The organism is Streptomyces sp. NPDC048751 (genome assembly GCF_043198595.1).
Taxonomy (GTDB): Bacteria; Actinomycetota; Actinomycetes; order Streptomycetales; family Streptomycetaceae; genus Streptomyces.
This window is the reverse complement of record NZ_JBICUX010000015.1, coordinates 164,799-219,828: the sequence shown is the minus strand read 5'-3', so window position 1 is coordinate 219,828 and position 55,030 is coordinate 164,799. Positions and strand designations below refer to the sequence as shown.

At 72.4% G+C, this 55,030-nt stretch carries 58 protein-coding genes and 1 riboswitch (2 of these 59 only partly in view); of the genes, 34 read left to right on the top strand and 24 right to left on the bottom strand.

Translation table 11 applies throughout. The features are described 5' to 3' along the window. The 3 genes from ACGFNV_RS37660 to ACGFNV_RS37650 all read left to right on the top strand — a co-directional run. Positions 1-87, top strand: partial view of a DUF6777 domain-containing protein gene (locus tag ACGFNV_RS37660; RefSeq protein WP_393628933.1) — the 3' portion only. It extends 1,380 nt beyond the left edge of the window; only the last 87 of its 1,467 coding nucleotides appear in the window; its start codon lies off the left edge, out of view; it ends in the stop codon at positions 85-87. A 62-nt stretch (positions 88-149) separates the two neighbouring features. Continuing rightward, positions 150-1,997, top strand: a complete 1,848-nt coding sequence (locus tag ACGFNV_RS37655) for a protein kinase (RefSeq protein ID WP_393628931.1) — start codon at positions 150-152, stop codon at positions 1,995-1,997. Positions 1,998-2,010: 13 nt separating this feature from the next. Next, positions 2,011-2,193 carry a hypothetical protein gene (locus tag ACGFNV_RS37650; protein ID WP_133931892.1) on the top strand — a complete coding sequence of 61 codons (183 nt, stop codon included), beginning with the start codon at positions 2,011-2,013 and terminating at the stop codon, positions 2,191-2,193. Positions 2,194-2,196: 3 nt separating this feature from the next. On the opposite strand, the gene ACGFNV_RS37645 is transcribed toward ACGFNV_RS37650, so the two are convergent. The 4 genes from ACGFNV_RS37645 to ACGFNV_RS37630 are packed head-to-tail and all read right to left on the bottom strand — an operon-like array spanning position 2,197 to position 6,263. Further along, positions 2,197-3,402, bottom strand: a complete 1,206-nt coding sequence (locus ACGFNV_RS37645) for a sensor histidine kinase (RefSeq protein ID WP_393628929.1) — start codon at positions 3,400-3,402, stop codon at positions 2,197-2,199. Then, positions 3,399-5,114 carry a cation acetate symporter gene (locus ACGFNV_RS37640; protein ID WP_393628927.1) on the bottom strand — a complete coding sequence of 572 codons (1,716 nt, stop codon included), beginning with the start codon at positions 5,112-5,114 and terminating at the stop codon, positions 3,399-3,401. Before ACGFNV_RS37640 ends, ACGFNV_RS37645 begins: the two co-directional genes overlap by 4 nt. Before the next feature lie 19 nt (positions 5,115-5,133). Next, positions 5,134-5,496 carry a hypothetical protein gene (locus ACGFNV_RS37635; RefSeq protein ID WP_393628925.1) on the bottom strand — a complete coding sequence of 121 codons (363 nt, stop codon included), beginning with the start codon at positions 5,494-5,496 and terminating at the stop codon, positions 5,134-5,136. 2 nt (positions 5,497-5,498) lie between these two features. Beyond that, on the bottom strand, positions 5,499-6,263 hold the full coding sequence (locus ACGFNV_RS37630; protein WP_393628923.1) for a LytR/AlgR family response regulator transcription factor: 765 nt from the start codon (positions 6,261-6,263) through the stop codon (positions 5,499-5,501). A gap of 100 nt (positions 6,264-6,363) precedes the next feature. On the opposite strand from ACGFNV_RS37630, the gene ACGFNV_RS37625 reads away from it, so the two are divergent. The 3 genes from ACGFNV_RS37625 (at position 6,364) to rocD (ending at position 9,059) form a co-directional block, all read left to right on the top strand. Then, the gene (locus ACGFNV_RS37625; RefSeq protein ID WP_133931887.1) at positions 6,364-6,855 is read left to right on the top strand and encodes an Lrp/AsnC family transcriptional regulator; all 492 of its coding nucleotides are present in this window, start codon (positions 6,364-6,366) and stop codon (positions 6,853-6,855) included. Positions 6,856-6,991: 136 nt separating this feature from the next. Further along, positions 6,992-7,813 carry a dimethylargininase gene (gene ddaH, locus ACGFNV_RS37620; RefSeq protein ID WP_393628921.1) on the top strand — a complete coding sequence of 274 codons (822 nt, stop codon included), beginning with the start codon at positions 6,992-6,994 and terminating at the stop codon, positions 7,811-7,813. Positions 7,814-7,832: 19 nt separating this feature from the next. Next, positions 7,833-9,059 (top strand): ornithine--oxo-acid transaminase, encoded by a 1,227-nt coding sequence (gene rocD, locus ACGFNV_RS37615; protein WP_393628919.1) that lies wholly within the window; start codon positions 7,833-7,835, stop codon positions 9,057-9,059. 51 nt (positions 9,060-9,110) lie between these two features. Here the strand turns inward: rocD and ACGFNV_RS37610 are convergent, their stop codons facing one another. Continuing rightward, entirely contained in the window at positions 9,111-9,551 is a 441-nt protein-coding gene (locus ACGFNV_RS37610) for a DUF6174 domain-containing protein (protein ID WP_393628917.1), read from the bottom strand. Positions 9,552-9,701: 150 nt separating this feature from the next. On the opposite strand from ACGFNV_RS37610, the gene ACGFNV_RS37605 reads away from it, so the two are divergent. The 3 genes from ACGFNV_RS37605 (at position 9,702) to ACGFNV_RS37595 (ending at position 14,234) form a co-directional block, all read left to right on the top strand. After that, positions 9,702-12,152 (top strand): SpoIIE family protein phosphatase, encoded by a 2,451-nt coding sequence (locus ACGFNV_RS37605; RefSeq protein WP_393628915.1) that lies wholly within the window; start codon positions 9,702-9,704, stop codon positions 12,150-12,152. A 66-nt stretch (positions 12,153-12,218) separates the two neighbouring features. Next, positions 12,219-13,445: a PP2C family protein-serine/threonine phosphatase gene (locus tag ACGFNV_RS37600; RefSeq protein ID WP_393628913.1), complete on the top strand. Its 1,227-nt coding sequence runs from the start codon at positions 12,219-12,221 to the stop codon at positions 13,443-13,445. A gap of 66 nt (positions 13,446-13,511) precedes the next feature. After that, on the top strand, positions 13,512-14,234 hold the full coding sequence (locus ACGFNV_RS37595) for a lysophospholipid acyltransferase family protein (protein ID WP_393628912.1): 723 nt from the start codon (positions 13,512-13,514) through the stop codon (positions 14,232-14,234). 72 nt (positions 14,235-14,306) lie between these two features. Here the strand turns inward: ACGFNV_RS37595 and ACGFNV_RS37590 are convergent, their stop codons facing one another. From ACGFNV_RS37590 to ACGFNV_RS37555, 8 genes are all read right to left on the bottom strand, one after another. After that, positions 14,307-15,902, bottom strand: a complete 1,596-nt coding sequence (locus ACGFNV_RS37590; protein ID WP_393628910.1) for an alpha/beta hydrolase — start codon at positions 15,900-15,902, stop codon at positions 14,307-14,309. A 141-nt stretch (positions 15,903-16,043) separates the two neighbouring features. Then, positions 16,044-16,811 carry an urease accessory protein UreD gene (locus tag ACGFNV_RS37585; RefSeq protein ID WP_393628908.1) on the bottom strand — a complete coding sequence of 256 codons (768 nt, stop codon included), beginning with the start codon at positions 16,809-16,811 and terminating at the stop codon, positions 16,044-16,046. Then, positions 16,799-17,476: an urease accessory protein UreG gene (gene ureG, locus ACGFNV_RS37580; protein WP_393628906.1), complete on the bottom strand. Its 678-nt coding sequence runs from the start codon at positions 17,474-17,476 to the stop codon at positions 16,799-16,801. Before ureG ends, ACGFNV_RS37585 begins: the two co-directional genes overlap by 13 nt. A 122-nt stretch (positions 17,477-17,598) precedes the next feature. Next, positions 17,599-18,273: an urease accessory protein UreF gene (locus ACGFNV_RS37575; protein ID WP_393628904.1), complete on the bottom strand. Its 675-nt coding sequence runs from the start codon at positions 18,271-18,273 to the stop codon at positions 17,599-17,601. Between the two features lie 28 nt (positions 18,274-18,301). Next, positions 18,302-20,023 (bottom strand): urease subunit alpha, encoded by a 1,722-nt coding sequence (locus ACGFNV_RS37570; protein WP_393628902.1) that lies wholly within the window; start codon positions 20,021-20,023, stop codon positions 18,302-18,304. Further along, positions 20,016-20,327 carry an urease subunit beta gene (locus ACGFNV_RS37565; protein ID WP_393628901.1) on the bottom strand — a complete coding sequence of 104 codons (312 nt, stop codon included), beginning with the start codon at positions 20,325-20,327 and terminating at the stop codon, positions 20,016-20,018. The genes ACGFNV_RS37570 and ACGFNV_RS37565 overlap by 8 nt, the downstream gene beginning before the upstream one ends. A gap of 13 nt (positions 20,328-20,340) precedes the next feature. After that, positions 20,341-20,643 (bottom strand): urease subunit gamma, encoded by a 303-nt coding sequence (locus tag ACGFNV_RS37560; RefSeq protein ID WP_133931874.1) that lies wholly within the window; start codon positions 20,641-20,643, stop codon positions 20,341-20,343. A gap of 176 nt (positions 20,644-20,819) precedes the next feature. Further along, a complete protein-coding gene (locus tag ACGFNV_RS37555; protein ID WP_133931873.1) occupies positions 20,820-21,101 on the bottom strand; it encodes a type II toxin-antitoxin system Phd/YefM family antitoxin in 282 nt (93 codons plus the stop codon). 77 nt (positions 21,102-21,178) lie between these two features. Between ACGFNV_RS37555 and ACGFNV_RS37550 the strand changes: the two genes are divergently transcribed. The 3 genes from ACGFNV_RS37550 (at position 21,179) to ACGFNV_RS37540 (ending at position 23,168) form a co-directional block, all read left to right on the top strand. Next, positions 21,179-21,814 (top strand): ATP-dependent Clp protease proteolytic subunit, encoded by a 636-nt coding sequence (locus tag ACGFNV_RS37550; protein WP_393628983.1) that lies wholly within the window; start codon positions 21,179-21,181, stop codon positions 21,812-21,814. A 7-nt stretch (positions 21,815-21,821) separates the two neighbouring features. After that, entirely contained in the window at positions 21,822-22,130 is a 309-nt protein-coding gene (locus ACGFNV_RS37545; RefSeq protein ID WP_133931872.1) for a hypothetical protein, read from the top strand. Between the two features lie 338 nt (positions 22,131-22,468). After that, a riboswitch (cyclic di-AMP (ydaO/yuaA leader) is annotated at positions 22,469-22,682 on the top strand. 3 nt (positions 22,683-22,685) lie between these two features. Beyond that, a complete protein-coding gene (locus tag ACGFNV_RS37540; RefSeq protein WP_393628899.1) occupies positions 22,686-23,168 on the top strand; it encodes a C40 family peptidase in 483 nt (160 codons plus the stop codon). A gap of 75 nt (positions 23,169-23,243) precedes the next feature. Here ACGFNV_RS37540 and ACGFNV_RS37535 read toward each other — a convergent pair whose 3' ends face one another. Beyond that, positions 23,244-23,702 carry an ATP-binding protein gene (locus tag ACGFNV_RS37535; RefSeq protein WP_393628897.1) on the bottom strand — a complete coding sequence of 153 codons (459 nt, stop codon included), beginning with the start codon at positions 23,700-23,702 and terminating at the stop codon, positions 23,244-23,246. A 213-nt stretch (positions 23,703-23,915) separates the two neighbouring features. Here ACGFNV_RS37535 and ACGFNV_RS37530 point away from each other — a divergent pair, with 213 nt between their 5' ends. Continuing rightward, on the top strand, positions 23,916-24,773 hold the full coding sequence (locus ACGFNV_RS37530) for a helix-turn-helix domain-containing protein (RefSeq protein WP_393628896.1): 858 nt from the start codon (positions 23,916-23,918) through the stop codon (positions 24,771-24,773). A 9-nt stretch (positions 24,774-24,782) separates the two neighbouring features. Further along, a complete protein-coding gene (locus tag ACGFNV_RS37525) occupies positions 24,783-25,007 on the top strand; it encodes a DUF397 domain-containing protein (protein ID WP_393628894.1) in 225 nt (74 codons plus the stop codon). A 48-nt stretch (positions 25,008-25,055) separates the two neighbouring features. Here ACGFNV_RS37525 and ACGFNV_RS37520 read toward each other — a convergent pair whose 3' ends face one another. After that, on the bottom strand, positions 25,056-26,183 hold the full coding sequence (locus ACGFNV_RS37520; protein ID WP_393628892.1) for an 8-amino-7-oxononanoate synthase: 1,128 nt from the start codon (positions 26,181-26,183) through the stop codon (positions 25,056-25,058). Positions 26,184-26,331: 148 nt separating this feature from the next. Between ACGFNV_RS37520 and bioB the strand changes: the two genes are divergently transcribed. The 3 genes from bioB to bioD are packed head-to-tail and all read left to right on the top strand — an operon-like array spanning position 26,332 to position 29,555. Next, positions 26,332-27,564, top strand: a complete 1,233-nt coding sequence (gene bioB, locus ACGFNV_RS37515; protein WP_393628891.1) for a biotin synthase BioB — start codon at positions 26,332-26,334, stop codon at positions 27,562-27,564. Beyond that, positions 27,557-28,837 carry an adenosylmethionine--8-amino-7-oxononanoate transaminase gene (locus ACGFNV_RS37510; protein WP_393628889.1) on the top strand — a complete coding sequence of 427 codons (1,281 nt, stop codon included), beginning with the start codon at positions 27,557-27,559 and terminating at the stop codon, positions 28,835-28,837. Before bioB ends, ACGFNV_RS37510 begins: the two co-directional genes overlap by 8 nt. Position 28,838: 1 nt before the next feature. Beyond that, entirely contained in the window at positions 28,839-29,555 is a 717-nt protein-coding gene (bioD, locus tag ACGFNV_RS37505; protein WP_393628887.1) for a dethiobiotin synthase, read from the top strand. 250 nt (positions 29,556-29,805) lie between these two features. Here the strand turns inward: bioD and ACGFNV_RS37500 are convergent, their stop codons facing one another. Continuing rightward, a complete protein-coding gene (locus ACGFNV_RS37500; protein ID WP_393628981.1) occupies positions 29,806-32,301 on the bottom strand; it encodes a LuxR C-terminal-related transcriptional regulator in 2,496 nt (831 codons plus the stop codon). Positions 32,302-32,417: 116 nt separating this feature from the next. Between ACGFNV_RS37500 and ACGFNV_RS37495 the strand changes: the two genes are divergently transcribed. Both ACGFNV_RS37495 and ACGFNV_RS37490 read left to right on the top strand, forming a co-directional pair. Beyond that, a complete protein-coding gene (locus tag ACGFNV_RS37495; protein ID WP_393628885.1) occupies positions 32,418-33,104 on the top strand; it encodes an esterase/lipase family protein in 687 nt (228 codons plus the stop codon). An 81-nt stretch (positions 33,105-33,185) separates the two neighbouring features. Then, positions 33,186-33,869: a class I SAM-dependent methyltransferase gene (locus ACGFNV_RS37490; RefSeq protein WP_393628883.1), complete on the top strand. Its 684-nt coding sequence runs from the start codon at positions 33,186-33,188 to the stop codon at positions 33,867-33,869. Between the two features lies 1 nt (position 33,870). Here ACGFNV_RS37490 and ACGFNV_RS37485 read toward each other — a convergent pair whose 3' ends face one another. Further along, positions 33,871-34,245 (bottom strand): fic family toxin-antitoxin system, toxin component, encoded by a 375-nt coding sequence (locus tag ACGFNV_RS37485; RefSeq protein WP_133931860.1) that lies wholly within the window; start codon positions 34,243-34,245, stop codon positions 33,871-33,873. 4 nt (positions 34,246-34,249) lie between these two features. Next, the gene (locus ACGFNV_RS37480; protein WP_393628881.1) at positions 34,250-34,519 is read right to left on the bottom strand and encodes a toxin-antitoxin system HicB family antitoxin; all 270 of its coding nucleotides are present in this window, start codon (positions 34,517-34,519) and stop codon (positions 34,250-34,252) included. Between the two features lie 137 nt (positions 34,520-34,656). On the opposite strand from ACGFNV_RS37480, the gene ACGFNV_RS37475 reads away from it, so the two are divergent. From ACGFNV_RS37475 to mug, 10 genes are all read left to right on the top strand, one after another. Next, complete coding sequence (locus ACGFNV_RS37475; RefSeq protein WP_393628879.1) at positions 34,657-35,487, top strand: ABC transporter ATP-binding protein; 831 nt, start codon at positions 34,657-34,659, stop codon at positions 35,485-35,487. Positions 35,488-35,491: 4 nt separating this feature from the next. Further along, a complete protein-coding gene (locus ACGFNV_RS37470) occupies positions 35,492-38,062 on the top strand; it encodes an ABC transporter permease (RefSeq protein WP_393628877.1) in 2,571 nt (856 codons plus the stop codon). 46 nt (positions 38,063-38,108) lie between these two features. Continuing rightward, on the top strand, positions 38,109-38,972 hold the full coding sequence (locus ACGFNV_RS37465) for an LLM class F420-dependent oxidoreductase (protein WP_393628875.1): 864 nt from the start codon (positions 38,109-38,111) through the stop codon (positions 38,970-38,972). 57 nt (positions 38,973-39,029) lie between these two features. After that, entirely contained in the window at positions 39,030-39,455 is a 426-nt protein-coding gene (locus ACGFNV_RS37460; RefSeq protein ID WP_393628873.1) for a GNAT family N-acetyltransferase, read from the top strand. 159 nt (positions 39,456-39,614) lie between these two features. Further along, complete coding sequence (locus ACGFNV_RS37455) at positions 39,615-40,979, top strand: hemolysin family protein (protein ID WP_393628871.1); 1,365 nt, start codon at positions 39,615-39,617, stop codon at positions 40,977-40,979. Next, entirely contained in the window at positions 40,976-41,989 is a 1,014-nt protein-coding gene (locus ACGFNV_RS37450; protein WP_393628869.1) for a hemolysin family protein, read from the top strand. The genes ACGFNV_RS37455 and ACGFNV_RS37450 overlap by 4 nt, the downstream gene beginning before the upstream one ends. Before the next feature lie 87 nt (positions 41,990-42,076). Next, on the top strand, positions 42,077-42,886 hold the full coding sequence (locus tag ACGFNV_RS37445; protein ID WP_393628867.1) for an SGNH/GDSL hydrolase family protein: 810 nt from the start codon (positions 42,077-42,079) through the stop codon (positions 42,884-42,886). A 5-nt stretch (positions 42,887-42,891) separates the two neighbouring features. Then, positions 42,892-43,239 carry a DUF4326 domain-containing protein gene (locus ACGFNV_RS37440; protein WP_393628865.1) on the top strand — a complete coding sequence of 116 codons (348 nt, stop codon included), beginning with the start codon at positions 42,892-42,894 and terminating at the stop codon, positions 43,237-43,239. Between the two features lie 388 nt (positions 43,240-43,627). Next, entirely contained in the window at positions 43,628-45,070 is a 1,443-nt protein-coding gene (gene purB, locus ACGFNV_RS37435; protein WP_393628864.1) for an adenylosuccinate lyase, read from the top strand. Next, on the top strand, positions 45,067-45,612 hold the full coding sequence (mug, locus tag ACGFNV_RS37430; protein ID WP_393628979.1) for a G/U mismatch-specific DNA glycosylase: 546 nt from the start codon (positions 45,067-45,069) through the stop codon (positions 45,610-45,612). The genes purB and mug overlap by 4 nt, the downstream gene beginning before the upstream one ends. 10 nt (positions 45,613-45,622) lie before the next feature. On the opposite strand, the gene ACGFNV_RS37425 is transcribed toward mug, so the two are convergent. From ACGFNV_RS37425 to ACGFNV_RS37415, 3 genes are read right to left on the bottom strand one after another with little or no spacing between them, the layout of a single operon-like run. Continuing rightward, entirely contained in the window at positions 45,623-46,033 is a 411-nt protein-coding gene (locus ACGFNV_RS37425) for a hypothetical protein (protein WP_393628862.1), read from the bottom strand. A gap of 57 nt (positions 46,034-46,090) precedes the next feature. Beyond that, complete coding sequence (locus ACGFNV_RS37420; RefSeq protein ID WP_393628860.1) at positions 46,091-46,816, bottom strand: ABC transporter permease; 726 nt, start codon at positions 46,814-46,816, stop codon at positions 46,091-46,093. Then, a complete protein-coding gene (locus ACGFNV_RS37415; protein ID WP_393628858.1) occupies positions 46,813-47,739 on the bottom strand; it encodes an ATP-binding cassette domain-containing protein in 927 nt (308 codons plus the stop codon). The genes ACGFNV_RS37420 and ACGFNV_RS37415 overlap by 4 nt, the downstream gene beginning before the upstream one ends. A 108-nt stretch (positions 47,740-47,847) precedes the next feature. Between ACGFNV_RS37415 and ACGFNV_RS37410 the strand changes: the two genes are divergently transcribed. The 3 genes from ACGFNV_RS37410 to ACGFNV_RS37400 all read left to right on the top strand — a co-directional run bounded on the left by ACGFNV_RS37410 (position 47,848) and on the right by ACGFNV_RS37400 (position 50,973). Continuing rightward, positions 47,848-49,005 (top strand): sensor histidine kinase, encoded by a 1,158-nt coding sequence (locus ACGFNV_RS37410; RefSeq protein WP_393628856.1) that lies wholly within the window; start codon positions 47,848-47,850, stop codon positions 49,003-49,005. 14 nt (positions 49,006-49,019) lie between these two features. Continuing rightward, on the top strand, positions 49,020-49,682 hold the full coding sequence (locus ACGFNV_RS37405) for a response regulator (protein WP_393628854.1): 663 nt from the start codon (positions 49,020-49,022) through the stop codon (positions 49,680-49,682). A 133-nt stretch (positions 49,683-49,815) separates the two neighbouring features. After that, positions 49,816-50,973, top strand: a complete 1,158-nt coding sequence (locus ACGFNV_RS37400) for an ROK family transcriptional regulator (protein ID WP_393628852.1) — start codon at positions 49,816-49,818, stop codon at positions 50,971-50,973. A gap of 45 nt (positions 50,974-51,018) precedes the next feature. Here the strand turns inward: ACGFNV_RS37400 and ACGFNV_RS37395 are convergent, their stop codons facing one another. Together ACGFNV_RS37395 and ACGFNV_RS37390 are read right to left on the bottom strand one after the other, a co-directional pair. Next, the gene (locus ACGFNV_RS37395) at positions 51,019-51,780 is read right to left on the bottom strand and encodes a GntR family transcriptional regulator (protein WP_393628850.1); all 762 of its coding nucleotides are present in this window, start codon (positions 51,778-51,780) and stop codon (positions 51,019-51,021) included. A gap of 180 nt (positions 51,781-51,960) precedes the next feature. Continuing rightward, entirely contained in the window at positions 51,961-52,842 is an 882-nt protein-coding gene (locus ACGFNV_RS37390) for an RNA polymerase sigma-70 factor (RefSeq protein WP_393628848.1), read from the bottom strand. Positions 52,843-52,946: 104 nt separating this feature from the next. On the opposite strand from ACGFNV_RS37390, the gene ACGFNV_RS37385 reads away from it, so the two are divergent. Together ACGFNV_RS37385 and ACGFNV_RS37380 are read left to right on the top strand one after the other, a co-directional pair. Beyond that, positions 52,947-53,600 carry an NADPH-dependent F420 reductase gene (locus ACGFNV_RS37385; RefSeq protein ID WP_393628846.1) on the top strand — a complete coding sequence of 218 codons (654 nt, stop codon included), beginning with the start codon at positions 52,947-52,949 and terminating at the stop codon, positions 53,598-53,600. A 114-nt stretch (positions 53,601-53,714) separates the two neighbouring features. Further along, a complete protein-coding gene (locus ACGFNV_RS37380; RefSeq protein WP_393628845.1) occupies positions 53,715-54,545 on the top strand; it encodes an alpha/beta fold hydrolase in 831 nt (276 codons plus the stop codon). Between the two features lie 121 nt (positions 54,546-54,666). On the opposite strand, the gene ACGFNV_RS37375 is transcribed toward ACGFNV_RS37380, so the two are convergent. Then, positions 54,667-55,030: the 3' end of a DMT family transporter gene (locus ACGFNV_RS37375; protein WP_393628843.1), read on the bottom strand. It continues 617 nt past the right edge of the window; 364 of the gene's 981 nt are visible here — the last part of the coding sequence; the start codon falls outside the window, past its right edge; its stop codon occupies positions 54,667-54,669.

The following is a 55,030-nucleotide window of genomic DNA, read 5'->3' as shown; positions in this document are numbered from 1 at the left end:
GCCGCCGACGAGCCGGACACCAGCGCCCCGGTCGCGACCGACCCGGCGTCCGAGGCGCCGGAGGTGACCGCGAGAGCCTGGGCATAGTGCAAGGACCTCTTAGACCCCGAGCCCCAGAGTCGTACCGCGTAGACCCCGGGAGTCACTGGATGCCTTCAGGATCACCGACGTCGGGAGTGGGCCGGGTCATCGCCGGCCGTTATCTGCTGCTGCACCCGCTGGGCAGCGGCGGCATGGGTCATGTGTGGCTCGCCCATGACCGGAGACTGGCCTGCGACGTCGCGCTCAAGGAGATCGTGTTCCGGGACGCGGCCGAGGCCGACGGCGAGCGGGAGGCCAGGGTCGCCCGGGCCCGGGCGGAGGCCCGGAACGCGGCGGGGCTGCGCGACCATCCGCACGTGGTGACCGTGCACGACGTGCTGGAGCACGACGGGCTGCCGTGGATCGTCATGGAGTACGTCGCGGACGCCGTCGACCTGCGGGAGCTGATCGCCCGGCGCGGCCCGCTCGCCCCCGCGGAGTGCGCCCGGATCGGCCTGGCGGTGCTGGACGCGCTGACGGCCGGACATGATCGGGGCGTTCTGCACCGGGACGTGAAACCGGCGAACATCCTGCTCGCGCCGGACCGCACGGGAGCACCGTACGGGCGGGTCCTGCTCACGGACTACGGGATATCGGTGCAGCCGGACGCCGGGGAGCCGCGCTACACACGGGCCTCGGTGCTGGTGGGCACGGCCGGCTATCTCGCCCCGGAACGTGCCACGGGCGGGCCGCCCACGCCGGCCGCCGATCTCTTCTCGCTGGGCTGCACCCTCTACCACGCCGTCGAGGGGTGCGGCCCGTTCGAGCGCGACACGTACCTCGCGGAGATCACCGCGGTGGTCGCGGAGGAACCGCGACCACCGGTGCGCGCGGGCGCGCTGGAACCCGTACTGAGGGCGTTCCTCGTCAAGGATCCGGCGCGGCGGATCGACGCGGCGACGGCCGAGGCGGCCCTGTCGCAGATCGTGCTGCCCCAGGCCGATCCCCAGGCTCGGACCCGGACCGATCCGGGGTCGCAGCCGCCTTGGAGCAGGCCGCAGGGCCCCGAAGAGTACTCGGGGCCCGTGCCCATGGCGCCGGACCCGTCGGTTCTCCCGGCGCCGGTCCCGGCGGCCCCGGCCGGGCGGGGGCGGCGGATCGGGCGGGCCGTGCTGTCCTGCGCGCTCGGGCTGCTCCTCGCCCTGGGCGCCGTCTGGTACGCGACGGCCCACCGGGCGGCCGGAGACGAGACGGGCGGGACGGGGTGGACGTACGGGGAGCGGGTGGGGCTGGCCGGGCCGCTGAAGGACGGTGACTGTGTGATCGCCGAGTGGCCCGGAGCGGAGCGCTTCGAGGGCACGCCCCGGCTGGCGCTGGACCCGACGTGCCGGGACAAGGCACCCGACGGGCAGGTGATGGCGTTCGTCGGGGCCGCCTCGGTGGAGGAGGCGCGGCGGCTGGGCCCCGAGAGGTGCGAGGAGCGGACGCGGGAGCTGCGGGAGCGGCTCGCCGACGTGCGCAGCTACGCCGTCGTGCCGACCGGGGCGGCGGGGTACGAGGCGGCCGGGTGGCGCGTCGCCTGTCTGCTGCTGGGGGCGCACGGGCCGGTGTACGGGCCGCTCGGTACGCATCGGCGGATCGGCGCCGCGTTCACCGACACGTCGAACATGCAGAAGCGGGACTGTCTGCGCACGGGCTCCAACCGGGACGCCCGGCTGGCATCCTGTGAGGGGTCGTACGACGAGCTGGTGGTCGGCTTCACCCGGTTGGGCGCCGACGTGACGTTCGGGGACGCGCGCACCGAGTCGGACGCGGCGTGCCGTCGGGAGGCGCCGCCGGGCGACTACGGGTTCGATCCGTCGGTGTACGAGTCGGGGTCCTGGTCGAGCCGGGGACCGTGGAAGTCCGGAACGCGTTACGTCGTGTGCACCGTGCGGAGGCAGAACGGGGGCACCATGGAGGGGGACGGACCCTGAGGAGCGTGTTGCGATGCCCGGATCCACGAACGGTTCGACGAACGGCTCCACGAAGACCATGGGGGTGATCACCATCGGCGGACTCGTCGCGGTGACGGCCTACACGGTGGCGCTCGGCAGCAACGGCTGGCTGTGGTTCGGCTGGGTGGTGCTGGGACTCATCACCCTCGGGATGGTCGCCACGCGCAGCACCTGAGCGTCACTCCGGTGCGAGCCGGGCCGCCGAGTGCACGCCCGGCTGGTACTTCGGCAGCCGGGCGGTGACCTTCATTCCCGCCCCGACCGCGGTCTCGATGACGAGGCCGTGGTCGTCGCCGTAGACCTGGCGGAGCCGGTCGTCGACGTTGGACAGGCCGATGCCGCCGGAGGGGCTGACCTCGCCCGCGAGGATGCGGCGCAGCAGGTCGGGGTCCATGCCGGCGCCGTCGTCCTCGATGACGACTAGGGCCTCGGCACCGGTGTCCTGCGCGGTGATCTGGATGCGGCACGTGTCGGTCTTGCCCTCCAGACCGTGCTTGACGGCGTTCTCCACCAGCGGCTGGAGGCACAGGAACGGCAGGGCGACCGGGAGCACCTCGGGAGCGATCTGCAGGGTGACGGAGAGGCGGTCGCCGAAGCGTGCCCGTACGAGTGCCAAGTAGTGGTCGATGGCGTGGAGCTCGTCGGCGAGGGTGGTGAAGTCGCCGCGCCTGCGGAACGAGTAGCGGGTGAAGTCGGCGAACTCCAGGAGCAGTTCGCGGGCGCGCTCGGGGTCGGTGCGGACGAACGAGGCGATGACCGCGAGGGAGTTGAAGATGAAGTGCGGGGAGATCTGGGCGCGCAGGGCCCTGATCTCCGCCTCGATGAGTCGGGTCCGGGACTGGTCGAGGTCCGCCAGTTCGAGTTGGACGCTCACCCAGCGGGCCACCTCGCCGGCCGCGCGGACCAGGACGGCGGATTCGCGGGGGGCGCAGGCGACGAGGACGCCGTGCACCCGGTCGTCGACGGTGAGCGGGGCGACCACGGCCCAGCGCACCGGGCAGTCGGGGGTCTCGCAGGTGAGCCGGAACGCCTCGCCGCGGCCGGTCTCCAGGGGGCCGGCCAGGCGGGCCATGATCTCGGTGCGGTGGTGGTCGCCCACGCCGTCCCAGACCAGGACCTGTTTCTCGTCCGTCAGGCAGAGCGCGTCCGTGCCGAGCAGGGTGCGCAGTCTGCGGGCCGACCTGCGCGCGGTCTCCTCCGTGAGGCCCGCCCGCAGCGGGGGCGCGGCGAGGGACGCGGTGTGCAGGGTCTCGAAGGTGGCGTGTTCGACAGGAGTGCCGAGACCGCCGAGCGTCTGGGGGCGCGCGGTGCGGCGGCCGAGCCAGAAGCCCGCCGCCAGCAGCGGGAGTACGGCCACACAGAGGCCGGCGAGGAATCCGATCACGCCTTCACCTCCGCCGCCCGCAGTTCCTCCGGCAGGTGGAAGCGGGCCAGGATGGCCGCCGTGCCCGCCGGTACGCGGCCCGGGGTCGCCAGGGACACCAGGATCATGGTGAGGAAGCCGAGCGGGACCGACCAGAGTGCGGGCCAGGCCAGCAGGCTGTGCAGCGGCCCCGAGCCGGGGACGCCGGCCATGGTGGCGGCGACGGCCAGGAACGCGGAGCCGCCGCCCACGAGCATGCCGGCGGCCGCGCCGGGCGGGGTCAGGCGGCGCCACCAGATGCCGAGGACGAGCAGCGGGCAGAAGGAGGAGGCGGACACCGCGAACGCGAGTCCCACCGCGTCGGCGACCGGCAGCCCGCCGACGAGGAAGCTCGCCGCCAGCGGAACGACCATGGCCAGGCCGGTGCCGAGCCTGAAGTGCCGTACGCCGCGGGACGGGAGGACGTCCTGGGTGAGCACGCCGGCCACGGCCATGGTGAGTCCCGACGCGGTGGACAGGAACGCGGCGAAGGCTCCCCCGGCGACCAGCGCGCCCAGCAGGTCGCCGCCGAGGCCGCCGATCATCCGGTCGGGCAGCAGCAGGACGGCGGCGTCCGCGTCTCCGGCGAGGGCGAGTTCGGGGGCGTAGAGGCGGCCGAGGGCGCCGTAGACGGGGGGCAGCAGGTAGAAGCCGCCGATCAGGGCGAGCACGGCCACGGTGGTGCGGCGGGCGGCGACACCGTGCGGGCTGGTGTAGAAGCGCACGACGACGTGCGGCAGGCCCATGGTGCCGAGGAAGGTGGCGAGGATCAGGCCGTACGTGGCGTACAGCGGGCGTTCCTCGCGGCTCGCGGCGAGTGAGGTGGACATGCCGCCGTTGGTGCCGCGGTCGGCGACGGGCACCTGGTCGCCGCGGTCGAAGGCGATGCGGGTGCCGGCGGCGACGCGGTGGGTGCCGGCGGGGAGTTCGAGGCGGGTGTCGTCGTGTGCGCGGCCGTCGACGGTGCCGGTGACGGTGACGGTCAGCGGTCGCTCCAGTTTCAGGTCGACGGTGTCGTCGACGCGGACGAGTCGCTGTTCGCGGAAGGCGGGCGGTTCGGCGAAGGCGTGGCGGGGTGCTCCGTCGCCCTGCCAGGCGAGCACCAGGAAGAGGGCGGGGACGAGCAGGGCGGTGAGTTTCAGCCAGTACTGGAAGGCCTGCACGAAGGTGATGCTGCGCATGCCGCCCGCGGCGACGGTCGCGGTGACGACGACGGCGACGATCAGTCCTCCGAGGGATTCCGGCGCACCGGTGAGGACGGTCAACGTCAGCCCGGCGCCCTGGAGTTGGGGCAGCAGGTAGAGCCAGCCGACGCCCACGACGAAGGCCCCGGCGAGCCGTCGTACCGCCTGGGAGGCGAGGCGGGCCTCGGCGAAGTCGGGCAGCGTGTAGGCGCCGGAGCGGCGCAGCGGGGCGGCGACGAACAGCAGGAGGACCAGGTATCCGGCGGTGTAGCCGACCGGGTACCAGAGCATGTCGGGGCCCTGCACCAGTACCAGTCCCGCGATGCCGAGGAAGGACGCGGCGGAGAGGTACTCGCCGCTGATGGCGGCCGCGTTGAGGCGGGGGCCGACGGTGCGGGAGGCGACGTAGAAGTCGGACGTGGTGCGGGAGATGCGCAGGCCGAAGGCGCCGACGAGGACGGTGGCGACGACGACGAGGGCGACGGCGGGGACGGCGTATCCGGAGTTCACGTGCGCGTGCGTCCTTGCCTCAGCGGTCCTCGACGAGCCGTACGAAGTCGCGTTCGTTGCGTTCGGCGCGCCGTACGTACCAGCGGGCGAGCAGGACCAGGGGGACGTACAGGCCGAAGCCGAGGACCGCCCACTGGAGGCGGCGGGCCTCCGGGGCGGCCGCGAACACCAGCGGCAGGGGGCCGATGAGCAGGCCGAGGACGGCGAACACGGTGAGGGCGGCGCGCAGTTGGGTGCGCATCAGGGAGCGGACGTAGGTGTGGCCGAGGGTGGTCTGCTCGTCGATCTCGGTGCGGGGGCGGTAGTAGCCGGAGGTGCGCCGGGTGCGGCGGGGCGGTCCGGTGACGACGACGCGGCGTTCGGCGGGGTCCTGGTTCGGCACGGCTACGGCCTCCTCATCAGCAGGTCGCGCAGTTCGCGTGCGTGGCGTCGGCTGACCTGGAGTTCCTCGCTGCCGACCAGGACGCTCACCGTGCCGGTGTCGAGGCGGAGTTCGCCGATGTGGTGGAGGGCGACGAGGTGGCGGCGGTGGATGCGGACGAATCCGCGCGAGCGCCAGCGCTCCTCCAGGGTGGACAGCGGGATGCGGACGAGGTGGCTGCCGCGGCCGGTGTGCAGCCGGGCGTAGTCGCCCTGGGCCTCGACGTGGGTGATGTCGTCGACGGCGACGAAGCGGGTCACGCCGCCGAGTTCGACGGGTATGTGGTCGGGGTCGGGTTCGTGCACGGGTATCCGCGGGGCGGTGCCGCGCTGTTCGGGGGTGCCGCGTTCGACGACGCGGCGGACGGCCTCGGCGAGGCGTTCCTTGCGGACGGGCTTGAGGACGTAGTCGATGGCCTTGAGGTCGAATGCCTGGACGGCGAAGTCCTCGTGGGCGGTGACGAACACGACCAGCGGCGGCCGGGCGAAGCCGGTCAGCAGCCGGGCCAGGTCGAGGCCGTCGAGGCCGGGCATGTTGATGTCGAGGAAGACGACGTCGATCGCCTCGGGTCCGCCGGGGCCCGATTCCAGGGCGCGGTTGATGCGGCGCAGCGCCTCGGTCGCGTCCGCGGCGCCCTCGACACTGCCGATCCGGGGATCCGCGGTCAGCAGGTAGAGCAGCTCCTCGAGCGAGGGGAGTTCGTCGTCGACAGCCAGGGCGCGCAGCATGAACGTGGAGTGTAGGAGCAATTCGTACGCCTGCACATGTCGTCCGGGTGGACGTTCGCGCTGGATACGGTGGTGCGCGCCCACTGGTTACAGTGCCGCCATGAACAGCAGGCCCACGCCGTTCGACGAGCTCGACCGGAAGATCGTCACCGCCTTGATGGCGAACGCCAGGACCAGTTTCGCCGAGATCGGTGCCGCGGTCGGTCTGTCGTCGACGGCGGTGAAGCGGCGGGTGGACCGGTTGCGTGAGACGGGCGTGATCACCGGGTTCACGGCGACGGTGAAGCCGGCGGCGCTCGGGTGGCGCACCGAGGCGTACGTGGAGGTGTACTGCGAGGGCGCGGCGCCGCCCCGGCGGCTCGCGGAGGTGGTGCGCAACCATCCGGAGATCACCGCGGCGATGACGGTGACGGGCGGCGCGGACGCGCTGCTGCATGTGCGGGCGCGGGACGTGGAGCACTTCGAGGAGGTGCTGGAGCGGATCCGCACGGAGCCGTTCATCCGTAAGACGATCAGCGTGATGGTGCTGTCCCATCTGCTGCCGGAGGCGCCGGAGGCGGGTGCCAGTCAGCCCGCGCCGGAGGGCGCATGAGACGTGCGTGGGCTGCGGAGACAACGCAGCGTTGCTGCGCGGACACGCAGCCTTTCTTTCTTGTCGCACTTCTCGGGTGATCCCTACCGTGGTGTCATCCCAGTCGACACCGCAGGAAAAGCGGAGGAACCCCTCTGTGACCGAAAGCCGTGTCCAGCGCCCCCGGCGCTTCCTTGTCTGCGAACCCAGACACTTCGCCGTGCAGTACGCGATCAACCCCTGGATGCATCCCGACGCCCCCGTCGACGTGGACCTCGCGCAGGAGCAGTGGCAGTCGCTGATCAGCGCCTACCGGGCCCATGGGCACACCGTCGACTCCGTGGAGCCGGTCCCCGGCCTCCCGGACATGGTCTTCGCCGCGAACTCGGCCGTCGTCGTCGGCGGCCGCGTGCTCGGCTCCCTGTTCCACGCGCCGGAGCGGCGCCTGGAGGCCGTCCACTACGACACCTGGTTCAAGACCGCCGGCTACGACGTCCACCGGCCGGAGGCCGTCTGCGAGGGTGAGGGCGACCTGGTCTGGACGGGCCGCTACCTGCTGGCCGGCACCGGGTTCCGGACGGCCCGTGACGCGCACCGCGAGGCGCAGGAGTACTTCGGCCATCCGGTGATCAGCCTGACGCTGGTGGACCCGTACTTCTATCATCTCGACACCGCGCTGTTCGTCCTCGACGACGGCCACGACAACAACATCGTGTACTACCCGGAGGCCTTCTCGCCGGGCAGCCGCGAGGTGCTCGCCCGGCTGTACCCGGACGCGGTGCTCGCCACCCGCGACGACGCGATGGCGTTCGGCCTGAACTCCGTCTCCGACGGACGCCATGTCTTCATCGCCCCGGCCGCCGAGGCCCTCGCCGACCGGCTCGCGGGCCACGGCTACCTCCCCGTCCCCGTCGACCTGTCCGAGTTCCACAAGGCCGGCGGCGGTATCAAGTGCTGCACCCAGGAGATCCGCTCATGACCACCCGGGAGATCCGTTCATGACCGCACCCACTCGTACGCGCACCTCCGCCGACCTGATCGGCGCCGAGGAGCCCGTCCTCGCGCACAACTACCACCCGCTGCCCGTGGTCGTCGCGCGCGCGGAGGGCACCTGGGTGGAGGACGTCGAGGGGCGCCGCTACCTCGACATGCTGGCCGGTTACTCGGCCCTGAACTTCGGTCACCGCCATCCGGCCCTGATCGAGGCGGCGCACCGCCAGCTGGACCGGCTCACCCTCACCTCGCGGGCCTTCCACAACGACCGGCTGGCCGGGTTCGCCGAGCGGCTCGCGGGGTTGACCGGCCAGGACATGGTGCTGCCGATGAACACGGGCGCCGAGGCGGTGGAGAGCGGCATCAAGGTGGCCCGCAAGTGGGCGTACGAGGTGAAGGGCGTACCCGCCGACCGGGCGACGATCGTGGTCGCGGCGGACAACTTCCACGGCCGTACGACGACCATCGTGAGTTTCTCGACGGACGAGACGGCGCGTGCGGGGTTCGGGCCGTTCACCCCGGGCTTCCGGGTCGTGCCGTACAACGACCTGGCCGCGCTGGAGGCGGCGGTCGACGAGACCACGGCGGCGGTGCTGATCGAGCCGGTCCAGGGCGAGGCGGGCGTCGTCATCCCCGACGACGGCTATCTGGCGGGGGTGCGTGAGCTGACCCGGCGGGCGAACTGCCTGTTCGTGGCGGACGAGATCCAGTCCGGTCTGGGCCGCACGGGGCGCACGCTGGCGGTCGAGCACGAGGGGGTCGTCCCGGACGTGCTGCTGCTCGGCAAGGCGCTGGGCGGCGGCATCGTGCCGGTGTCGGCGGTCGTCGGGCGCCGGGAGGTGCTGGGCGTGCTGCGGCCGGGCGAGCACGGTTCTACGTTCGGCGGCAACCCGCTCGCCGCGGCGGTCGGCACGGCGGTGGTCGAGCTGCTGGAGACGGGCGAGTTCCAGAGCCGGGCGGCCGAGCTGGGCACGGTACTGCGGGACGGTCTGACCGAGCTGGTCGGCAAGGGCGTCGTCGGCTTCCGCTCCCGCGGCCTGTGGGCGGGCGTCGACATCGACCCGTCGCTCGGGACCGGCCGCGAGGTGAGCGAGCGCCTGATGCGGGAGGGTGTCCTGGTCAAGGACACCCACGGCTCCACGATCCGGCTGGCCCCGCCGCTCACGATCACGGCGGAGGAGCTGGGCTCGGCGCTGGCGTCGCTGGAGAAGGTGCTCGCGGGAGGCGCCTGACGTCCGAGGGGTGGGCGCCGTGTGTCCGGGCGCCCACCCCTGGGGAACACGTCAGCCCTGCGCCTCGTACGCGCTGATCACGTACCGTGCCTCGTCGTCGGTCGCCCCCTCGTCCCAGTCCAGCTCGATCCGCAGGGGGTGCCCGTCCTTCGCGTACCGCGCCTCGGTGACGTCGGCGTGGTCGTCGCGGGCCTGGTCCAGTTCCGCCAGGAGGTCGGTGAGGGTGGGGATCGCGTCGGGTGACTGGCGGACGACCCTGCGGCTGCCCTCGTCGAGGCCGGTCGCGTGCACCACCTCGCCGTCGCGGACGGTCACCCGGAAGGTGCCGATGAGCGTCCGCTCCCCCTCGCTCGAGGTGAGGGTGTAGGTGTAGGCGGGGGGCGCGGTCCAGACGGGGCGACTCGGTTCGGCCGCCGGTGTCGCCGTGGTGCCGCAGGCCGTCAGGAGGGCGCACGGCAGCAGGGCGCGGGCGGTGGAACGTACGGCGGTCATGGGCGGCCTTTCGCTGTGGCCCTCGGCTGTGGCCTTCACTGGTGGTCGCTCCTACGACGCCGGGCGGTGGTGGAACGTTCGCCGCATTCCTCCCGGGTGAAGATGGGAACAAGAGGTGGTAGACCACTCTCAGCGACAGAGAGGTCGGCCGTGGGCACATTCGAGGAGCGCGACGTTGCCCGTCGGTGGTCCGACGTGGCGGATGCCGTGCCTCTGCTGCTCGACGCGCAGGGCGTGGTGACCAGCTGGACCGGGGACGCGCAGCGGCTGCTGGGCCATGCGGCCGCCGAGGCGGTCGGTGCGCGGCTGGAGGGCCTGCTGACCGCGGAGGACGCCGCGCGGGTGCCCGAGCTGGTCGAGCGGTGCCGTCGGGAGGGCGGCTGGGCGGGACGGCTGACGGTCCGCCGCAAGGACGGGCGGCCGGTCGGGGTCGTCGCCAGGATCACCTCGGCGCGGGAGCACGGAGGCCCCGCGCGGTGGCTGCTGCTGCTGACGGAAACGGTCGGCTCCCCCGGCCGGGACATGGACCGGGGCGTGCTGCAGCAGATCGTCGACCGGGCGCCCATCGGCATGGCGGTCGTCGACACCGACCTGCGCTACGTGTGGTCCAACGAGGCCCTGGCCCGCTTCGGCGGCGGCCCGCCGGAGCGGCGGCTCGGGCTGCGGCTGGCGGACGTGCAGCCGGGGCTGGACTCGGAGTCGTTCGAGGCGGTGATGCGGCGGGTGCTGGAGAGCGGGGAGTCGGTCGTCGGGTACGAGCACGTGGGGCACCTCCGGTCGGCGCCGCACCGCGAGACGATGCACATGGTGTCGGTCACCCGGCTCGAGGACGAGCGGGGCCGCCCGACGGGCGTGTACTACACGGTCGTCGACATCACCGAACGCCATCGCGCCCGGCAGCGCCTGGCCCTGCTCGACCGGGCCGGCGAACACATCGGCCGCAGCCTGGACACCATGCGGACGGCGCAGGAGTTGGCCGACGTGGCGGTGCCGGGCTTCGCCGACTTCGTCACCGTGGACCTGCTGGAGTCGGTGCTGCGGGGAGCCGAGCCCGCGCCGCTGGGGCCCACGGACGCGCTGCCGCTGCGCCGGGCGGGTCAGCAGTCGGTGAACACGGGCGTCCCGGAGGCCGTCGTCGGCATCGGCGGGGCCGCCGGCTACGCGGCCGGTTCTCCGCCGGTCCACGCCCTGATCACCGGCGCCTCCTGGCGCGGGGAGCGGCTCGATCCGCTCGCCCGGGAGTGGGCCACGGACGTCCTCGGCGGCCGGGAGGCGACGTTCCTGGATCTGGGGCTGCACAGCGTGCTGGTCGTGCCGATCCGGGCCCGGGGCATCACCCTCGGCGTCACGACGTTCTTCCGTCGCCACCGTCAGGAGCCGTTCGACGAGGACGACCTGAGTCTGGCCGAGGACCTGGTCGCGCGGGCGGCCGTGTGGGTGGACAACGCCCGCCGTTACACCCGCGAGCGCGACGCGGCCCTGGTGCTCCAGCGCAACCTGCTCCCGAACCGGCTGGCGGAGCTGGACGCGGTGGACGTGGCCGCCTGCTACCGCCCGGCCGACGAGCTGATCGGGCTCGGCGGCGACTGGTACGACCTGATCCCACTGTCCGGCGCGCGGGTCGCCCTGGTGGTGGGCGAGGTGCCCGGGCACGGTATCGACGCGGCCGCGGCGATGGGGCGGCTGCGGACCGCGGTACGAACTCTGGCCGCGCTGGATCTGCCGCCCGACGAGGTGCTGGCCCACCTCGACGATCTGGTCGCGCGGGCGGCGCGCGAGGAGTCCGGGGAGCCCGGCGAGTCCAAGGACAGGACGGGCGCGGTCGGCTCCGGATGCGTGTATCTGGTCTACGACCCGGTCGACGGACGGTGTGCGATGGCCGCCGCGGGGCATCCCGCGCCCGCCGTGGTCGGGCCGGACGGCACGGTGATGTTCGTGGAGCTGCCCCAGGGGGCGCCGCTGGGCGCGGCCGGGCCGCCGTTCGAGTCGGTCGAGCTGTCCCTGGCCGAGGGCAGCACGCTCGCGCTGCACACCGACGGGCTGCTGGCGCACGGCGAGGAGTGGGCCCTGGACACGGGCCGGGAGCGGCTGCGGCGAGCCCTGGAGGAGGAGGCGGACACGCTCGACCTGCGTTGTCGGGCCGTCGTCGACGCGCTGGTGCCGGCCCGGCCGTTCGACGACGTGGCGCTGCTGATGGCCCGCACCCGGCGGCTGGGCGCCGACCAGGTCGCGGACTGGGACCTGCCCAGGGACCCGGCGGTCGTCGCCGGGGCCCGCAAGGCGGCGAGCCGACGGCTGGCGGAGTGGGGGCTGGACGAGCTGGCCTTCACCACCGAGCTGGTCGTCAGCGAGCTGGTCACCAACGCCATCAGGCACGCCCGTGGCCCGATCCGGCTCCGGCTGATCCGGGAGCGGGCGCTGGTCTGCGAGGTCTTCGACGGCGGCGCGACGACCCCGCACCTGCGTCATCCCCGCACCACGGACGAGGGCGGGCGGGGGCTGCTGCTGGTGTCCCAGTTCACCCAGCGCTGGGGCACCCGCTTCGTGCCCGACGGGAAGATCATCTGGGCCGAGCAGTCGCTGACGGAGCCCGCGGTGTGAGACGAGCGGGCGCCACTCCGCCCAATGATGCGAAACTGGGTCAAACCCGGCGGTGAGGCGGCGGCCATGGACGATGACACGACGATCGACTACGCGGCGGTGTTCCAGGCGCTGCCGGGCATGGTCGCGCTGCTGACCCCCGACCTGGTCTACGCGGACGTCAACGAGGAGTTCCTGCGGGTGGTCGGCCGCAGCCGCGAGCAGGTGATGGGCCGCCATCTCTTCGACGTGTTCCCGGACAACCCCAACGACCCGGCCGCGACCGGCATGCGCAACCTGGAGGCCTCGTTGCAGCGGGTGCTGGCCACCGGCGAGCGCGACGCCATGGCCCTGCAGCGCTACGACGTCGAGTCCCTCCCCGGTGTGTGGGAGGAGCGCTACTGGAGTCCGGTCAACGTGCCGGTCCTCGGCACGAGCGGCAAGGTGGAGCTGCTGGCGCACCGGGTCGAGGAGGTCACCGAGCTGATCCGGGCCCGCGGCGGCCCGACCGGGAGCCGGGCCCGGGTGCTGGAGGCCGAGCTGTACACACGCGCCCGTGAGCTGCAGGAGCTCAACGACCGCCTGCGCCAGGCGCACGCCCGCGAACGCGAGGTGGCGATGGCCCTGCAGGAGGCGATGCTGCCCGCCGCCCGGCAGGTGGGCCACCGGCAGGCCGCGGTGCGCTACCGGCCCGCGGTCGGCACGCTGAACGTGTGCGGGGACTGGTACGACCTGGTCGACCTGGTGGGCGGCAACCGCATCGGCGTCTCCGTGGGCGACGTCGTCGGGCACGGGCTGGAGGCCGCCGGTGTGATGGGCCAGCTGCGCAGCGCGCTCAGCGCCACCTCCCGCGTCGCCGAGGGCCCCGCCCAGGCGCTGGACGTGCTGGGCCGGTACGCGCACGTCGTCGACGGCGCCGAGTCGGCCACGGCGGTGGCGACGTTCATCGACTGCGACCTCCACACGATCACCTACAGCAGTGCCGGCCATCCGCCGCCCGCGCTGGTCCACTCCGACGGCCGGGTGGAGTTCCTCGACCGGGCCACCGACACCCCGCTCGACGCGCGCCCCGACCCGATCCCCAGACCCCAGGCCGAAACCACCTACGACGAGGGCGCCACCCTCGTCCTCTACACGGACGGGCTGGTCGAGCGGCGTCGCGAGGACATCGACACCGGTCTGGCCCGCCTGGCCGACTCCCTGGCCCGGCACCGCCGCGCGCACCCCGAGGCACTCGCCGACGCCGTACTGCTGGAGCTGCTGCCGCCCGGCGGCGCCACGGACGACACGGCCCTGGTCATCGTGCGGCTGTGAGCGAGGCGTTCCGCATGACCGCGGCTGCACCTAAACTGACATCCCACGACTTGCCGGAGCGCTCCCTTGTTCTACTACCTGCTCAAGTACGTCCTTCTGGGCCCGCTGTTGAGACTGGTCTTCCGGCCGCGAATAGAAGGCCTGGAGCACGTTCCGGAGTCGGGTGCGGCCATCATCGCGGGCAACCACCTGTCGTTCTCCGACCACTTCCTGATGCCGGCGATCCTCAAACGGCGCATCACGTTCCTGGCGAAGGCCGAGTACTTCACCGGTCCGGGCATCAAGGGCCGGCTGACCGCGACGTTCTTCCGCAGCGCCGGGCAGATCCCCGTCGACCGCTCCGGCAAGGACGCGGGCCAGGCGGCGATCCGTGAGGGCCTGGGCGTGCTGAGCAAGGACGAGCTGCTGGGCATCTACCCGGAGGGCACCCGCTCGCACGACGGCCGCCTCTACAAGGGCAAGGTCGGCGTGGCGGTGATGGCCCTCAAGGCGGGCGTTCCGGTGATCCCCTGCGCGATGATCGGCACTTTCGAGGCGCAGCCCCCGGGCAAGGTGATCCCCAACGTCCACCCGGTGGCGATCCGCTTCGGCAAGCCCCTCGACTTCTCCCGCTACGCCGGCATGGAGAACGAGAAGGCCATTCTGCGCGCCGTCGTCGACGAGATCATGTACGCCATCCTGTCGCTCTCCGAGCAGGAGTACGTCGACCAGTACGCGGCCGTCGCCAAGGCGGAGGAGGCCGCGGCCAAGGAGAAGGCGCGCAAGTTCCCCCGCATGCCGCTGAGTTGAGGCGCCTCGCAGCACATGAGTGAGGGGCGGCCGGTGCGATCCGGCCGCCCCTCGCTGTCGTACCCGCGGCGGTTACGGCTTCGGCGTGGCGTGCGGTGCGCAGGTCACGTCGGCCCGGTCCAGCTTGCCGGTGAGCAGGTAGGCGTCCACCCGCTCGTTGATGCAGGGGTTGACCAGGCCGGTCACACCGTGGGAGCCCGCGTTCTTCTCGGTGATCAGGCGGGAGCCCTTGAAGCGCTTGTGCAGTTCGACGGCGCCGTCGTACGGGGTGGCCGCGTCACGCTCGGACTGCACGATCAGCACGCCCGGCAGACCCTTGCCCGTCTTGACGTTCAGCGGCGTCTGCTGCTTGGCAGACCAGGTGGCGCACGGCAGGTTCATCCAGGCGTTGGCCCAGGTCATGAACGGGTAGTCCTTGTTCAGCCGGGTGTTGTCGCGGTCCCACTTGCGCCAGTTGGTGGGCCACTTGGCGTCCGCGCACTCGACGGCCGTGTAGACGGCGTTGCCGTTCTCCGAGGCCGCGTTGCCCGCGGTGTCCGACAGGTCCGGCGCGGCCGCGTCGACGAGCGCCTGGGTGTCGCCGGCGACGTACTTGCTGAAGACCGACGCGACGGGGGCCCACGACGAGTCGTAGTAGGGGGCGCTCTGGAAGAAGGAGATCAGCTCGGCCGGGCCGACGAGCCCGCCGATCGGGTTCTTCTTCGCGGTGGCGCGCAGCTTGAGCCACTGCGCCTGGACGGCGGCGCGGGTGGTGCCGAGGTGGTAGGTGGCGTCGTTCGCGGCGACCCAGTCCTGCCAGTCCTTCCAGCGGCCCTCGAAGGCGATGTCCTGGTCGAGGTTGGCCTCGTACCAGATCTTCTCCCGGGACGGGTTGACGACACTGTCCACGATCATCCTGCGGACGTGACCGGGGAAGAGGGTGCCGTAGACGGCGCCGAAGTAGGTGCCGTAGGAGACGCCGAGGAAGTTCAGCTTCTTCTCACCGAGGGCGGCGCGGATGACGTCCAGGTCGCGCGCGCTGTTCGGGGTGGTCATGTGCGGCAGCATCGCGCCGCTGCGCTCCTGGCAGCCCTCGGCGTACTCGCGGGCCAGCTTGCGCTGGGCGCGCTTGTCGGCCTCGCTGTCGGGGACCGGGTCGGCCTTGGGCGCCTTGACGAACTCCTGTGGGTCGACGCAGGAGATGGGCGCGGAGTGGCCGACACCGCGCGGGTCGAAGCCCACGAAGTCGTAGGCCTTGGCCACGTTGGCCCACACGGGGGCCTTGGTGGTGACCCGGCGCGGGAAGCGCATCCCGGAGGCGCCCGGGCCGCCGGGGTTGTAGACGAGCGCGCCCTGGCGCTCCTGCTTCGTGCCTGTGTTGCCGATGCGGTCCACGGCGATCTTGATCTGCTTGCCGTTGGGCTTGGCGTAGTCGAGCGGCACGCTCACCCAGCCGCACTGGATCGGCTTCTCCAGGCCCCAGTCGGCGGGACAGTCCTGCCAGCCGATACCCGCCTTGGCGGCCCGTGCCGCGGCGATGGCCGTACCCCGGGCCTCGCGGTCCTGCCCGGGCCTGCTCTGCGCGTTCGCCGTGGGCGCGGCGAACGCGCCGGCTATGAGCGTCGCCGCGACGACCGCTCCGGCCGAACCGAGCGCTGTCGTACGCCTGTTCGCTCTGATGTCCCTCAAGTGGGGCCCCTCCCCGTACTCGTGTTGACAAGTACGGGGATCCTCTCGACTGTGAGGACCCTGAGAACAGGGTTTGTTGACCTTCTTTGCCAATCCGATAACCGGAACGGGTGTCCCGCCCACCGGATACCTGACGCGATCTCAGTCGAACGACGCCAACGCCTCGTCCAGCACCCTCCGCAGCCGCAGCCCGTCCGGCGCGACGGCGCTCACCAGCACGGCCGGCCCCGCGAGCGGCAGCACGGCGGCGTGCTCACCGACAACCCGCGCGGACACCGGCCGCGTGACGAACTCCGGCCTTACGACGACGAGTTGCCCCACGGCCCGCTGTCCCGCCAGTACGGCGGGCCCGTCCCAGCCGCCCGGAGCACCCGGCCCACAGGCCAGCTCCTGGTCCAGAACGGTACGCCCCCCGACCCGCACCGAGAGCCGACTGCCGAGCCTCCCCGGCTCCTCACCGACCCGCCCGAGCACCTGCTCCTCGCGCAGCACGAGCCGCGCCGTGGCGGCGAGTTCCACGCGGGTGGTGACATACAGCTCGCTGCCGTTGGCCGAGATCAACGGCTCGGGCAGCCACCGGAGTTCACCTCCGTCGGCAACGGTGAGCCGCACGTCGTAGCGCGCCTCGCTCTTCGACTGTCCCGGCAGCGCGATGGTGGCGGCCGCCGACTGGACCCGCAGCCTCGCCCCCTCCTCGACATCGGCACGCACCGCGAAGTGGTCCCCGCCGAGCGGCCCGCTCATCGCGCCGACCAGCACGACCCGCGCCTCGGCCCCGCTCCCCCGCGTCCGCCGCAGCGCCAGCGGCCCCTCCCCCTCCAGCACGGGCAGCGACGTACCGCCGCGCCCGTCGTCGCGTGCGCGGATCCGTGCGGTGGCCCGGACCCCGCTCACCGTCACGCCGTCCACGCGGCGAGCTGCGCCCGCACCCACGCGGCGACGTCCGTCGCCCCGGCCTCGCTCCTCAGCGACTGGAAGACGACCGGCAGTTCGGCCCGCTGCGCCTTGGCGTCGGCCGCCATCCGGGCCAGGTCCGAGCCGACGTACGGGGCGAGGTCGGTCTTGTTGACGACGAGCAGGTCCGCGGTGGTGACCCCCGGCCCGCCCTTGCGCGGGATGTCGTCCCCGCCCGCCACGTCGATCACGAAGATCTGCGCGTCCACGAGCCCCTTGGAGAAGGTCGCCGTCAGATTGTCCCCACCGGACTCGACGAGCACGAGATCCAGCGGCCCCACCTCGTCCTCCAGATCCTCCACCGCTTCGAGGTTCGCCGAGATGTCGTCCCGGATCGCGGTGTGCGGACACGCCCCCGTCTCCACGGCCGTGATCCGCTCCGGCGGCAGCACCGCCTCCCGCAACAGGAACTCGGCGTCCTCGCGCGTGTAGATGTCATTGGTCACGACGGCGAGGGACAACTCGTCGCGCAGCACCCGACAGAGCGCGGCAACGGTCGCGGTCTTCCCGGACCCGACGGGCCCACCGAGCCCGATCCGCAGGGCACGACGGGTGCCGTCGGGACGCCGGGCGTCGGCGCTGAGGGCGGAGGGCGTGGGGTGGGAGTGGTCGAGATGCATGTACGGCTCCTAACAAGACAGGCGAGGCATTTCCAGCCGGTCCGGCATGTCCGGCCCGTCCGGCGTTTGCGGACGAGGCCGTTCAGGCCGATGGGGGGTCCAGGGGGGCGAAGTCCCCTTGGTCACGAGGCGAACAACCGGACCGGCCAAGCCGCATGCACCTCCGCCCCGATCTCCAACAGGGGCGCGGACGCCGCGGGCAACGCGTCGACCCCCTCCCCCAGCACGGCCCTCCCCGCCCCCACCGCCCGATCGACCACCAGATCCATCTCCGGCGCCAACCGCGCCAACACCCCAGTCGCCTCGAACGGATCCAGACTCAACAGCCGCACCACGGCGGTCGCCGCCCCACTCACGCTCTCGTACACCGCGCAGTACGCCGCGTCCTCCGGCCCCAGACCGGCCGCCCGCGCCGCGAGCCCCAGCACCACCGGCTGATGCACCCCCTTGGGGAACTGTCCCGCCACGGCGTCCAGTTCCGCACTGGGCCAGGTCGCACGAGCGGCCCGCATCAGCTGCCGCCCCAGCCTGCGCGCAGCGCCCCGCAGCGCGGGTGACGGCGTCCGCGCGTCCGCCGCCGCATCCAGCTCCGCCGGTGCCACCCCGAGCGCGGCCGCCGCGGCGAGCCCCGCGGCGACCAGCCCCGCCGTGTGCAACCGCCCGCGGCAGAACGCCTCCAGGCTCGCCGCACCGGTGATCCGCCCCGCCTTGACGGCCTCCTCCGCCCCGCCGGAGTGCGCGTGCCCCCCGGCGGGGAAGCGGCCGTCGGCCAGCACGAGAAGCGCAGCCCTGCCCATCAGAACCCACCCATCGGATACAAGCCCATCAGAACAGGAAGTACCGCTGAGCCATGGGCAGTTCGGCCGCCGGAGTCGCCTCGACGAGCTCCCCGTCGATCCGCACGGCGAAGCTGTCCGGATCCACCTGCACCCGCGGCCGCGCGTCGTTCTCCCGCATGTCCGCCTTGGTGACCCCACGCGTCGAGTCGATCGCCACGAACCGCTTGCCGAGCTGGAGCCGCTCCGGCAGCCCGTCCTCGATCGCCAGCGGTGCCACGAAGTTGAACGAGTTGGCGGCCGGCGCCCGCCCGATCGCCCCGTACATCGGACGGGGCAGGATCGGCTGCGGAGTCGGGATGGAGGCGTTCGCGTCGCCCATCTGCGCGTACGCGATCTGTCCGCCCTTGATGACGAGGTGCGGCTTCACGCCGAAGAACGCGGGCTCCCACAGCACGAGGTCGGCGAGCTTCCCCGTCTCCACGGACCCGATCTCCCGGGCCAGTCCCTGCGCGAGCGCCGGGTTGATCGTGTACTTCGCCACGTACCGCCGTACCCGCCGGTTGTCCGCGCGCCCGTCGCCGGGCAGCGCGCCGCGCCGCCGCTTCATCACGTGCGCGGTCTGCCAGGTCCGCAGGACGACCTCGCCGACGCGCCCCATGGCCTGGGCGTCGGAGGAGATGATCGAGATGGCGCCCAGGTCGTGGAGTATGTCCTCCGCGCCGATGGTCGAGGGCCGGATCCGGGACTCGGCGAACGCCAGGTCCTCCGGCACCGCCGGGTTCAGGTGGTGGCACACCATCAGCATGTCGAGGTGTTCCTCGGCGGTGTTGACGGTGAACGGCCGGGTCGGGTTGGTCGAGCTGGGCAGGACGTGCGGCTCGGACACCACGGTCATGATGTCGGGCGCGTGCCCGCCGCCCGCGCCCTCGGTGTGGTACGCGTGGATGCCACGGCCGGCGATCGCGGCGAGCGTGTCGCCCACGAACCCGGCCTCGTTCAGCGTGTCCGTGTGGATCGCGACCTGGATGCCGGTCCGGTCGGCGACGGTCAGCGAGGCGTCGATGACGGCGGGGGTGGACCCCCAGTCCTCGTGCAGCTTCAGGCCCAGCGCGCCGCCCCGGATCTGCGACAGCATCGCCTCGTGCGAGACGGTGTTGCCCTTGCCGAGGAAGCCGATGTTGAGCGGGTACTGCTCCATCGCCTCGAGCATCCGCGCGAGGTGCCACGGACCGGGTGTCACGGTCGTCGCCTTCGAGCCCTCGGCGGGGCCGGTGCCGCCGCCGATCAGGGTCGTGACGCCGGCCGACAGCGCCTCGTCGGCGATCTGCGGACAGATGAAGTGGACGTGGGCGTCGATGGCGCCCGCCGTCAGGATCCGGCCGTTGCCCGCGATGACCTCGGTCTCCGGCCCGATCACCAGATCCGGGTGCACGCCGTCCATGGTGTCCGGGTTGCCCGCCTTGCCGATCCCAGTGATACGGCCGTCGCGGATACCGACGTCGGCCTTGACGACGCCCCAGTGGTCGACGATCACCACGCCGGTGATGACGGTGTCCGGGGTGCCGTCCGCGCGCGTGGCGCGCGCCTGCCCCATGGACTCGCGGATGACCTTGCCGCCGCCGAAGACCGCCTCGTCCCCGGCGAGTCCGGGGCCGCCGCTGCGGTCCTCCTCGATCTCGATCAGCAGATCGGTGTCGGCGAGCCGGATGCGGTCGCCGGTCGTCGGGCCGAACAGGTCGGCGTACGCGGGGCGTGAGATCTCAGGCATCGAGGGCACCTCCGGTCTCCCCGCGCAGTCCGGGCACGACACGGGCGCCCGCGAGCGGTACGAGTTCGACGTCGACGGGGATCCCGGGCTCGAAGCGCACGGCGGTGCCGGCGGCGACGTTCAGCCGCTTGCCGCGCGCCGCGGCTCGGTCGAACTCCAGGCCGGGGTTGGCCTCGGCGAAGTGGTAGTGGGAGCCGACCTGGACGGGCCGGTCGGCGGCGTTGAGGACGGTGAGCCGGGTGACCTCGCGGCCCTGGTTGTAGACGATCGGGCCCTCGTCGAAGACGATCTCTCCGGGAATCATGGCGGTCTCCCCGTCAGACGATCGGATCGTGGACGGTGACGAGCTTGGTGCCGTCCGGAAAGGTCGCCTCGACCTGGACGTCGTGGATCATCTCGGGGATGCCCTCCATGACGTCGTCCCTGGTGAGCAGTTTGCGACCGGAGGCCATGAGTTCGGCGACGGTACGGCCGTCCCGTGCGCCTTCCAGGATGTGCGCGGTGATCAGGGCGATCGCCTCGGGGTGGTTCAGCTTGAGGCCGCGGGCCCGGCGCTTCTCAGCGACATCGGCCGCGACATGGATCAGCAGCCTCTCTTGCTCGTGCGGGGTCAGTTGCACGTCCCACCTCACATCCTCGCTCCGGACCGTGCGGGGTCCGGTTGCCGCGGCCACGAGGAAAAGCCCCTGGTGGCATGGACCGGCAGGCTAGTTGGAACGCGTTTCGAGCAAGTTAACCGAGCTGTGATCCTTCGGACGCCCCACTCCGGCGCCGACACGCTCAGGTACGCCGATCGCTACGACGGATTCGGCCCGCGGTGCTCCGCCGCGATACCGAACCGCTGTTGCCGTTCGCGAGGAGCGGAACCGACCTCTCGGACGGCCGAGACGGAACTGATCACCTGCTCGTCCGCCGGTGCGTCGAGTTCGTCGAGTCGTTCCAGGTCAGCGGCGGAGACGAGGGCGACGAGGGGCTTGCCGTGCCGGGTCACGACGACACGTTCACCGCCGTACACCACACGGTTGATCAGGTCGGCGAGCTCAGCCCTGGCTTGCGTCACCGGAATCTCGTAGGCCATGACCCCATTCTAACGTCACGTACGTCCTGTACATTTTTTACAGACAGCGCTCTGCGAGGAGGGGTACCGCCATGGCCATCGCCCGACCGTCCGCCCGCTACGTCCTGCCCGAGTTCACCGAACGCACGAGCTCGGGGCACCGGACGATGGATCCGTACTCGAAGCTGCTGGAGGAGCGGATCGTCTTCCTCGGGACGCCGATCGACGACATCTCGGCGAACGACGTGATGGCCCAGTTCATGTACCTCGAGTACCAGGACCCGGACCGTGACATCTCGCTGTACATCAACTCCCCCGGCGGCTCGTTCAGCGCGATGTCGGCCATCTACGACACACTGCGGTACGTCACCTGCGACGTGGAGACGATCTGCCTCGGCCAGGCAGGCGCGTCCGCCGCGGTGCTGCTGGCCGCGGGCTCGCCGGGCAAGCGGTTCGCGCTGCCGGGCGCACGCATCGTGATCCACCAGCCGGCGCTGACCGAGCCGGTCCAGGGACAGGCCAGCGACCTCGCCATCCAGGCCGCCGAGCTGATCCGCACCCGCGAGCGCCTCGAGGAGATGCTCGTACGGCACACGGGGCGCACACCGGAGCAGGTGACCGCGGACATCGAGCGCGACAAGATGCTCAGCGCGCAGGAGGCCGTGGAGTACGGCCTGGTGGACGGGCTCATCCCCAGCCGCAAGGCCTCGCGCACCGCACCCGGCGCCAGGTGAGGCACCGATGCTGCCTCCGGAGCTGCCACCGCTGCCCGCCCTCACCCGCGCCGAGGGCGAGCTGATCGACCGTTACCTGGATGTTGCAGACCTTCTCGGCCGAATCAACCCGGCGCATCACGGGGACACGTACCGTGGTCTACGCGCCGCGCAGGCGCTCGTCGCCAAGGCGACGGCGCTCAGGGACGCACTGGCGCTCATGCACCAGCGGGGTGAGACCGAGCTGCACGCTCCAACGCTGGCGCGTGCGCTGCGTGTCCTCGACGGGGAGCGTCGTACGGCGCGAGTCACGGTGCCGCCGCTCTCCGACAGTTGACTCACCGTTGTCCGGTCCGGACGCGCGGCCTCCTCGGCGGGACGTCCGGATCGGAAGCTAAACGGACCGAATGACGTACCCCTGTTCGGAGTAGACGAAGGTCCTTTTACGGGACCTCCCGACTTGCGCAACGCGCGTAGCGTCAGCCGGGGCTGAAACCCTTTCATGCTGGTCCGAGCCCCCGTCATGACCTGGACACTCACTCGAACACCGCACTGTCCACCCGAACGGGTGAGTGGTGAGTAACGCCACAAACCCCCGATTCGGTTGGGTATTTCGGACACTCGTGAGTGAAGATCCGTGACTGACGACAAGCCCCCGCCACAACGGCGGGGCGATCCGGACGGACGCCGAGTCCTGCCGCCGCCCGGATGACTGGTCGACAGGAGTGGATCGGCAGGAGTGGAGGACCCAAGCAAGACGGGTCGCCGGAACGGTCACGCCATGACCGGGCCGAGCAGCCCTTGGGGTGAAGCCGCAGCAACGCGGCCGGGCAACTTCGCCAGCCCGAATCCGACAGGTCATCCTTCACAGGCGGCTGACGAAGGGTTGCGCATGTCTGCGCTCAATCGTGTCCCGTCGCTGATGGCCCGGGCCGGCACGGCCTCGGCCCTGACCATCGCCGCCGTGGGCGGCTCGATCGTGGTCCCCGGCATCGCCTCCGACGCCGCGGCCGCCACACCTGCGACGAAGGCGCTCCAGATCGCGGCGTCCAAAAAGGGCTCACCGTACAAGTACGGGGCCACGGGCCCCAAGAGGTTCGACTGCTCAGGGCTCACGCTGTACGCGTTCAAGAAGGCGGGCAAGAAGCTCCCCCGGACGGCGGCCCAGCAGTACAACAAGACCCGACACATCTCTGTGAAGAGCCGCAAGGCCGGGGACCTCGTGTTCTTCCACTCGGGCTCCTCCAGCTCCAGCGTCTACCACGTGGGCATCTACGCCGGGAAGGGGAAGATCTGGCACGCCCCGAAGACCGGGGACGTGGTGAAGCTGCAGAAGCTCTGGACGAAGAACGTCTGGTACGGCCGGGTCAAGTGACCCTCCCGGGGGCGGTGCCGGCGTCCTGAAGCGCCGGTACCGGCCCTGGAGCAGTCCCGGCGGCTGCAGCGCCGGCTACTGCTCCTGCTGCCCCACTGTTGCCGCCGGCTCGGTCGGCACGGTCCACGGCAGCTCGATGGAGACCGTCTTGCCGCCCTCGCGGGTCGGCCGGACTCTCAGCTTGCCGCCGCACTCCGCGGTCAGCCAGCGGATGATCACCATGCCCCGGCCGTTGTCCTGCTGCACGGCGGCGGGGAGCCGTTTGGGGAACCGGGGATGACTGTCGGTGACACCGACGAACACCCGTTCGTCACGGTCGAGCCGGAGGTCCACCGTGAAGGTGGGGGACTGCCCCAGCGTGTGCTGCACGGCGTTGGTGGCGAGTTCGGAGACGATGAGCCGGATGGTGTCGGACACCTCCGCCTCCTCGGGCAGGCCCCATTCCGCGAGGGTGCCGACCACGAAGGTGCGGGCCGCGGAGACCGAGGCGGGATCGCTCGGCAGAGTGACGGATGCTTCCAGATGGTCTGCCATGGCGACGTCGTCCCTTTCCCCCGGGACCGCGAGTCCGACACGGAGCGGATGATTCGAGTACGGTCCCGGACTGGTGCTTCGTCGCCAGAGTGCCATCACCGCACCCCTCACGGGTGGCGATCCCCCAAGATGTGCATATATCTGTCGCTCGAAGCGGTGAACTCTACGACGACAGAGCGGATCTGGGTGGCTCGTCGGGAGTAAGGAGTACCCATGCAGCACGGTCCCGCGGTGCGCCGCCGCAAACTGGGTGCGGAACTGCGTGCGCTGCGTGCCCAATCGGGGCTCACCAGCGGGGAGGCGGCTCGCCTCGTGGGCTGGCACCAGTCGAAGGTGAGCCGGATCGAGACAGGCACCAGCGGCGTGAAACCAGCCGATGTTCGGTTACTTCTCGACGTCTACGGCGTGGCCGATCCTCAACTGCGCGAGCTGATGCTCGCGTTGGCGGGCTCCGACGGTGCCGGCGGGCACCACTGGTGGCACGCCTACCGTGGGGTCCTGCCGCCCACCTACCGGGACTTCATCAGCCTGGAGTCGCAGGCCGGAGCGATGCGCACCCTGGAGACGTCGGTGGTTCCGGGCCTGTTGCAGACGGCCGAGTACGCCCGCGCGGTGACCCGGGCGGCCGTCGAGGGCGTGCCCGACGCCCGGCTGGACACGCTGGTGGAGGTCAGGCTGGCCCGGCAGGTCGTCCTGCGGGCGGATCCGCCGCTGGAGCTGAGCGCGGTGCTGGACGAGGCGGTGCTGCGGCGGGAGGTCGGCGGGCCCGGAGTGATGGCGCGGCAGCTCGAACGCCTGGTGGAGGCGGCGCGGCTGCCACAAGTACGCCTGCAAGTACTGCCGTTCACGGCCGGGGCGCACATCGGCGTCACCGGCCCTTTCGTTATCTTCTCTTTTCCGAGCACTTCTGACCTGGATGTGGTTGTTCTCGACCACTTGACGAGTAGCCTCTACCTTGAGCGGAAAGAAGACCTCCAGGCCTACAGCGAGGCCTTCAACACCCTTCAGATCCATGCACTTTCGCCCGAGGACTCGTTGGATTACATCGCCGGGATAGGTGGCGGCGCGTAAGGAGGCACTATGTCCGCACTGCCTCGGAACGTTCCTTCCAGCATCGATCTGCACGACGTGCGCTGGCTGCGCAGCAGCTACAGCACGGGAGCCAACAACTGCGTCGAGACGGCCCGGCCGGCCTCAGGGCCGTGCGCCGGGCAGCTCGCCGTACGCGACTCGAAGGACCCGGCCGGGCCCGCCCTGCTCTTCTCCCCCGAGAGCTGGTCGGGATTCACGGCCGCGTTCCGCTGATCACCCTCGTCCGTCAACAGGGGCGACCCACGGCCGTGTCACGCCGACTCATGGTCGCGTCTCGCCGATCACTCGTACAGCGCGTTCGATCTGTGCCCCGGAGAGGTCCGCACGGGCGGTCAGCCTGAGCCGTGAGACGCCGTCGGGAACGGAAGGAGGACGGAAGCAGCCCACGGCGAGGCCGGCCGCCCGACAGTCGGCTGCCCACTGAACGGCCTCCTCCGGGGACGGCGCGCGCACGGAGACCACCGCGGCGTCCGGACGTACGGCTTCCAGACCCGCGGCGGTCAGGCGTGCGTGCAGCTCCGCCGCCACCGCGCGGGCCCGTGCCGCACGCTCAGGCTCCCGGCGCAGCAGCCGCAGGGCCGCGAGGGCCGAACCCACGGCCGCGGGGGCCAGACCGGTGTCGAAGATGAAGGTGCGTGCCGCGTTGACCAGGTGGTCGATCACCCGGGCCGGGCCGAGCACGGCTCCGCCCTGACTGCCGAGCGACTTGGACAGCGTGACCGTCACGACGACGTCGTCGGCGCCCGAGAGTCCCGCCGCGTGCGGGGTGCCGCGGCCGCCGTCGCCCAGGACGCCCAGGCCGTGGGCGTCGTCGACGACGAGCCCCGCGCTGTGCTCCCGGCACGCCTCGGCGAGCGCGGCGAGCGGGGCGGCGTCGCCGTCGACCGAGAAGACCGCGTCGGAGACGGCGACAGCCGGGCCCTCGTGCGTCTGGAGCGCCTTGCGCACGGCGTCCGGCTCGGCGTGCGCGACGACCTGCGTCGTCCCCCGGGCCAGTCGGCAGCCGTCGATGAGTGAGGCGTGGTTGCCCGCGTCGGAGACGATCAGGGAGCCGTGCGGGGCGAGCGCGGTGACCGCGGCGAGATTGGCCGCGTAGCCGGAGGAGAAGACGAGGGCCGCCTCGAAGCCGCAGAAATCGGCCAGTTCGCGTTCCAGTTCGGTGTGCAGCTCGGTGGTGCCGGTGACGAGCCGGGAGCCGGTCGACCCGGCGCCCCAGGTCCGCGCCGCCCGCGCCGCGCCCTCGGTGACCTGCGGATGGTGTGCCAGGCCCAGGTAGTCGTTGCTCGCGAGATCCAGCAGCGGCGAGTCGGCGGGGCGCGGGCGCAGGGTCCGTACGAGTCCGGCCCGGCGGCGCGCCTCCGCCTGCTCGTCGATCCAGCCGAACGCCATGGGTCCTCCGGGGTATTTGTAGGTAGCGGACAGACACTAGCGGCACGCCCCGCCACCCATGGTGTGGCAATACCCACACCTCGAAGGGGGTGTGTTGTGTGATCCCTACCTTGGCCCCGAGCGGGTCCGTACGACAGGATCGGCTCTCATGGACCTGCTGAACACGCTGGTGGACAAGGGGCTTCGGCGCGAGCTGCCGACCCGCGAGGAGGCGCTGGCCGTACTGGCCACGTCCGACGACGACCTGCTCGACGTGGTGGCCGCGGCCGGAAAGGTGCGCCGGCACTGGTTCGGGCGACGGGTGAAACTCAACTACCTCGTCAACCTGAAGTCCGGGCTGTGCCCCGAGGACTGCTCCTACTGCTCCCAGCGGCTCGGCTCCAAGGCCGAGATCCTGAAGTACACCTGGCTCAAACCCGACCAGGCCTCCGAGGCCGCGGCGGCCGGGCTGGCGGGTGGCGCCAAGCGGGTCTGCCTGGTGGCGAGCGGGCGGGGGCCGACCGACCGGGACGTGGACCGGGTCTCCGAGACCATCAAGACGATCAAGGAGCAGAACGAGGGCGTCGAGGTGTGCGCCTGCCTCGGTCTGCTCACCGACGGCCAGGCGGAGCGGCTGCGCGACGCGGGCGCTGACGCGTACAACCACAACCTCAACACGTCCGAGGGCACGTACGGGGACATCACGACCACCCACACGTACGCGGACCGGGTGGACACGGTGCAGAAGGCGCACGCGGCGGGTCTGTCGGCGTGCTCCGGGCTGATCGCCGGAATGGGCGAGTCGGACGAGGACCTGGTGGACGTGGTCTACTCGCTGCGCGAGCTGGACCCCGACTCCGTTCCGGTGAACTTCCTGATCCCGTTCGAGGGCACCCCGCTGGCCAAGGAGTGGAACCTCACCCCGCAGCGCTGTCTGCGGATCCTGGCGATGGTCCGCTTCGTCTGCCCGGACGTCGAGGTGCGCATCGCGGGCGGCCGCGAGGTCCATCTGCGCACGATGCAGCCGCTCGCGCTGCACCTGGCCAACTCGATCTTCCTCGGCGACTACCTCACCAGCGAGGGCCAGGCCGGCAAGGCCGACCTGGACATGATCGCGGACGCCGGGTTCGAGGTGGAGGGCGCGGGCGAGGTGACGCTGCCGGAGCATCGCGTCGCGGGCGGCGGGGGCTGCGGTTCCCACGCGAGCGGTGGCGGGTGCGGGTCGCACGAGGGCGGGGGCTGCGGGTCCCACGAGGGCGCGGGCGGCGGTGTCTGCGGCTCCGTGCCGGCCTCCTCGCCCGCCGCCGGGTCCCCGGCCGTGCCCTCGGCCAACGAGGCCCGTACGGACCTGGTCGCCGTGCGCCGCCGGGGTGCCGGTACGGACCTCGCGCCCAATGCCTGAGCCGGCCGTCTCCGAGCTGCTGGAGCTCGACCGGCGGCACGTGTGGCATCCGTACGGGCCGATGCCGGGCCGTGTGGACCCGCTCGTCGTGGAGTCGGCGAGCGGGGTGCGGCTGCGGCTCGCGGACGGTTCGGGTGAGCTGGTCGACGGCATGTCGTCCTGGTGGTCGGCGATCCACGGCTACAACCACCCGGTGCTGAACGAGGCCGCGCACGGCCAGGTCGGCCGCATGAGCCACGTGATGTTCGGCGGGCTCACCCACGAGCCCGCCGTACGGTTGGCGAAGCGACTTGTCGACATCTCGCCCGACGGTCTGGAGCACGTGTTCCTCGCGGACTCCGGGTCGGTGTCGGTCGAGGTCGCGGTCAAGATGTGCCTGCAGTACTGGCGTTCGCTCGGCCGCCCGTCGAAGCAGCGGCTGCTGACCTGGCGGGGCGGTTACCACGGGGACACCTGGCAGCCGATGTCGGTGTGCGACCCCGAGGGCGGGATGCACGAGCTGTGGACCGGCGTACTGCCCCGTCAGGTGTTCGTGGGCCCACCGCCGGTCGCGTACGAGGAGTCGTACGCGCAGGAGTTGCGCATGGCGATCGCGCGGCACGCCGACGAGCTGGCCGCGGTGATCGTCGAGCCGGTGGTGCAGGGCGCCGGCGGGATGCGGTTCCACTCCCCCGCGTATCTGCGGGTGCTGCGGGAGGCGTGCGACGCGCACGACGTGCTGCTGGTGTTCGACGAGATCGCGACCGGCTTCGGGCGTACGGGAGCGCTGTTCGCGGCGGAGCACGCGGCGGTGACGCCGGACGTGATGTGCGTCGGCAAAGCGCTGACCGGCGGCTATCTGACGATGGCGGCGACGTTGTGCACGGCACGGGTGGCCGACGGGATCTCGCGCGGCGAGGTGCCGGTGCTGGCGCACGGCCCGACGTTCATGGGCAACCCGCTGGCGGCGGCCGTGGCGTGCGCGTCGATCGACCTGCTGCTCGGGCAGGACTGGCTGTCCGAGGTCAAGCGGATCGAGGCCGGCCTGCGGGAGGGTCTCGCGCCCGCTCTCGAGGTGCCGGGCGTGACGGACGTACGGGTGCTCGGTGCCATCGGCGTCGTGCAGCTCGACCACTCGGTGGACATGAAGGCCGCCACGGACGCCGCCGTGCGCGAGGGCGTGTGGCTGCGGCCGTTCCGGGACCTGATCTACACGATGCCGCCGTACGTCACGGGTGACGAGGACGTGGCCCGGATCGCGCGGGCCGTGTGCGCTGCGGCGCGGGAGGGATGACATGGCGGTACTGGTGATCACGGGCACCGGCACGGAGGTCGGCAAGACGGTCACGACCGCCGCGGTCGCCGCCGCGGCGCTCGCGGCGGGCCGGTCGGTGGCCGTGCTGAAGGCCGCGCAGACGGGTGTACGGCCCGACGAGCGCGGGGACGCCGACGAGGTCGCGCGGCTGGCGGGCGACGTCACGGCGACGGAGGTCGCCCGGTTCCCCGAGCCGCTGGCGCCGGGGACCGCGGCCCGCCGGGCCGGTCTGCCTCCCGTCGCTCCGCGCGAGGTCGCCCAGGCGGCGGCCAAGCTGGCCACCGAGCACGACCTCGTGCTGGTGGAAGGGGCGGGCGGACTGCTCGTACGGTTCGACGAGGCGGGCGGGACACTGGCCGACGTGGCCGAGCTGCTGAGCGCGCCGGTGCTCCTCGTGGCCTCCGCGGGCCTCGGCACCCTCAACACCACGGAACTGACGGCCCGGGAACTGCGCTCCCGTCGCCTGGACCTCCTGGGCGTGGTGATCGGCAGCTGGCCCGACTCCCCCGACCTGGCGTCCCGCTGCAACGTGGCGGACCTGCCGGAGGTCTCCGGAGCCCCCCTGCTCGGCGCGCTGCCCGCCGGCGCCGGCGCCCTCCCGCCGCCCGCGTTCCGGGCGGCGGCCCCGGCCTGGCTGGCACCACGGCTCGACGGGACGTGGGACGCGGAGGTGTTCGGGGGGCGGGAGGGGCCCTGAGGGGTCGCACGCCCTGATGCGCCGCACGTAGTGCCGTGACCGGAACTAGGGCCTGTCCGGCGGATCAGGTCGCAGGAAACTCACGGCGACCCATCAGCGCAGGTGAGCGGGGCTTGGTGCGTCCAGCTGCACGGCGGAGGAGGGAGTCGACGCGGCGCGTCGGCGACCGACGACAACGCGGCAGATGGGCGTGCCAGGCCCCGCGTCTGCGGCATGATCCGCCGGACAGGTCCTCGTGCCGTGACCGGAACTAGCCGTCCGACGCCGCGACGAGTCGGACCAGTTCGATGCGGGAGCGGATACCCAGGCGGCTGAAGACGCCTCGCAGGTGGTGGTCGATCGTGCGGGGGCTGAGGGCGAGGTGGTCGGCGATCTCGCGGTTGGTCGCGCCGTCGGCCGCCATGCGGGCGATGAGCAGTTGCTGGGCGGTGAGAAGGGCGGCGGGGTCGTCGGGGCCGCGCGGGGGTGCGGCGGGCGCGCCGAGGGCGCGGAGTTCGGCGCGGGCCTGGTCGGCGCAGTGCGGGGCGCCGAAGGACTGGAAGGCCTCCAGGGCGCTGTGCAGTCGGTCGCGGGCCTCGCTGCGGCGACGCAGCCGGCGCAGGGCGGCGCCGAACAGCAGCTCCGTGCGGGCGCGTTCGAAGTCGCGGGTGCCGTGGGCGTGCAGGTCGAGGGCCGTGCGGTAGTGGTCGACGGCCTCGGCGCCGGGTGTCAGCAGGGCCCGGCAGCGGGCGCTGAGGGCCAGGTCGTCGGGGCTGCGGACGGCGCGGGCCCAGCGGTCGTAGTCGGCGTGCGCGGCCCGGGCGACGCGGGTGTCGCCGGTGCGGGCGGCGGCCTCGACGTAGTGCGGGGTGGCCAGGTGCCGGATGGCCCGGTGGCCGTGGCCGGGGCCGAACGCGGCGAGGGCACGCAGGCGGGCGGCGGCCGCCGCGAAACGGCCGGCGCCGAGGTCGAGGACGGCGAGCGCCCACTGGGCGAGCGCGGCGGGCAGGCCCAGGCCGCGGGCGAGGGCGTACGAGCGGGCGGCGGCGGCACGTTCACGGCACAGGTCGGCGTCGCCGGTGATCGCCGCGAACATGGCGAGGGCGGCCTGGAGATGGCAGGCACCGTTGTCCTGCCCGGTGGCGTACGCCTGTCGCAGGGCGTCCGCGGCGGCGGCCTCGCCCACGCGCGGGCGTCCGCTCCAGAAGTCGGCGTAGGCGCGGAACTCCATGGCCTGGGCGACGGTTCCCTGCGCGCCGCGGGTCCGGGCGGAGGCGGCGGCGCGCAGGGTGGCGGTGACGGCGCGGGTGTGGTCGCCGAGCATGAGCGCGGCGATCCCGGCATGAATGAGGAGAGTGGGGTCCCCGCCCGGCCCGCACCGCCCGGCCGTCGCCTCCAACACGTCCCGCGCGTCCTCGTACCGCCCCTCCACCGCGGCCGCCAGGCCCGTCAGGGTGCCCGGCACCACGATTCCCGCCCGCCGTGCGACACCCATGGCTTCCCGGCAGCGCCGTAGATCCCCTGTGTAGACGGCGGATTCGGTGGCACGGGCGAGGAGATGGGCGGCGGGGTCAGGAGTCTGTGCCGCGAGGGGGTGCACCGCCCACGAGACACGGTCCGCCGCCCGGGTGCGCCGAGCCCCGGCCCGCGTGCCCGGTTCGGACTCGTGCGCCGTGTCACCCACCTCCTGTTCCTCCACCGGTGCGGCCCCGGCCGGGCCCGGGGCCCGTGCCTCCCCCGTCCCTCCAGGCCGGTACGGCCGAGCCACACCACCCACACCCACGCGACCGACCGGTGACACGGCGGCGGCCCCGAGCCCCTCTTCCCGCCTCCGCCCGGACCCGACGGCTGGGCGGTGTGCCTCGGCGCGCACTCCCCCGGCCGGCCCTGCTGCCCGCCCCGCACGGGTCGCCGCCGTCAGCAACGCGTCGAACGCCTCCGACGCGTTGCCCGTGCGGAGGGCGAGGAGACCGGTCAGGGCGTCGTCGGTGGTGTGCCGGGCGAGGTGGCGGGCCCGGTCCGCGTCGCCGGAGGTCCAGGCGTCGGTGGCGGCGTGGGTGAGGAGGCGGGACCGTTCGTGGGGGTCGGGGGAGAGTGCGGCGGCGCGTTCGGCGAGGGCGCAGGCCAGGGCGGGGTGGCCGGTGCGGCGGGCCCGTTCGGCGGACGTGGCCAGTTGGGCCGCGAGGCGGGCGCTGGGGCCGAGGGCGGTGGCGGCCCGGTGCCAGGTGCGCTGGGGGGTCTCGGTGGCGCCGCCGAGGACGCGGGCCAGCAGCCGGTGGGCCTCGCGCCGGTCCTCCGGGGACGCCGTCTCGTACGCGGCGATGCGGGTCCAGGCGTCCCGGAAGCGGACCCCGCCCGTGGTCGCGTGGGCGAGGCCGGCCGCCTCGGCGGGGTCCAGCGGCCGGGTGTCGAGGCCTGCGGCGGCGACGGCGCGCAGGAAGGCGTGCGTGGCGACCGGGTACTGGTCGGCCGCGGCGAGCAGGAGCAGCAGCCGGGTGTCGTCCGGCAGCGCCCGCACCTCGGCGCGGTGCGCGCGCAGCAGTCCCGGGGCGAGTTCGGCGGGCTGCGTCGGGAGGGGGTCGAGCCCGGCCGACTGCCGTGCGGTGAGGAGCGCGGCGAGTTCGGCGGCGGCGCGCGGATCGTCGTGGACGCCGCGCAGCAGCCGGACCCGGACGCCCTCGGCCAGTGTGGCGGCGAGGTGCTGCCAGGCGTCCGGAGGCGGCGGTGGCGAAGTGCGGTCCAGAGGTGGGGGGTTCACCGGAGTCACCACGCCATCGACGTTACTCGCGGGTCAATTGACACGTAAAGACCGGCGATTTCACCGATGCGGCGCGCGTAGACCCACTCCCACACTCCTGAACACCCCACATGTCAGGAGGCACCATGCAGCGCCACAAGCGTCGCATCGCCACGGCACTCTCGGCCGTGGCCGCATCGCTCCTTCTGTCCCTCTCCCTGTCCGCGCCCTCCGCTCACGCGGCGAGCCGCAACCCCGTCGTCTTCGTCCACGGCATCAGCAGTTCGTCGAGCAGCTGGAACGACTGGATCGCCGACTTCAAGGCCGACGGCTACTCCTCCTCCGAGCTGTTCGCCTGGTCGTACGACTGGGGTCAGTCGAACGCGACCACGGCCCGTCAACTGGCCACGAAGGTGCAGAGCGTGCTGGCGCAGACCGGTGCGTCGAAGGTCGACATCGTGATCCACTCCATGGGCGCGCTGAGCGGCCGGTACTACCTCAAGAACCTGGGCGGGACGGCGTACGTGGACGACTTCGTCTCCGTCGCCGGGACGAACCACGGCACGTCCGTCGCCTCGCTGTGCGGGTGGCTGTACACGTCGTGCAAGGAGATGAACACGGGCAGTTCGTTCCTCACCGCGCTCAACTCCGGCGACGAGACGCCGGGCAGCGTGACGTACGCCAGCTACTGGTCGAACTGCGACGCGGCGATCGACCCGGACTCGTCGGCACTGCTGAGTGGCGCGACCAACGTCGGTGTCGGATGTGTCGAGCACCAGGACATGAACAACGACCACGGCATCTACGAGCAGGTCCGCGACTTCGTCGCCTGAGCGGGCGGCGGGGGGTGCGGCGGGCCCGTACGGGGGAGAATCGCGGTAGAAGGCCAGACCCGTCCGGTCCGGGAGGTCGCCATGCCGTTGTCCGCCGGCGCCCGCAAGGCGTCTCGGGGTCCCGTCCACCACCCGCTGTTCGCCCGCTGCTACGCCCGGGTCAGTGTGGCCGCCGAGACCCGGGGCGGCCTGGGTGCCGTACGGGAGCGGCTGCTGGCCGGGCTGTCCGGCCGGGTGCTGGAGGTCGGCGCGGGCAACGGGCTGAACTTCCGGCACTACCCCGCGGCCGTCTCGGAGGTCGTCGCGATCGAACCGGAGCCACTGCTGCGGAGGTTGGCCCTGGACGCGGCCCGGCGTGCCGAGGTGCCGGTCGACGTGGTGCCGGGTGCTGCGGAGGCGCTGCCGGTGAAGAGCGAGGCGTTCGACGCGGTGGTCGTGTCGCTGGTGCTGTGCAGTGTGCGGGACGTGCCGCGGGCCCTCGGCGAGGTGCGGCGGGTGCTGCGGCCCGGCGGCGCGGTCCGGTTCTTCGAGCACGGCAGGGGCGGCGGGCGGGCGATGACGTTCACCCAGCGGGCCCTGGACCACACCCTCTGGCCACCGCTGAGCGGCGGCTGTCATCTGAGCCGGGACCCGGTCGGCGCGCTGCGGGACGCCGGTTTCGAGCTCGGCCCCTACCGGCGGCTGCTGATGCCGGAGAAGGGGCCCAAGCTGCCCTCCTCGTACTGCGTGCTGGGCACCGCGTGGAACCCCGACGAGGAGGCGTGACTCACACGGTCCACTGGCGCAGCTCGTGCGCGATGTCGTGGACGGACGCCTCGCCGCTCTTCACCAGTCGGGCCAGGTCCCGCACCTGTTCCGGCGAGGTGGCCACCTTCAGGCCGCTGGCCACGAGGAAGGCGTAGGCGACGGCGGAGGCGAAGAGGGCGTTGGAGCGCTCCAGCGCCGGGACGTTGACGAGGAGTTGGAGCAGCGCCGCGGCGCGGGCGTGCGGGGAGTCGTAGACGGGGACGTCGAAGATCTCGGCGCGGTGGCGTGCGACGGCGGCGACGAGGGCACCCCAGTCGGTGACCTGGGGGTCCCCCGGCATCTTCTGTTCGGCGAGCATCAACAGCCAGGCGAGATCGATCTCGAGGTTGCTCAAGGGATCAGCCGCGACCCTCACGGTCGGTCTTCAGGTCGGTCTTGGGATCGGTCTTGAGGTCGGTGGTCGTGCCGAACTCCTCGGCGAACACCGTCTCGTACTGCTTCATGAAGTCGGCGGCGGCCTCCACGAAGGTGTGGCCGACCTCACCGGTGTCCTGTCTGACCAGCTCTTCGATGTAGCGGTTGACGCTCATGCCGCGCGCGAGGGCGCGTTCACGGGCCGCGCGGGCGGTGCCCTCGTCGACGCGCACGTTCAGCTGGGTCTTCGCCATACCTCGACGCTAGCGCCGGAGTGCTAGCACGGCAAGGGGCGACCGTGTGCGGTATTCGGGGGGCGAGTGTGGGGCGGGTCACACTACTCTCGGCTGGAACAGGGATTCGGCACGTCCACGCGAGCGAGGAGGCAGCCTTGTCCACACCTGCTGCGGAGCACGCCCCCGGTCTGGCCTCGGCCGACGGGATCGCGGCCCGCGCCCGCGGTCTGACCAAGGCGTACGGCTCGGGCGAGACGACGGTGCTCGCCCTGGATTCGGTCGACGTGGACGTCGCGCGCGGCCGCTTCACCGCGGTCATGGGCCCGTCGGGCTCGGGGAAGTCCACGTTGATGCACTGCCTGGCGGGGCTCGACACCGTCTCGGCCGGACAGGTGTGGCTCGGCGACACCGAGATCACGGGGTTGAAGGACCGCGAGCTGACCCGGCTGCGGCGGGACCGGATCGGGTTCATGTTCCAGTCGTTCAACCTGATCCCGACGCTGAACGCGGTGGAGAACATCACCCTGCCGATGGACATCGCGGGCCAGAAGGCCGACCAGAAGTGGCTCGACCAGGTCATCGACACGCTGGGGCTGCGCGACCGGCTCAAGCACCGGCCGTCCCAGCTCTCCGGCGGCCAGCAGCAGCGGGTCGCCTGCGCCCGGGCCCTCGCCTCGCGCCCGGAGCTGATCTTCGCGGACGAGCCGACCGGCAACCTGGACTCGCGCGCCGGTCTGGAGGTGCTGTCCTTCCTGCGGGAGGCCGTCGACCGGCTCGGGCAGACCGTCGTCATGGTCACCCATGACCCGGGCGCGGCCGCCCACTCCGACCTGGTGCTCTTCCTGGCGGACGGGCGGATCGTGGACGAGATGGAGCGGCCGACGGCGGAGGCCGTGCTGGAACGCATGAAGCTGTTCGACGTGACCCGCGGCCCGTTCGACGCCTCCGGCACCAACGGCGTACGGCCCGCCGCCGAGGAGGCATGACCCCGTGCTGAAGGCGACGCTGCGGAGCTTCCTCGCCCACAAGGGGCGCCTGGTGCTGTCGGCGCTGGCCGTCGTGCTGTCGGTGGCGTTCGTCGCCGGCAGCCTGATCTTCTCCGACACGGTGACCCGCACCTTCGACCGGCTCTTCGCCTCCACCTCGGCCGATGTGACGGTCGAGCCGAGGCAGGACCTGAAGTCATCCGTGCCGACCGGCGCGGTGCAGACCCTGCCCGCCTCCCTCGCCGGACGCCTCGCGCGGGTCGACGGGGTCGCTGCGGCCCACCCGGACGTGGGCGTCCAGAACATCACCGTGGTCGACAGCCAGAACAAGTCGGTCGGGCCGACCACGGGCGCGCCCACCATCGCCACCGACTGGAACCCCACCGACCGCAGCCCGGTGAGCCTGACGTCCGGCCACGCCCCGCGCGGCGCCGGTGAGGCCCTCCTCGACGCGGACACCGCCGACAAGAAGCACCTCGGGATCGGCGACACGCTCACGGTGCTGGCCCAGCCCGGCACCTTCAAGGTCGAGATCGTCGGCATCGCCACCTTCCGGACGACCAACCCGGGCGCCGCCCTCGTCTTCCTCGACCCGAAGACCGCGGGGAAGCAGCTGCTGGGCTCGGCGCAGCGGGCCACGAGCATCTCCGTGGACGCGGCGCGGGGCGTGACCGACACCGAACTGAAGGGCCACGTCGATGCCGCGCTCGACGGCGGCGGGCCCTACGACGTGAAGACCGCCGACGAACAGGCCAAGTCGGCCGCCGAGGACCTCGGCGGGTTCCTCGACGTCATCAAATACGTCATGTTGGGATTCGCCGGGATCGCCGTCCTGGTGGGTGTCTTCCTGATCGTCAACACCTTCTCGATGCTGATCGCACAGCGCACCCGTGAGCTCGGGCTGCTCAGGGCGCTCGGCGCCGACCGGCGTCAGGTGCGGCGTTCCGTGCTCACCGAGGCGGTGCTGCTCGGTCTGGTCGGCTCGACGCTGGGCCTGGCGGCCGGCATCGGGCTCGCGGCCGGGCTGATCGAGCTCATGGGCGTCTTCGGCATGAACCTCAACGCCGCCGAGATGGTCATCGGCTGGGTGACCCCGGTGTCGGCGTACGCGGTCGGCGTGGGCGTCACCTTCGTGGCGGCCTACCTGCCGGCCCGGCGCGCGGCGGGCGTGTCCCCGATGGCGGCCCTCTCGGACGCCGAGGTCGCCGGCGTGGGCCGCCCGCTCAAGGTGCGCGCGGTGGTCGGCGCGGTCGTGGGGGCGGCCGGTGTGGCCGCGCTCGCGGGCTGCGCCGCCGCGTCGAAGACGGCGTCGGCGGCCTCCCTGCTGGGGCTCGGCGTGGTCCTCACCCTGATCGCGACCGTGGTCGCGGGCCCGCTGCTGGTGCGTCCGGTGATCCGCGTGCTCGGTGCGGGCTTCCCCGCGCTGTTCGGCTCCGTCGGGCGGATGAGCCAGCGCAACGCCCTGCGCAACCCCCGCCGCACCGGGGCCACCGCCGCCGCGCTCATGGTGGGCCTCGCACTGGTGGGCGGCATGTCGGTGGCGAGCGCCTCGATGTCCAGGTCCTTCGACCAGCAGATCGACAAGACGCTGGGCGCCGACTTCGTCATCCAGAACGCCAACTTCACCCCGTTCTCCCAGGAGGTCACGGACGCGGTGCGCGACACGGACGGCGTCGGCCTCGTCGTACGCCAGCGGTTCGCGCCCCTCGCCGTCCGCCTGCCGGACGGCAAGCGCGTCGAGACGACGGCCAGCGGATACGACGACCAGGTCGACGACGTCGCCCACGTCACCTACGCCGAGGGCGACTCGGCGGCGGCCCTGGCGGACGGCGCGATCGGCATGGACGTCGACTTCGCCCGGGACCACGGCGTACGGCTGGGCAGTGTGCTCCCGGTCGAGTTCCCCGGCGACCGCAGGACCGAGCTGAAGGTGGGCGCGCTCACCGACCAGGACTCCGCCGGCGGCTTCGGCATGCAGGGCGGGCTGTTCCTCGGGCTCTCGACCGTCGAGAAGTACATCCCGGGCGGCCAGGACTCCGCGCTCTACGTGAACGCGGCCCCCGGCACGAACGCCGACCGGCTGCGCCCCCGTCTGGAGCGGACGCTCGACCCGTATCCGCAGGTCCAGGTGCGCGACCAGGCCGACTACAAGAAGCTGGTCCACGACCAGATCGCCGTGCTGCTCTACCTGGTGTACGCGCTGCTCGGGCTGGCGATCGTCATCGCCGTGCTCGGCGTGGTGAACACCCTCGCCCTGTCGGTCGTGGAGCGCACCCGGGAGATCGGGCTGCTCCGGGCCATCGGGCTCGCCCGGCGGCAGCTGCGCCGGATGATCCGGCTGGAGTCGGTGGTGATCGCGGTGTTCGGCGCGGTCCTGGGGCTGGCGCTGGGACTGGTGTGGGGCGTGTGCACCCAGCAGGTGCTGGCGTTGCAGGGCATGAAGGCGCTGGCGGTCCCGTGGGGCACGATCGTCGCGGTCGTCATCGGCTCGGCGGTCGTGGGCGTGGTGGCGGCGCTGCTCCCGGCGTTGCGTGCATCCCGCATGAATGTGCTGGCGGCGATCGCGCACGAGTGATGGAATCGCGGCGCAGGCTCAAGTCGCCCGCCACCGAGGAGAGTTCATGCCGCGTCCGTTCCGCTTCGGAGCCAGTCTGCTGGACCCCGCGCCCGCCGAGGAGTGGCGAGCCAAGTGCCGACGGGTCGAGGAGCTCGGCTACGACGTGCTCCTGGTCCCCGACCATCTGGGGATGCCGGCGCCGTTCCCCGCCCTGGTCGCCGCCGCCGAGGCCACCGAGCGACCCCGCCTGGGCACGTTCGTGCTCAACGCGGGTTTCTGGAACCCGGCGCTGCTGGCCCGCGAGGTGACGACGACGGACGCGCTGACGGGTGGGCGCCTGGAACTCGGCCTGGGCACCGGGTACGTCCGCGCGGAGCACGAGACGGCGGGGCTGCCGTGGGGGTCGCCGGGCGAGCGGGTGGCCCATCTGCGGCGCACGGTCGAGGAGCTGGAGCGGCTGCTGGGCCCGGAGGGCCGGGTGCCGCTGCTGATCGGCGCCAACGCGGACCGCGTGATGCGCCTGACCGCCGAGCGCGCCGACATCGCCGGGTTCACGGGCGCCCGCCTGGTGCCGGGGAGCACCACGGGAAAGCTCGCCCCGCTCACGGCCGAGCAGTTCGACGAGCGCGTGGCGCGCTACCGGGAGCTGGCCGCCGGCCGTGCGGAGCCGGCCGAACTGAACCTGCTCATCCAGATGGTGGTCGTCACCGAGGACCGGGAGAAGGCGGTCCGGCCCCTGCTGGAGCGGGTGCCGGAGCTCACCGTGGACCAGGCGCTGGAGCTGCCGATCCTGCTGGTCGGCACGGTGGACGAGATCGTCGCGCAGGTGCTCGCGCAACGCGAGCGCTACGGGTTCACCTATCTGACCGTGCTGGAGCCGTACATGGAGGCGTTCGCGCCGGTCGTCGAAGCCCTCCGGGAGAGGTGAGCGTCCGGATGGTGGAATTCCGCGTCCGGGCACGCCGCTCATGATCTGATCATCTTCATGCCTGATCTACAGATACGGGCCGCGACGCCCGACGACCTCGACACCGTGCTGGCCTTCTGGAAGACGGCCGCGGAAGGTACGAGCATCAGCGACGACCGGGAGGGTGTCGAACGGCTGGTCGCCCGTGACCCCGAGGCGCTGATCCTCGCCGAGAGCGGTGGCGAGCTGGTGGGCACGGTGATCGCTGGCTTCGACGGGTGGCGCTGCCATCTGTACCGGCTGGCCGTGCATCCGGGGCGCCGCCGCCAGGGCATCGGGTCGGCCCTGCTCACCGCGGCGGAGGAGCGCTTCGTGGGGCTGGGCGGGCGCCGCGGGGACGCGATGGTGCTCACGCGGAACGAGACCGCGCATCATGCGTGGCGCGCGGCGGGGTACGCGCCAGAGGAGCGGTGGCGGCGCTGGGTGAAGCACCTCACCGACTGAGCATCTTTGCCGACCCTTTACCATTGAGGGGCGGCATCCAGTCACCGCGTCCGTTCCTTCTGATGAAAGGTGTGAGCGTCCGCCCATGGGCGAGCCTCCCAGTACGCGACATCGCGCGATCCTTCCTGCCCTGTCCGATCCTGGGACGGAGGTGACCCGATGACCGAAGTGCTGCTGCTCCTGGTGGCGATCCTGCTGTCGGTCGCCTGCGGTGCCTTCGTCGCGGCCGAGTTCTCGCTGACCACCGTCGAGCGCAGCGAACTCGAACGGGCGGTGGAACGCGGCGAGCGCGGGGCCGCGGGCGCCCTCAAGGCCGTACGGAACCTGACCTTCCAGCTCTCCGGGGCTCAGCTCGGCATCACCGTCACCAACCTGGTCGTCGGTATGCTCGCCGAGCCGTCGATCGCCAAGCTGATCGCGGGCCCGCTGGAGTCCATGGGCATCCCGGAGGGGGCCGCGTCCTCGGTCGCCCTGGTGCTCGGTACGGCCCTGTCGACCGTCTTCCTGATGGTCGTCGGCGAGCTCGTGCCCAAGAACTGGGCGATCTCCGCGCCGCTGGCCATGGCCAAGCGGGTGGGCAACGCGCAGCGCTGGTTCAGCGCGGCCTTCCGCCCCTTCATCACCCACCTCAACAACACGGCCAACCGCGTGGTGCGCCGCCTCGGCATAGAGCCCGCCGAGGAACTGGCCTCCGCACGCGGACCGCAGGAACTGGCCGCCCTGGCCCGGCACTCCGCCAAACAGGGTGCCCTGGAGGCGGACACCGCCGAACTGTTCGTCCGGACCCTGAACCTCGCCGACCTGACCGCCGGGAACGTGATGACCCCGCGCGTGCAGGTCATCGCCCTGGACGCCCAGGCGACCTGCGAGGACGTGGCCAACGCGACGCGGGCGACGGGCCTGTCCCGCTTCCCCGTCTTCCGCGGCAACCTCGACTCGGTGGTCGGCACGGCCCACATCAAGGACGTGCTGGCGGTGCCCGCGGAGCGCCGCCAGCAGGTGTCCGTCGCCGAGCTGATGCGCGAGCCGCTGCTCGTGCCGCAGTCGCTGACCGTGGACCGGCTGCTGGACCGGCTGTCCGGCAAGCGCACGATGGCCGTCGTCATCGACGAGTACGGCGGCACGGCCGGCGTGGCGACGCTCGAGGACATTGTCGAGGAGGTCGTCGGCGAGGTGCGCGACGAGCACGACCCGCACGAGATCTCCGACCTGGCCCCGGCCGGCACGGACGAGCACGGCCGTGCCGTGTACTCGGCCGACGGCGCCGCGCGCATGGACCAACTCGCGCGCGTGGGTCTACGGCCGCCCGAGGGGCCGTACGAGACGCTGGCCGGTCTCGTCGCCACGGAAATCGGCCGCATACCGGTCGTCGGTGACGTCCTGGAGGTCACGGGCTGGCGCATGGAGGTCGTGGACGCCTCCGGCCACCGCGCCGCCCGCGTCCTGCTGCACGCACCGCTCGACGACGCCCCCGAGACGGGTGACGCCCTCACGCCGGGCGACGACAAGGAGGTCGGCCGGTGACCGCCGTACAGCTGCTGATCGGCCTTGCGACCCTGGTCGTCAACGCCTTCTTCGTCGGCGCCGAGTTCGCGCTGATCTCCGTACGGCGCTCCCAGATCGAGCCGTACGCCGAACAGGGCGACCGGCGCGCCAAGAGCGTGCTGTGGGGCCTGGAGCACGTGTCCGCGCTGATGGCGGCCGCGCAGCTCGGGATCACGCTGTGCACCCTGGTGCTCGGTGTGGTCGCGGAGCCCGCGATCGCGCATCTGCTGGAACCGGTGTTCCACGCCGTCGGCGTGCCCGAGAGCGCCGGTCACGTGGTGTCATTCGTGATCGCGCTGACTCTGGCAACGTATCTGCACATGCTCCTCGGCGAGATGGTGCCGAAGAACATCGCGCTGGCCGAACCCGTGCGCAGCGCCCTGATGCTCGGCCCGCCGCTGGTCACGCTGTCCCGCGGCCTGCGCCCGGTGATCTTCACGATCAACGCCTTCGCCAACACCGTGCTCAAGCTGATGCGGGTCGAGACGAAGGACGAGGTCACGGCGTCGTTCTCGGACGCCGAGCTGGCCCAGATCGTGAAGGACGCGGGCGAGGCCGGCCTGATCGACGACCGGGCGCAGGAGCGGCTGCACGACGCGCTGGAGCTGGGCCGGCGCCCCGTGCGCGACGTGGTGGTTCCGCTGGAACGCGTGGTCTACGCGCGCGTGGGTGTCACACCGGAGGGGCTGGAGCGGCTGTCGGCCGAGTTCGGGTTCTCCCGCTTCCCCGTGGTGGACGAGGGACGCCGGATCGTGGGCTACCTCCATGTCAAGGACGCGCTGGACGCCTCGCCCCGGGACATGCCGTTCCGGCTGCGGGACATGCGCTCCATCGCGCGCGTGCGGGAGACCACGCCCCTGGACGACGTCCTCACGGCGATGCGCGGCAGCCGAACGCACCTCGCGGCCGTCCTGGGCTCCGACGGCCGCCTGGCCGGCCTGGTGACCATGGAGGACGTGCTGCGGGAGCTGTTCGGGCAGCGGGCGTGAGGGGCTGAGGCCGGGGTGCCGGGGCGGGGCGGTGGTGCAGGCCGACCGACCGATGGGTATGGGCCTCGGGATACCATCTCTGACGCCATGCAGACGAACGCCACGAACTCCACGAACTCCACGCACCCCACCTACACCAGCCTGGTCGCCGTCGGCGACTCCTTCACCGAGGGCATGTCGGACCTGCTCCCCGACGGCACCTACCGGGGCTGGGCGGATCTCCTCGCGGCCCGGATGGCCGCGCGCACGCCCGACTTCCGGTACGCCAACCTCGCGGTGCGGGGGAAGCTGATCGGGCAGATCGTCGACGAGCAGGTGCCGGTGGCGGCCGCGATGGGCGCCGACGTGATCACTCTCGTCGGCGGCCTGAACGACACGCTGCGCCCCAAGTGCGACATGGTCCGGGTGCGGGACCTGCTGACGGAGGCCGTGGAGCGGCTCGCCCCCTCCTGCAAGCAGTTGGTGCTGATGCGCAGCCCGGGCCGGCAGGGCCCGGTCCTGGAGCGGTTCCGGCCGCGCATGGAGGAACTGTTCGCCTGCGTCGACGACCTCGCCGCCCGGCACGGCGCGCTCGTCGTCGACCTGTACGCGGCTCCCTCGCTCGGCGACCCGCGCATGTGGGACGTGGACCGGCTGCACCTGACGGCCGAGGGCCACCGGCGGGTCGCCGAGGCGGTGTGGCAGGGGCTCGGACACGACCCCGAGGACGCGGACTGGCACACGCCCATGCCGGCCACCCTGCCGCCGGGCTGGGTCACCCGGCGCGTCGCGGACGCGCGGTTCGCCCGGCAGTACCTGCTGCCGTGGATAGTCCGCCGCCTCACGGGCCGCTCCTCCGGCGACGGACTGCCTCCCAAGCGGCCCGAGTTGCTGCCCTACGAGGGTCCGGCGGCGTAACCGCCATGACCACGCGGGTGATCAACGTCAGGGGCCGCCTCCACGAGTACGGCCCCCGGCTGGAACACGCCCCCGCGGACATCGTCTACGTCGGCCGTCGCTGGACCTTGGGAGGCTGGGACCTCCCCAGGCATCCGCTGTACAACCCGTTCGCCTACGACACCCCCACGAAGAAGCGGGACGGGACGCGGGCGGAGGTCATGGCCAAGTACCGCGCGTACCTGCTCCGGCGGCCCGACCTTCTCGCCCTCCTGCCGGAGCTGCGCGGCAAGACACTGGCCTGCTGGTGTGCGCCGGAGCCGTGCCATGCCGAGGTGCTGGTGGAGCTGGCCGAGGCCAGGGAGGTCAGCTGATGAGCCGTCCCTGGGCGTCGTAGGTGTACGTCTGTGCTCCGCGCCGACCCGGTCAACACCGCGACCGGCATGTTCTTCGAGCAGCTCACCGACGCCAAGCCGGTCGGCGTCGGCCTGGCACTCTGTACGCCGCCCCGCACCTGGTGATCCACTACATCACCGAGCACCAGTACTGCCCGCCCGAGCCCTTCTGCCGTGCGGCGGCCAGGGCGGTGGGCCTCGACCCGGCCGGGGAGTTGACCTTGGTCGACTGACCGGCGCCGGCGACGCGGCGTGACCCCGCCGCGTGCACCGAGCCCCGCCGGAGCGTCCCGGCGGGGCTCACCTGCGCCGTCCGGACTTCGGGACGATCCGAAGGCGCCCCGGACGACGGGTAAACTCCGGACACGTGACTTCTGCGCCCGCCAAGCCCCGCATCCCGAACGTTCTCGCCGGACGGTACGCCTCCGCCGAGCTCGCCACGCTCTGGTCCCCCGAGCAGAAGGTGAAACTGGAGCGGCGGCTCTGGCTCGCCGTGCTGCGGGCCCAGAAGGACCTCGGGATCGAGGTCCCGGAGCAGGCGCTCACCGACTACGAACGTGTCCTCGACCAGGTCGACCTCGCTTCCGTCGCCGAGCGCGAGAAGGTCACCCGGCACGACGTGAAGGCGCGGATCGAGGAGTTCAACGACCTCGCCGGGCACGAGCAGGTGCACAAGGGCATGACGTCCCGCGACCTGACCGAGAACGTCGAGCAGCTCCAGATCCGCCTCTCCCTGGAGCTGGTCCGCGACCGTACGGTGGCCGTGCTCGCCCGGCTGGGCAAGCTCGCCGGTGAGTACGGCGAGCTGGTCATGGCCGGCCGCTCCCACAACGTCGCCGCGCAGGCCACCACCCTCGGCAAGCGCTTCGCGACCGCCGCCGACGAACTGCTCGTGGCGTACGGGCGGGTCGAGGAGCTGCTCGCCCGCTACCCGCTGCGCGGCATCAAGGGCCCGGTGGGCACGGCGCAGGACATGCTGGACCTGCTCGGCGGGGACGCGTCGAAGCTGGCGGAGCTGGAGCAGCGGATCGCCGCCCACCTGGGCTTCTCGCAGGCGTTCACATCGGTGGGCCAGGTCTACCCGCGCTCGCTGGACTACGAGGTCGTGACCGCGCTGGTGCAGCTGGCGGCCGCGCCGTCGTCGCTGGCGAAGACGATCCGGCTGATGGCGGGCCACGAGCTGGTCACCGAGGGCTTCAAGCCGGGCCAGGTCGGTTCCTCCGCGATGCCGCACAAGATGAACACCCGCTCCTGTGAACGCGTCAACGGCCTGATGGTCATCCTGCGCGGGTACGCCTCGATGACGGGTGAGCTGGCGGGCGACCAGTGGAACGAGGGCGACGTGTCCTGCTCGGTGGTGCGCCGGGTCGCGCTGCCGGACGCGTTCTTCGCGCTGGACGGTCTGCTGGAGACCTTCCTGACGGTGCTCGACGAGTTCGGCGCCTTCCCGGCGGTCGTGGCCCGCGAGCTGGACCGCTACCTGCCGTTCCTCGCCACCACCAAGGTGCTGATGGGCGCGGTGCGCGCGGGTGTCGGACGTGAGCTCGCGCACGAGGCGATCAAGGAGAACGCCGTCGCGTCCGCGCTGGCGATGCGCGAGCAGGGCGCCGAGCGCAACGAGCTGCTCGACAAGCTCGCCGCCGACGAGCGCATCCCGCTCGACCGCGCGCAGCTGGACGCCCTGATGGCCGACAAGCTGTCCTTCACGGGCGCGGCCGCCGACCAGGTCGGCGTCGTCGTCGGCCGGATCGAGGAGATCGTCAAGCGGCACCCGGAGGCCGCGGGCTACACCCCCGGAGCGATCCTCTGACGCGCTTCACCCCGGCGGAGCTGGAGGCCGCCCGCGACCGTCTCGTACCGGACGTCGTCGCGGACGGCCTCAGCGTGCTGTTCTGTGGCATCAACCCCGGCCTGATGACAGCGGCGACGGGTCACCACTTCGCCCGCCCCGGGAACCGGTTCTGGCCGGTGCTGCATCTGTCCGGCTTCACTCCGAGGCTCATGAAACCGTCGGAGCAGCGGGAGTTGCTGTCGTACGGGCTCGGCATCACGAACGTGGTCGCGCGGGCCACGGCCCGGGCCGACGAACTCACCGCGGAGGAGTACCGGGAGGGCGGGCGGCGGCTCGCGCTGAAGGTGGCGCGGCTGCGGCCCCGTTGGCTGGCGGTCGTGGGCGTCACCGCTTACCGGGCCGCGTTCGACGACCGGAAGGCCCGGGTGGGGCCGCAGGAGCGGGTCATCGGGGACACGCGCGTGTGGGTTCTGCCGAATCCCAGTGGGCTGAACGCGCACTGGACGGCGGCGACGATGGCCGAGGAGTTCGCACGGCTGCGGGTGGCGGCGGAGGCGTAGCGGGCCGGGCTCATGGTGGGGCTGTGTCGGTGACGACCAGGAGAAGTTGGATCTCGTCGTCCGGGTCGACGTCCGCCACGCCGAGAACCGCCCAACGCCCGTGCGCCGTCAGCTCCCAGAGGTAGGCGTCGCCCATGGTGAGGCTGAGCCGGGCCCAGGGTTCGGGTATCTCCTCCGTCGCCGTCCGCAGCCGTATCGTCTGCAGGCCGATGTGTTCCGGTTCTCCCCAGCCCTCGGCCAGGATCCGGGCCGCGTCCTCCCAGTCGTCGTGGAACCGCTCCGCCACCGTGATCCGCTCCGCGGGGTCCCCGGCCGTGACACCGACGCTCGTCGCCAGTTCGGCGGTGACGTACCTCTGCTGGGCCGGGAACGCCTGGGTGCCCAGCAGGCCGATCCCGGCGAGGTGCTGATCGGGGCTCATGCCTCCAGTAAACCGGTCACCTCTGACAATTGGTGAGGTGTCAGAAGGCCGTCGTGGTCAGGCGTCCCGGCGCCGCAGGCTCCAGCCGCCGGCGAGCAGGGCGAGGGCCGTCCACAGTGCGGTCACCGCGAGGCCGGTCCACGGTCCCAGCGGTCCGTCGTGCGTCTCGTACAGGACGACCTGACCTGCCTTGTCGGGCAGGAAGTCGGCGACCGTGCCGGTCGCGTCCCCGATCACGAACGAGACGACGAGGGTGAACGGGATCAGCAGGGACAGCGTGGCCGTCCCGCTGCGCAGCAGGGCGGCGAGGCCGGCCGCGAGCAGCGCCATCAGCATCAGGTACACCCCGCCGCCCACGACACCGCGCACCTGTTCACCGACGGTGAGTCCGTTCGCCGCCTCGCCGAGGCCGGCCCGTGCCACGACGAGGGCGGCGAGGGTGGTGGCCAGACCCACGACGAGGGCCGGTACGGCGATGGCGGTCGCCTTGGCGGCGAACCATCGTCCGCGGTGCGGTGTCGCGGCGAGCGTCAGCCGGAGCGCGCCCCCGTGGAACTCCGACGCCACGGCCGTGGCACCGAACGAAACGGCGGCGATCTGGCCGGGGACGATCCCGGACAGCGCCATGAACAGCGGGTCGAAACCGGGGTCGGAGGTGTCCGAGACTCCGGCGAGCGCGGAGAACGCCGTGGTCGCGGCGAACACCGCCAGCAGGGCGCCGCACAGCGACCGCAGGGTACGGATCTTGATCCACTCCGAGTGGAGAGCGGGGGCGAACGTCATCGTCGGGCCTCCTGGGGAAGGGCGGTGAACTCGGTTTCCGTCGTCGTCAGATCGAGGTAGGCCTGCTCCAGGGTGCCCTCCTCGGCGGCCAGTTCGAGCAGGGGCAGACCGGCGCCGGAGGCCAGTCGGCCGATGTCGTCCACGCGTGCGTGCTGCACAGTCCAGTGACCGTCCTCGTGTCGCTCGGCGTGCAGACCGTGCCGCGCGAGGAGGTCCTCCAGCGCGGGGACGTCCGTCGTGCGGATCCGGACGCGGGGCTGTACGCGCGCGTCGATGAAGTCCCGCATCGGGGTGTCGGCGAGGAGGCGGCCGCGACCGAGGACGACGAGGTGGTCGGCGAAGGACGCGGTCTCGTTCATGAGATGGCTGGAGACCAGGACCGTGCGCCCCTCCCCCGCGAGCCGGCGCAGCAACCGGCGTATCCAGATGATGCCTTCGGGGTCGAGGCCGTTGGAGGGTTCGTCGAGCAGGACCACCTCGGGGTCGCCGAGCAGGGCGGCGGCGATGCCCAGCCGTTGGCGCATGCCCAGGGAGTACGTCTTCACCCTGCGCCGCGCGGCCGGTGCGAGACCGGTCTCCTCCAGCACCTCATCGACCCGACGGGCGGGGATGCGGTTGCTCGCCGCGAGGGCACGCAGATGGTCGCGGCCGGTGCGGGAGCCGTGCGCGGCCTGGGCGTCGAGCAACGCCCCGACGTGGCACAGGGGTTCGCTCAGGGTGGCGTAGGGGAGGCCGCCGATCGTGGCGGAGCCCGAGGTCGGCCGGTCAAGGCCGAGCACGAGCCGCATGGTGGTGGACTTTCCGGCGCCGTTCGGGCCGAGGAAGCCGGTGACGCGGCCGGGCAGGACACGGAAAGTGAGGTCGTCCACGGCTCGTCGGGTGCCGTACTCCTTGGTGAGGTTCTGGACGTCGATGCTGGTCATGGCAGCAGCGTGGCCCGTGGAACGGGAGCTGGGCCTCCCCCGCCGGTGGTGACCGCCTCCCCCGTGCGGGGGAGGTCCGTTGTCAGTGGCGGGTGCCACGATGGCGCCATGGCCCGCATCCTGCGCCCGCTGCTTCGGGGGACGACGTACACGCGCTTGCTGCACCTGTGGGTGCCGATGCTCATCGTCAGCGTGTGGTTGTTCATCGACATGTCCAAGCCGTGGGTGCCGGCGCTCGTCCTCGTTCCACTGGGGCTGCTGGTCCCGGGCGTGCGCAAGGGCGAGGGCGTGCAGGCACAGCTACTGCTGACGCCCGGTGAGGAGGACTCGGGCATCTCCACGACGCCGTCGGCGACGTGGCGCGACCGGTTCCGCACCGTGCTGTGGCTGGAGGCCCGCATGGGCCTGTCCGTGGCCGTCGGCTTCGCCACCGTCTGGCTGCCGGTCCTCACCGTGGATCTGACCGGGGCCGCCCTGGGGCGTGTCCCCGATGACAACCCGCTGCTGCCCATCTCGGAGCCGCACTGGGCGTACGCCCTCCTCGCCCCGCTGCCGCTGATCGCGCTGTACGCCTTGGTGGTCGGCCTGGGCGAGTTGGTCACCGCCCTCGCGCGGCGCCTCCTCGGCCCCTCCCCCGCGGAGCGGCTCGCCGCGTTGGAGGAGCGCACCGAGCACTTGCTCGAACGCACCCGCATCGCCCGCGAACTGCACGACTCCATCGGTCACGCGCTGACCGTCGCGGTCGTGCAGGCGGGCGCCGCGCGGGCGGCCGGCGACCCCGCGTTCACCGAGCGCGCCCTGGACGCCATCGAGGAGACCGGGCGGGCGGCCCTTGAGGACCTGGAGCGGGTGTTGGGCATCCTGCGCGAGTCGGAGCGACCGGTGAGCAGCCGGCCGACGCTGACGGACGCCGACCGGCTGCTGGAGTCCGCGCGGGCCTCGGGGGCGAAGGTCGACGCCGATCTCGCGGGGCCGCTGGAGACCGTTCCCGGCCCGGTGTCCCGGGAGGGCTACCGCATCCTGCAGGAGTCGCTGACCAACGTGCTGCGGCACGCGGGATCCGTCCCGGTCCGGGTCCGTATCGAAGTCGCCGACGACTCCCTCGCCCTGGAGGTCCGCAATCCGCTCACCGCCGACATACCCGGGCCCGGCCGGGGCAGCGGTCTGCGCGGGATACGGGAGCGCGCGGCCCTGCTCGGCGGCCGCGCGCACACCGGCCCGCACGAGGGTGACTGGCAGGTGCATGTCGAGCTGCCGCTGAGTTGATCTAGGCTGGCCGGATGCCGGTCTCCGTTCTCCTCGTCGACGACGAGCCCCTGGTCCGCGCGGGTCTGCGGGCCGTGCTCGAGGCGCAGCCCGACATCGAGGTCGTCGGGGAGGCGGCCGACGGGGCCGCGGTGATCCCGCTGGTGCGGCAGCTGCGGCCCGACGTGATCGCCATGGACGTACGCATGCCGCTCCTCGACGGGATCGAGGCCACGCGCGCGGTGCTGCGGACGGTGGCCGAGCCGCCGAAGATCCTCGTGGTGACGACCTTCGAGAACGACGAGTACGTGTACGAGGCGCTGCGCGCGGGTGCCGACGGGTTCCTGCTGAAGCGGGCCCGGCCCGCCGAGATCGTGCACGCGGTGCGGCTGGTCGCCGAGGGCGAGTCGCTGCTGTTCCCCGCGTCGGTACGGCGGCTGGCCGCCGAGTACGGCGACCACGGGGGCAACCGCGCGGCGCGGGACCTGCTGGAGCGGGCCCGGCTGACCGAGCGCGAGGCGGAGGTGCTGCGGCTGATGGCGCGCGGGCTGTCGAACGCGGAGATCGCGGCGCGGCTGGTCGTCGGGACGGAGACGGTGAAGTCGCATGTGAGCGGGGTGCTGGCCAAGCTGGGCGCCAGGGACCGTACCCAGGCGGTGATCACGGCGTACGAGTCCGGGTTCGTGGCGCCGGGCTGATCCGGCGCACGGTCGTCGGCCGCCGGCCGGGAGCGGGGGGCCGCCGGCGGACACGTGACCCATCGCACTCGCCGGGGGTTCACCGTGCCGAGTACGATCCGCCCCACACGCGCACGAGCTGGGAGGACGGACGTTGGGGCGGTTGACCGGCGGGGACCCCTCGCTGCTGCGCAGGATCAACTCGGCCGTCGTGCTGCACGCGCTGCGTGCCACGGACTGCGCCACGCTGACGGAGGTCACGCGAGTGACCGGGCTGTCCCGGCCCACCGTCGAGGGGGTCGTCGAGGACCTCATCGCGGCCGGTCTCGTGGTCGAGCAGGCGGCCGAGGAGGGTGCCGCCCGGCGCCAGGGACGGCCCGCGCGCCGGTTCCGGTTCCGCGCCGAGGCCGGGCATCTGCTGGGCATCGAGATAGGGGCGCACCGCGTGGCCGCACTCCTCGCCGACCTCGACGGCCGGGTGCTGGGCTCGCAGGCCAGGGACGTCGAGGAGACGGCGTCGGCGGACGAGCGTCTGGAGCGGCTGCGCACGGCGGTCACCGAGCTGTTGCGCCGGGCCGGGGTGCCGCGCGGCTCCCTGCGGGCGGTGGGCGTCGGCACGCCGGGGATCGTGGAGGCGGACGGAACGATACGGCTGGGCACCGCGCTCCCGGAGTGGACGGGGCTGCGGCTGGGCGAGCGGCTGAGCCGCTCCTTCAAGTGTCCCGTGCTGGTGGAGAACGACGCCAACGCGGCCGCCGTCGCAGAGCACTGGAAGGGTTCCGCCACCGAGTCCGACGACATCGTGATGGTGCTGGCCGGACTCAGCCCGGGTGCGGGTGCCCTGATCGGCGGACGGCTGCACCGGGGATACGGCGGGGCGGCCGGCGAGATCGGCGCGCTGCACCTGCTGGGCCGCGAGGTGACCCCGGAGACGCTGCTGTCCACCACGGACGAGCCGCTGCATCCGCTGGACGAGCAGGCGGTCGCCCAGGTCTTCGCACAGGCCCGCGAGGGCGACCGGCGGGCCCGGGCAGCCGTCGACCGCTTCCTCCAGCGGCTCGTGCACGACGTGGCGGCGCTGGTCCTCGCCCTCGACCCGGAACTCGTCGTCGTCGGCGGCTGGGCGGCCGGACTGGACGGCGTACTGGAGCCCCTGCGCCGGGAGCTGTCGCGCTACTGCCTGCGGCCCCCGAGGGTGACCCTGTCCCTCCTCGGCGAGGCCGCGGTCGCGACGGGCGCGCTGCGGCTGGCCCTCGACCACGTCGAGGAGCAGCTGTTCGCGGTGGAGGGCACGGTCACGGCCCGCCGCTGATCCGCCACACCGCTGGACGGTGTGGCGGCTGCGGCGGTGCGTCGTTCAGGACGCCCGGCGTTCCGGGCCGTGGTGGATCTCGACGCCGCCGGACGCGCCGAACGTGAGGCGGCAGGTGTCCGCGCGGTAGGTGGCCACGGAGAGCGCGGCGGTGCGGCCCTCGGCGAAGAAGCGGGTGGTCACGACCAGGACGGGCGCCCCGGGGAGCCGGTCGAGCTCCTTGGCGTCGTCCGCGCGGGCCGAGCCGAGCTCGACGGCGCGGTCCTGGCCCTCCAGCTCCAGACGCTGCAGCTCACGCAGGACGGAACGCGCGCGGGCCGCCGCGGACGGCGCGTCGATGGCGGAGAGGTCGGGCACCGACGACTGGGGGACGTAGAGCAGCTCGGCGGCGACGGGCTGACCGTGGCTCACCCGGGAGCGGCGCACGGTGTGCACGGCCTCCTCGCGGCCGGTCTCCAGCGCGGCGGCGACGGCCGCCGGCGGGACCGCCACGGCGCAGTCGGCGGGCTGCCACGCGTCGCCGACCGCCCCCGGCCAGTCGTGCGACTCCGTGCCCACGGCCACGCCCATGCGCGGCGGAGCGACGGTCGTGCCGACTCCGCGACGGCGTTGGAGCCTGCCTTCCAGTTCGAGCTGTTCCAGAGCCTGGCGGAGTGTCGCGCGGGCGACGCCGAAGCGGGCGGCGAGATCGCGCTCGTTGGGCAGGATCTCGCCCACCGTGAACTCCGAGTCCAGTGCCTCGCTGAGCACGGTCCTGAGATGCCAGTACTTCGGTTCCGGCACCGTCTCCAACTGCGTGGTCCCCACCCTGTCCTCCGCAATCGCCGTGATCCGGCGGCGTTTTAGCGCCCTTGTTTATTAAAGGTTGTTGCACTTATCTGCGACCATAAGGCGGCCCCCACCCTTGGTCAAGACCAATGCTTGATCGCCACGGCGCGCCCCGGGAGGGGCGCGGCGAGGCGTTCACGAGGCGTCGCAGGGGGCGTGTCAGGCGGCCAGTGACCGCAGCTTGTCGGGGTTGCGGATGATGTAGACGGACTGGATGCGGCCGTCCACGACGTCGAGCTGGAAGACGGAGTCCGGCTTGCCCCCGGACAGGACCAGCACGGCGGGACCGCCGTTGACCTCCAGGAAGCGCACCGACAGGTCCGGGACGCCCGAGTTCGCCACGGCCACCAGGAAGCGGCCCACCTTGTCGGCGCTCTCCAGGACCCGCAGCGGCGCCTTGGCCCGACCGCCGCTGTCGCCCACGAGCCGGGCGTCCGGGGCGAGCAGCGCCATGAGGCCTTTCAGGTCACCCTCCGCGGCAGCGGCCAGGAACCGTTCGGTCAGCTCGCGACGCTGGGCGGGGTCGACGTCGTAGCGCGGGCGTCGCTCGTCGACGTGTTTGCGGGCCCGTGCACCCAGTTGGCGTACGGCGGGCTCGGCACGTTCGAGCATGGCGGCGATCTCCGCGTACGGGAATCCGAACGCCTCCCGCAGGACGAACACCGCCCGTTCGAGGGGGGACAGCGACTCCAGGACGACGAGGACGGCGAGGGAGACGGAGTCGGCGAGTACGGCGCGCTCCGCGGTGTCGGGGACGGTGCCCCCGAAGTCGGTGACGTACGGCTCGGGCAACCAGGGGCCGACGTAGGCCTCGCCCCGGTCCTTGATGCGGCGCAGGCGGTCCAGGGCGAGACGGGTGACGACACGGACCAGGTAGGCGCGGGGTTCGCGGACCTCGCTCCGGTCGGCGGCGGACCAGCGCAGCCAGGCGTCCTGGACCACGTCCTCGGCGTCGGCCACGCGTCCGAGCATGCGGTAGGCGACGCCCATGAGGACGGGGCGGTGAGTTTCGAAGACATCGGTCGTGGTGTCGGCGGTCACGGCTTCATCCCATCCGACGGGCCCCGTCGTGTCCAGGCGAAGCCTGGCGTTCCGCCCCAGAATGGCCGGGAAGCCGGGGTGCCCCGGGGAACAGGAGGAGACGCATGCGGTACGCGGTGCTCGGCACGGGCGAGGTCGGCCGTACGCTCGGCGGGAAACTGGTGGAGGTGGGCCACGAGGTGACGCTGGGCTCGCGCACCGGGGACAATCCCGTGGCCGTGGAGTGGGCCCGCGACGCGGGCGACCGGGCGGACACCGGTACGTTCGCGGCGGCGGCCGCGGGCGCCGAGGCGGTCGTGAACGCCGTGGGCGGCCGGGTGGCGCTCGCCGCGCTGGAGGCCGCGGGGGCGGAGAACCTCGCGGGGAAGGTCGTCGTCGACGTCTGCAACCCCCTCGGGTTCGAGGAGGGCGAGCTGCATCTGTCGCCCGTGGACTCGGACAGTGTGGGCGAGCAGATCCAGCGGGCGTTCCCGGACGCGCGGGTGGTGAAGGCCCTCAACACGGTGAACTGCCGGGTCATGGTGGCCCCGGACAAGGTGCCGGGCGACCACAACCTGTTCGTGTGCGGTGAGGACGCGGACGCCAAGGAGCAGGTGATCGCGTTGCTCGGGGAGTTCGGCTGGCCGCGCGAGCGGGTGCTGGACCTGGGCGGCATCCAGGCGGCGCGCGCCATGGAGATGGTGCTGCCGCTGTGGCTCCGCCTGTTCCAGGGGTTCGGGCACGGGGAGTTCAACTTCGAGGTGCGGCGGGCGCGGTGAGAGTAGGGGCTACCCGTCGGTAGCAATTGCTGACAAGCTGTCTTGCACGCGTGCGCCGACGAGTCGGCGAAGCGGCGAACCCGCGATCCGGCGAGTCCCAGACGAGGAGCACCCATGTCCGACACCGTCTCCTTCAAGGTCCCCACCCCCCACGGTCCGCAGGGCGTGACGGTGTCCTACGCGCGCGTGGGCAGCGGCGACCCGCTGCTCCTGTTGCACGGCATCGGCCACCACCGGCAGGCCTGGGACCCGGTGGTGGACATCCTCGCCGCCGAACGCGACGTGATCGCGGTCGACCTCCCCGGGTTCGGCGCCTCGCCCGGCCTGCCGGAGGGCCTCGCCTACGACCTGCCCACGACGACCGCCGTGTTCGGCGCGTTCTGCGAGACGCTGGGGCTCGAACGGCCGCATGTGGCGGGCAACTCGCTGGGCGGCCTGCTGGCCCTGGAACTCGGCCGCGAGAGGCTCGTACGCTCCGTCACCGCCCTGTCGCCGGCCGGGTTCTGGTCCCAGGCCGAACGGCGCTACGCCTTCGGCGTCCTGCTCGCGATGCGCCACATCTCCCGACGGCTGCCACTGCCCCTGGTGGAGCAGCTCTCGCGCTCCGCGGTCGGCCGCACGGCACTGACGAGCACGATCTACGCCCGCCCCGCCCGCCGTGCACCCGAGGCCGTGGTCGCCGAGACACTCGCGCTGGCGCAGGCCACGGGGTTCGACCAGACCCTGCGGGCCGGTGCCACCGTCCAGTTCACCGACGCCGTCGTCGGACTCCCCGTCACCGTGGCCTGGGGCACCAGGGACATGCTGCTCGTACGCCGCCAGGGCCTCCGCGCCAAGCGGATCATCCCCCAGGCCCGTCTGGTCCGCCTCCCCGGCTGCGGCCACTGCCCGATGAACGACGATCCCGCCCTGGTCGCCCGCGTCATCCTCGACGGCAGCCGCTGAGCCACGGGCCTCCGCCGGGACCGCGCCGGGTCCGTGTCCGGAGCCCGGCTCTTCGGATCGGCTCGGGGCACGTCGCCGGGGCGCCGGAGCCGAGGGCGCGACCGGGCTCCGAAGGCACGGCTCAGGCTCGCCGCCGGACGCCTCGCGCGGTGCCGCTGTCAGGAGTCCCGGAGCCGCGCGGGTGGTCTGCGGGTGCCCCGAGCCCACCGGCTCTGGCCACCGGCCCCGGACCCCGCCGCAACACCCCCGATCCCAACGCCACCCCGGCCCCCACCAGCGCGCTGCCCGCGACCTGTGCCACTCCGTAGGAGCCCGTTCCGACGAGTGGGGCGGTGCAGGCCGCTGCGACGGGGATGAGGCCGGAGAAGAGGGTGGCGCGTTCGGCGCCGATGTGTTGCATGCCCATGTACCAGCAGACGAAGCCGATGACGGTGACGACGGCCGCCTGCCAGAGCAGCGCGGCGGTCTCGTCGGCGTCGGGGAGC

Coding starts and splice junctions, on each gene's coding strand:
- ACGFNV_RS37480 (WP_393628881.1), bottom strand. CDS start 34,519: ATGGCGAAGACCCAGCTGAACGTGCGCGTCGACGAGGGCACCGCCCGC.
- ACGFNV_RS37510 (WP_393628889.1), top strand. CDS start 27,557: ATGCCTGAGCCGGCCGTCTCCGAGCTGCTGGAGCTCGACCGGCGGCAC.
- ACGFNV_RS37530 (WP_393628896.1), top strand. CDS start 23,916: ATGCAGCACGGTCCCGCGGTGCGCCGCCGCAAACTGGGTGCGGAACTG.
- ACGFNV_RS37575 (WP_393628904.1), bottom strand. CDS start 18,273: ATGGGCAGGGCTGCGCTTCTCGTGCTGGCCGACGGCCGCTTCCCCGCC.
- ACGFNV_RS37520 (WP_393628892.1), bottom strand. CDS start 26,183: ATGGCGTTCGGCTGGATCGACGAGCAGGCGGAGGCGCGCCGCCGGGCC.
- ACGFNV_RS37570 (WP_393628902.1), bottom strand. CDS start 20,023: ATGCCTGAGATCTCACGCCCCGCGTACGCCGACCTGTTCGGCCCGACG.
- ACGFNV_RS37490 (WP_393628883.1), top strand. CDS start 33,186: ATGCCGTTGTCCGCCGGCGCCCGCAAGGCGTCTCGGGGTCCCGTCCAC.
- ACGFNV_RS37630 (WP_393628923.1), bottom strand. CDS start 6,263: ATGCTGCGCGCCCTGGCTGTCGACGACGAACTCCCCTCGCTCGAGGAG.
- ACGFNV_RS37535 (WP_393628897.1), bottom strand. CDS start 23,702: ATGGCAGACCATCTGGAAGCATCCGTCACTCTGCCGAGCGATCCCGCC.
- ACGFNV_RS37410 (WP_393628856.1), top strand. CDS start 47,848: ATGGCCCGCATCCTGCGCCCGCTGCTTCGGGGGACGACGTACACGCGC.
- ACGFNV_RS37555 (WP_133931873.1), bottom strand. CDS start 21,101: ATGGCCTACGAGATTCCGGTGACGCAAGCCAGGGCTGAGCTCGCCGAC.
- ACGFNV_RS37495 (WP_393628885.1), top strand. CDS start 32,418: ATGCAGCGCCACAAGCGTCGCATCGCCACGGCACTCTCGGCCGTGGCC.
- ACGFNV_RS37465 (WP_393628875.1), top strand. CDS start 38,109: ATGCCGCGTCCGTTCCGCTTCGGAGCCAGTCTGCTGGACCCCGCGCCC.
- ACGFNV_RS37385 (WP_393628846.1), top strand. CDS start 52,947: ATGCGGTACGCGGTGCTCGGCACGGGCGAGGTCGGCCGTACGCTCGGC.
- ACGFNV_RS37455 (WP_393628871.1), top strand. CDS start 39,615: ATGACCGAAGTGCTGCTGCTCCTGGTGGCGATCCTGCTGTCGGTCGCC.
- ACGFNV_RS37525 (WP_393628894.1), top strand. CDS start 24,783: ATGTCCGCACTGCCTCGGAACGTTCCTTCCAGCATCGATCTGCACGAC.
- bioD (WP_393628887.1), top strand. CDS start 28,839: ATGGCGGTACTGGTGATCACGGGCACCGGCACGGAGGTCGGCAAGACG.
- ACGFNV_RS37440 (WP_393628865.1), top strand. CDS start 42,892: ATGACCACGCGGGTGATCAACGTCAGGGGCCGCCTCCACGAGTACGGC.
- rocD (WP_393628919.1), top strand. CDS start 7,833: ATGACCGCACCCACTCGTACGCGCACCTCCGCCGACCTGATCGGCGCC.
- ACGFNV_RS37425 (WP_393628862.1), bottom strand. CDS start 46,033: ATGAGCCCCGATCAGCACCTCGCCGGGATCGGCCTGCTGGGCACCCAG.
- ACGFNV_RS37545 (WP_133931872.1), top strand. CDS start 21,822: ATGCTGCCTCCGGAGCTGCCACCGCTGCCCGCCCTCACCCGCGCCGAG.
- ACGFNV_RS37380 (WP_393628845.1), top strand. CDS start 53,715: ATGTCCGACACCGTCTCCTTCAAGGTCCCCACCCCCCACGGTCCGCAG.
- ACGFNV_RS37625 (WP_133931887.1), top strand. CDS start 6,364: ATGAACAGCAGGCCCACGCCGTTCGACGAGCTCGACCGGAAGATCGTC.
- ACGFNV_RS37610 (WP_393628917.1), bottom strand. CDS start 9,551: ATGACCGCCGTACGTTCCACCGCCCGCGCCCTGCTGCCGTGCGCCCTC.
- ACGFNV_RS37655 (WP_393628931.1), top strand. CDS start 150: ATGCCTTCAGGATCACCGACGTCGGGAGTGGGCCGGGTCATCGCCGGC.
- bioB (WP_393628891.1), top strand. CDS start 26,332: ATGGACCTGCTGAACACGCTGGTGGACAAGGGGCTTCGGCGCGAGCTG.
- ACGFNV_RS37540 (WP_393628899.1), top strand. CDS start 22,686: ATGTCTGCGCTCAATCGTGTCCCGTCGCTGATGGCCCGGGCCGGCACG.
- ACGFNV_RS37420 (WP_393628860.1), bottom strand. CDS start 46,816: ATGACGTTCGCCCCCGCTCTCCACTCGGAGTGGATCAAGATCCGTACC.
- ACGFNV_RS37415 (WP_393628858.1), bottom strand. CDS start 47,739: ATGACCAGCATCGACGTCCAGAACCTCACCAAGGAGTACGGCACCCGA.
- ureG (WP_393628906.1), bottom strand. CDS start 17,476: ATGCATCTCGACCACTCCCACCCCACGCCCTCCGCCCTCAGCGCCGAC.
- ACGFNV_RS37600 (WP_393628913.1), top strand. CDS start 12,219: ATGGACGATGACACGACGATCGACTACGCGGCGGTGTTCCAGGCGCTG.
- ACGFNV_RS37405 (WP_393628854.1), top strand. CDS start 49,020: ATGCCGGTCTCCGTTCTCCTCGTCGACGACGAGCCCCTGGTCCGCGCG.
- ACGFNV_RS37565 (WP_393628901.1), bottom strand. CDS start 20,327: ATGATTCCCGGAGAGATCGTCTTCGACGAGGGCCCGATCGTCTACAAC.
- ACGFNV_RS37460 (WP_393628873.1), top strand. CDS start 39,030: ATGCCTGATCTACAGATACGGGCCGCGACGCCCGACGACCTCGACACC.
- ACGFNV_RS37445 (WP_393628867.1), top strand. CDS start 42,077: ATGCAGACGAACGCCACGAACTCCACGAACTCCACGCACCCCACCTAC.
- ACGFNV_RS37650 (WP_133931892.1), top strand. CDS start 2,011: ATGCCCGGATCCACGAACGGTTCGACGAACGGCTCCACGAAGACCATG.